A 57236-nucleotide genomic window follows, 5' to 3' on the forward strand; every position below is an offset into this window, starting at 1 on the left:
GGGAAGGAATTGCGATTAGAAATATCGAACTGTGCTTTCCCGAGATGACACCGTTTGCCCGGAGCCAGATGGTCAATAAAAACTTTGTTTCTCTCGGGCTGGGACTGATGGAAACAGGAATGGCCTGGTTCTGGAGCGATGCGAGAGTCAAAAAATGGTTTGATGTCGAAGGGCTTGAAAACCTGACCGGTGCGACAAGAGGAGTAATGGTTGTCGGGATTCATTTTATGTCCCTTGAGTTGTGTGGAAGAGTAATGGGGTTATGCCATCCTATGATGGCAACGTATCGCCCACACAATGATCCATTAATGGAATGGGTACAGACAAAAGGGCGTATGCGTTCAAATAAGGCTATGATTAATCGACGTAATTTATCAGGTTTTGTTCATGCGCTAAAAGCAGGTGAAGCCGTTTGGTTTGCACCAGACCAGGATTATGGGTCTAAGGGAAGCGTTTTTGCACCTTTTTTCTCGGTAAAAAAAGCAGCCACGACGAACGGAACGTATGCTCTGTCAAAACTCGCTGGTGCACACTTGATCACACTTAGCATGATTAGACGTAGCGATAAAAAAGGTTATCACATGTATATCAGCAATCCGTTGGCAGGTTATCCAGGGGAAGATAAGGTCGCCGCAGCGGCTTATATGAACAAGATCATCGAGCGTGAAATTCTCCGTGCCCCTGAGCAATACCTGTGGATGCATCGCAGGTTCAAAACGCGTCCTGAAGGCGAAGTCTCTTTATACAAATGAACAACTCTACTTGCCATGAGCCAGAATCTATCTTTCTTGCCACTGCGTATTTGTAAAAATGCGATAAGGAATTTTCGATCGGATTCATGTTAACGATGGCTTGACTGACAGCCAAGGTTAATCAATTGAACCGGTTCGGATTTGAAGGTCCGTTTTTCGCTCATAGCAGACATGAATACTCTGCTAATTGGCCACTCCGGGCCTGAACGGACGAGGTACACCATCGACTCAAGCGGACAAGTTTATGGGCCACTACAGTATTTGAGATAGAGCAGTTTTTATTGACCCTCTCAGTAATCAGACGCTAAATATCCAGCCACACTTACATTTAGTTTGCCATAGAGCGTGTTATTTTGAAGTCGCTAGGCATGTTGGAACCATGCGAGGTTCTGTGGTTCTACTTTATGGTTCCTTTTTGGAACCCATAACGAAACTAATTTAAACAAAAATATTAAATATCAATACACTATAATTAAAAGCACAGGGACGCCAGCCCACCAAAATTCTCCATTGGCGATCACCAGAGTCGACTGATGAAGTCCTGAAAGCCCGCACGGCGCAAGCCCTGCGGGCTTTTTTGTGTCTGCTGTTGTCCGAGGGCATCCGGCTAAATGCGGTGATTATTAGTATACGTTTAGGTATACGGTAGGATGTATACCTAAACGCGTATACCAATTCATGAAGGAGCGGCCACAGTTGCAGGGACAACACGCTCCCTGGCCAAAACCGAATTTCTACGCGCTAAAGCGTTTGAGAAGGCTCTAACGCTGCATGATGGCGATGGGCTTTTCCTGATAGTGAAAACTATCGGGAAAAAACTCTGGCGTTTCCGTTATCAACGCCTGGCAACAAAGCAGCGAACAATGATGGGACTCGGCGCCTTCCCCGCCCTTTCGCTTGCTGATGCCCGAGGGTTGAGAGCGGATTACCTTGCCTTATTAGCCAATCGAATCGACCCGCAAGTTCAGACAGAAGTTGCAGCTGAACAGCAGTAAATCGCTCTGGAAAGGATTTTTTCGACTGTTGCAGCCAATTTGTTCCTGCTCAAAAGCAAAAGATATTTGGCGCTCACAGCAGAAAGATGTATTCCCTGCAGTTAGTGAGATCCCCATTCAGCGAATTAAATCCCTAACATTGGTTGAAGCGCTCGAGCCAATAAAAGTTCGTGGGGTGCTTGAGTCTGTACATCGCCTGGTAAAGCGTATTAATGAGATAATAATATATGCCGTAAACACTGGTCTGACTGATGCTAACCCTGCATCAGGTTTTGGTAGGGTATTTGAAAAGCCCAAAAACACATGCCGATGCTTCGGCCAGAAGAGTTACCGAGGCTGATGTGTTCTTTAGTCATGTCAAATCTGTCTGTCCCGACTCGCTGACTAATCAAGTGGCAATTCTTGACTCTTGTGCGCCTTTCTGAGGCTTGAAGGGGGGGATCGATAGAGATTCTAGAAGCAATGAAGCCAATTAGTGCGCATCGTGAACATGTTGTTTCAGTGGGAATGATCCTAAACAACCAATGAATAGCAAAAATTAATGCTGCTTTAAAACGTATTGGTTTTGGCAGAAAGTTGGTTCCCTACTGCTTACATTCAATAGCTAATACGGCAATGAATGAAGCTGGAATGAATGCGAACGTCATTGAGTAAGCATTAGCACAACTGATAAAAACGAAGCGCGCATAGCTTATAATGGCTCAAACTATACACTCCTGAGAATAGACCTAATAAACTAGTGGAATGAATACACAGTTAAAAGCAAGGCCGGATATTAAACGGCCTTGCTTTTAATGTTCAACATCTACAATTATCACGCAAAAATTGCGGAATCCAATTAACAAAAAACAATGAACTATTGAAAAGCGAAAATATTTCCTCAGTAGTTTTCTCTAAGGTAAAATTCCCATAATCCTGATGAACAAGTCTATTTCTTTCTGAGCCTAATGATAAAAAAGCACGTATTGACACTTCCAACGTTGAGTTTCTACGAACCTCTTCTTTGGCTATAGTAGAAAAAGAGCCACCAAACAATGAAAAAAAGGAGTTGGCGGACGTTTGCTCCCAGTTAAACCATGTATGATATTGTCTATTGATTGCCTTTTGCTGTATAAGTGCAGCAAGTATATGATTTTCACCAGCTATTTCATACGCGAACTGCAACACATTTTCGGTCATTCTTTTTTCGAAATAACTAGCAGCAGCCAATAATAATGACTTTCTGAAATTATCCTCAGCTACGTTTAGCAGCGAAATCTCCCCTGTCTCACTTAATATACGGGTTAGCTCGCCAAACTCTGCATGTAGTCTTTCTACTATGTTCGTTGACATTGAGCCCCTCTTATTTAATAACTAAATCACGCTTGGCGATAGAAATTCTTAGCTCAACATTTGCAACCTTTGTCGTGCCCTCATTAGCTGCCGCTGTAAAATCTGTATTCGATTTAATTAGCTCAATACTTTCGTATTGTATTTTACCACGAATTAACTCATGTTTTAAAAAAGAAGGCTCACATGCGGCGGTAAACACAGCCTCATAAAGAGCAATATTAAACCTCTTATTACTTTTATTAACAAACGCTTCACTAGGAAGATCAGAGCAACTATCAATAAAACTCAAATATAAATCCTGCAAATATTTATTTTTTTCAGTAGTATTTGTCTTACTTTTTTTTGAAAACTGGTTTAAAAACTTAACCATGGAAGGAATATAATTTTCAAAATCTATCAACATTGCAAATCCGCGGAGAATTATCTCTACATCTTTTACATGTAAGTCAGGTTCAGCAGTAGCAAGAATTCGCCTTGTACCAGGATGAATATTAATCTTATAGAGCATTGCGTAAAAATCAGAATGATACATGCTCGTTCTAATTTCCTGTGGTCTTAAGTTAATTCCCCCAGTATTCAATCTATTGAAGATTTCATACATAGATGAATCATCTCCATCCGGAGTATTTTGCTTCACAATGATATTCCGTAATGGACGAAGATCAAACTGTGTTTTATATTCACCAAGAGTAGAATAATTCAGCCCCTTAAATATATTCTTAACCCCAGGTATCTTCTCTTGTAATTTCAAATTGAAATTTTGGAAATAGGTGTCATCATGAAGAATATCCTCAGGTATTTGCCCCTCCCTATCAAAGATCTCTCTTAGTTGAACCCTCATCTCCTTCTTAGGAAACCGTTTTTTAATGAAATAATAAATAGACATGAGCCTTTGCTGCCCATCAATAACTAAAAAACTATTCCTTGCCTGCTCATATAAAAACAACTGAGGAACCGGCAACCCTAAAATAAGAGACTCGATCAATTTAGATGATCGGGCCATATCCCAGACAAAGTTCCGTTGAAAACCTGGTATTTTTACTGCACCAGACTCAATAAAACTATGCAATGTCATTACATTAAAATCATTGGGAGTAGAAGTTATATCATATTCTGAAATTTGGAATTGATCCGATTCATCTGCATAGTCATCAAACCAATTTTCATCATTCGCAATTTCGCCATACTCAGTGGACATTTATAGCCTCGTAAAATTTTTTTTGGTCAGGAATTTGTAGCTTACATTAAACAATCATGAGCACGCAATGCTCTCCCCGCCCCGCCAACCCGCTTAAGAGGTCGTTTTTATTTCAGGTTCATGAATGCTCTCACTACACGCCACCGCTGACGCTGGCGGGGGATTCAGTGTCAGTAAATGCATGCATAACCATGCACCTTATGCATACATGGTTTTTTTACGGGATAATAGTAGGATTTGCAGGTATTTTTGAGCAGACTACTGCGCGATCCATTCTGCATGGCGGTGTGTGTAATTCAGGTGCTATGCAGGCATAAATTTTCACGATTATCTACGCGTAAAGCCGCGTCAGGCCTGAATCCCATGGTCGTTAAAAATGTCATTATCCTGCGTCGAATAATTATTTTTTTCACCTGCAGACAGCCAGACCTGCAGCGCCGCACGCAGATAGTCGAGCGAGTGCTGCATGGAACAAAGTTGAATGGTAGGATGTTGCCAAGAATAATTCATCAGCATGGGGCAGCGACGTCCCGTGCACCTGCATAATTTCCTTTAAACGGTCACGAATACTGATATGCTGTTCCTCCTCATGCGAACCCATACAGCGACCGACATCCTGATTAATTTCCTACTTTTTCAAGTTGATAATATCACGCAGCGTTTGCAGGTTCCGGCCGCTGTGGCTACTACCAGCAAGCTGCTCGCGGTATATCTGTTCGGCCTGATCCACTTCATCCCTGCGTTGCAGCCAGGCGGATTTATTTGCCTGACAGGCCTCAAATTATATCCACATTGTTAGCCGTGGTCATATAAGTGTCTCGTTATGGCTGAACGTGCTTACGCATCTGCGCGGTAACGGTGGCTCCCGGTGCAGGCATTTGGATGACCAGCCCAGTCGCCGGTGAACGGGTGAGTCCATCAATGGATGAAAAAGTGCGAAACGTGCAGTAAAGCATGCTTATGCCACACTTTCGTAACGCCATCTTTAGTTAGCTTTTCGGGAAGAAAATAAAACTAACTGACTATCAAAGAGCGCTGAACAAGCAAAGTAATCCCCACTAACAACAATCTCCATTCTTTTTGAAACTACAAATAGCCATAGCAAAGCACATCTCATATACAATTGAAATAAAAAGAAAAAAAAAACAAAAACAAACTTAACCAATCAATATCAAAAAGACCTTTTGCCGATAATGTGCTAGAAATTTGTTCAACGCATCTCAGAGCCAAAGACAGGAACAATGAGAATATGGATACGACGTTGCTGAGCGCATTAGATACTGATGGACGCGATAAATTTGAAAGCGCGATGAATGCCTTGCAAGGCGATGTTTCCGCTGCGGCCGCGAGGTTGTCGGTCGACCCCCGCTTACGCCTTGAGTACTCAAAAAGAATCAAAGAAATGTCCGCAGACTTACGCGCAAAGGCCAATGCTGGTGTGATCTCCTGGGACAAAGCGGCACGAGAGGCTCAGGAAACGAGAAATTTGATCATGGAGATGGTGCGCTCTCGCAGTACTCCACTCGGACGGGCAATGGCCGAACGAATAAAAAGCGAGGGTAAGACGCTTAATGAGTTGGTAGCAAAAAAAGCGAAAGCTTTATTCGGCCCACAGGCAAATTTTAACAACCTTTCGGAAGTACAAAAAAATCAGATATATGCAGGTATCGTTGAATCCGCAGGCAAGTCTAACCCACAAGTAAACATGAAAATGATGCAGCTCTCGCGCGTTGGAAGGGGGTTAATTGTTCTTTCTATTGCGATTTCTGTTTACGAAATTTATGCCGCTGATGATAAGGTTTCTGAATCAGGCAGACAGATAGCGATTAATGGTGCAGGTATTGCCGGTGCTGCCGCAGGTGGTGCAATGGCGGGATTAATGTGTGGGCCAGGCGCACCTGTTTGCGTGCTCATCGGTGGCTTCGTCGGCGGCGCGCTTGCTGCATGGGAAATGGGACGTTTGTGGAATTGATTATGCAACAGGTTAATTCAATAACATTGGTTAAGGTTAGTGACGCTACCGATGTAGCCCAGGCTCAATCTGACGTTGTGCTCAATGGTAAAAGCACCGGCATTATTGTGCCGGGGCAAGTGCTTGAAGCAGCGGTCCAGGTTGATGAGCAACGTTATATCCTGTTTCTGACGGATGACATTATTTTTGAAGAGTCCCTGACGATTGCCCTTATTGACGTTCATGACGGGCTTAAAGAAATTGTTCGTTTGGGCAATGAGTACTCGACAGGAACTTTTGCAGATCTTCAGGTCACTGACGATAGCGTGGACTTCAGGTTTATTGGGGATTATATTTGGACACTGACAGTGTCCGATTCACCTCGCTTGCGGCTTCCTTTTGTTTCCGATCCCAAAGGGGTTAAACGGAAGTCAGGTCTGAAAAAGTACATAACGATATCTGCCGCACCGGCGTCGGAAAACGTAAGCTGAAGTCACTATTTATCAGAATGAAAAGGCTTTCCGCTGAGCTGGATAAATGCTCCTGAGAAGTATTCAGACTCCGCGTCTGATGAAGTCCTGAAAGCCCGCACGGTGCAAGCCCTGCGGGCTTTTTATTACCTCAACATGTCACGCCATTAAACATAATTTCTCTCATGCTCAATAAGCCATTCTTTGCGTGAAATCCCCCCTCCGTAACCTGTCATCGCGCCATCTTTTCCAATTATCCTGTGACAGGGGATCACAATCGCAATCCGGTTGGCACCGTTAGCGGCAGCGACGGCGCGCACAGCATTTGGCTTATTAAGCCGTAGTGAAATGGCCTGATAGTGTGAAGTTTGTCCATAGGGAACAGCACGCAACGCATGCCAGACGGATTGTTGAAAATCACTGCCCGGGGCATCTAAAGCGAGATCAAACTGTCGGCGCGTTCCGGCAAAATACTCGTCGATCTCTTTTACTGTCTGTCGGGTATGGCTGTTTTCGCCGGTGACGATTCTGGCGTTAAATAAACGCTGTATATCGCGGAATTCTGTTTCCAACATCCGACGATCGGTAAACTCCAGCAGACAGACTCCCCGCTCTGTCGCGCAGACAAACATCGGTCCAAGCGTCGTGGTGAACCGGTGAATGACTATCACCCGGGTTGCCTGAGTCGGCGCTGCGCCAGTAAGCCGCTTGTAGGTGTAACCAAAGCCGCTCAGGGATTCATAGCCATTGTCCAGCGCAACGTCAGTCGCCGCTCGTCCGCTTTTCAGCTCCTGCAAGGCAACGTTCACCCGCTGCATTCGCTGGAAAGCCTGAAAAGTGATGCCGTGATGTTGCAGGAACCAGCGTCTTACCCGCTCCGGGCTGATTCCATGCTGACGAAGCTCCGCGTCTGCTACACGAGATTTAATATCGCGCCTGACAAGCGCAAGCGCCTGCTCAACGAATAATGGCGCGCTGTGCGCATTTTCAGCGGGCCTGCAGACCTTACAGGGACGAAAGCCAGCCGCCAGGGCAGATTTGGCATCTTTATAAAATTCGACATTTTCGCGTTTGGGCTTTCGCGCCCGGCATACCGAAATGCAGAATACGCCAGTGGTTTTGACGCCAACAAAAAACACGCCAGTGTAGTCTGAAGCGCGTTCAAGTAATGCCTGATACCAGATATCGCATAAATTCTTATCGGTTATTTTCATCACTAAAAAGTCCTTCAAACGTCTGACGCGCTCGGATCGCATGCATGACATCAGTCAACGTTGACTGCATCGCTGAATGAACAAAATTGCCCATTGAAATGCGGCTTGCCCCGGCCCGTTTCAGCCTGTCGAATGACGGTAGATCGGGCATACACATGACATTCAGGGGCAATCCCGTTGCCTCTGCTATGAGTCTGATGTCTTTCTCTGACGTCAGGCAGGGAACAAAAAGGCCGTCGGCACCTGCAGCTTTATAGCGTTGACCCCGTAATATCGTCTCCTGCAACGCGTCTTCATGCCCGAGCAGGTACGTGTCAGTCCGGATATTCAGAAACAGACGATAATCTTCCCTTCTCAGCATATTGCACACTGCTCTCAGGTTACGGGAAAAATCAGAGGCATCGTCAAGCTGACGAACCCCGTTTATGACTCGGCTGTCTTCGAGGTTAACGCCTGCAACGCCTGCCTGAGCAAGGCGCCTCAGATTGGCTGCTATCTCTTCGGCTGAATCTCCATACCCTGCTTCCATGTCAACGCTCAATGGCAGGTTGCTGACAGCCCGGATCCGGGTGACCATATAAAATAACTCATCAAACGGCATTTCCTGGCCGTCGTCATATCCCAGTGTGGACGCTATAGCTGCACTGGACGTTCCCAGTACCTGATAGCCTGCTTTTTGCGCTGCGACAGCACTGGCGGCATCCCAGACGTTGGCGATAAGAAGAGGCTCATGCTGATAGTGGCGTTCTGCAAAGTTCATATTCATATCCTCTCGATAGATTGAAAATGAATCTAAGCACTCAGTAAGAACCTCACAACCGAAATTCAGACGACCATTTTTTAGCAAACGTCGTCTGAACATGGGGGGCGGAACAGACCAAAATCTTTCAGGCTCGGGTTCCGGCTTTCAGCATGGCAAGGACCGCCCAACGGGCCGCATCGTCCGCGATATTTTCCGGCTGCGCATCAGCACGCAGCGTGATATAAGCATCAACAGCCTTTCTGAGGGCCATGCTGACGGAATCACGATCGTGCGTTGCCAGCGTGGAAGCCAACAGGTCATCAGGATCAATGCTGAGGAATTCGATGCGGCGAACCCCACGTTGCGGTAGATTTGCTCGACGGTACAGCATAGGTCCCAGCACTTGCTCCCGGAAGAATGCCAGCATGCCTATCGCTTCAAAGAGTTCTCCTCTTCCCAGTTTCACCACCGCGTAATGAAGCCAGATCCAGGCTCGGGACTCAAACCACTCCGGCGTCATATCAGGCCAGTGAGCGCTAAATTTTGCCAGTTGGCGCTCCAGAGCGGTGTTATCACGGGTAAATAACACCACGGGCTCCTCAACGCGCTGAGTGAGCATTTCCAGGGTGACAAATTTCAGATCGACATGAAGGAGTTCGGGACCATACAGGCAGATAAGCAGACGAGGCTCTCCCACATGTTCCCCGGTGAAAGCATGGAGCAGGTGACCCAGTGTTCCGGCGAACACAATACGCTGAGCCATGATTTCGTCATAGTAGAGAGGGTCTACCACAACGACAAAATCAAGATCGGAGTATTTATCAAACCCGCCATGAACAAGCGAGCCGCCAGCGAGAAGGGAGTGAATCCGCGAATCAGCCTGAAATTTAAGCTTAAGTTGCTCTGCAAAACTTCTGTGTAAATCGGGTAACGTACTAAGCATACTTTTTCCTGTTCACAAAAAAGACAAAGCATTACAGGATATCGCGCAGTGAACAGGCAGGCCAGATATTTTTTGCAGGAACAATAATGTCCTAAGAGGGTTCTCCCGATGCGTTATATTGCCCTGTAAATTCGGAGAAATTTCTGACCATCGTCGATTACTCGGATATCTGACTAACATAGTCGTACCAGTAAAGGCAACAAAGCAGTCCTTATGAGATTATATGGACTCTATGAGTCGGCCAAAACTCACCATGAAAATCATTGGATATGGCATAAACGCAAAAATTGTTTTTGACTTGCTGTCTATTGATAATAATCCTGCTTAAAACGCCAGGCTTTATACGTTAATTTGAGGGGGGTCATCCAACAGAAGATACCAAGGATAAACACTACAGCAATGCCTGATGAAATGATATTTTCTCGCGAAGCGAAGCAAACCGCCAGTATGAACAGAACCGTAAGTACGACTGAAAATATAACAGTCCCTTTAAACCGATTTGAAAGCGCAGGAAGCAAAATATCCAGCGTCGAACGCTGAGTATCCACGTAGCGTTTAAGCTTTTGCAGCTCTTCTTTTGTGAAACCAGATCTAAGCAACGCTTCTTCCGTTATCGCCATGCTATTCCCCTCCTTCTAATCAAAGCTACTATATCTTGATCTTTAAAACATAACGACCTACCGGCTGGTTGTTTATGTTGTACTCCCCTGGCTTTGACAAACATCAACACCCTCTCCCCCCGCCTGTGCAAAATTACCCACATCACCCAGCGCTACGGATTAGCCGCCCCAACCCGGAAGGAACCCCAACATGTACAAACCCATAACCGTCATAATCTTCATTCTCCTGGCCCTCGCCGCCCTTGTTGAAATAGGCTTTTTATCCTTTGGATAATCCTCAGGCGAAATCCCCCTCATCAGGGCTCATTGATCTCATTACAGTTTTTTCCTAAAGCCATCCCGCTTCGCCTGTGCCATGCTGAATCACGCTCATAACCGATAACGTTAAATGAGGATATTATGAAAAAAACAATTATCGCATTATCTGCCGTTCTGCTGGCTTCCCCAGTATTTGCTGCGACCACACATGCAACTGACGATACCGTCGCTGCGGCGAACGCAAACGCCAACGAGGCGAAGCAAAAACTGCACGAAGAGCAGAATAAAGGTGAAGAGCTGAAGCTGAAACAGAAGCACGCTGCGGAAGGTAAAAGCGAAAGCTTTGGCAGCAAGGTCAGCGAAGATTCCCAGAAAGCCTGGCATAAAACCAAAGAAGGCACCGAGAAAGGGTGGGATGCCACCAAAGAAGGCGCTGAGAAAGGCTGGAACAAAACTAAAGAAGGTGCCAGCGAGCTGGAAAAGAAAGTCACTGAGTAATCCCTTCGAAAGGCCGCATACGCGGCCTTTTTTATTCCCTCCACCCTGCTTCCTGAAGGCTAAACTTGTTTCAGGAGGGCACCGTCATGAGCCACAAAGAAACCGCACCAGAAACCCAGGGCGTTACCGTTGAACTGCTTTCCATCGTCGATCTGGGCCCGGAGATCGCAGGCATGGACGGTCGACAGCTTCGCATGCGCAGGGTGACACTCGCCCCCGGCGCGGTCTTTGGTCCGGTGCACGATCATATCGATCGCCCCGGTACCGTTTTTATCCTTGAGGGGACCATCACCGATCATCGTAACGGTATCGCCACCGATTACGGTCCCGGCGTCGGGTGGCCGGAAGACCATAATACGGTCCACTGGCTGGAAAATCGGGGCCCGATCGCCGCCGTCGAAATCTCGGTGGATATCGTTAAAACACCCTGACGCACAAAAGTCGAATAGATCCCGGGGGTGACGCGTTTACTCCCTGCCCCCTTAAAAGAGATCCTGAGATGCTGCGACGCCTGGTGATAGTGCTGATTTTGTTTTGTCCGTGGGCGTTAGCTGCCCCAAAAAGCTACATTATCGACACCGATAACACCGCCATTCGGCTATCGTGGCATGCCTTCGGCGGCATCCTCTCCTGGGCGACGTTCAGCGGCGTGACGGGCGCCGTGACGCTCAACCCGGAAAACGACGTCGACGACCATATTCACGTCACCATTCCCGTAGCAACTCTGGTGGCATCAAACAAGCTGCTTACCTGGCAGCTGAAAAGCGATATGTTTTTTGATTCTGAGCACTACCCGACTATCGAGTTCATCAGCTCTCGCGTGGTCGCCTTGGGTGACGGACGGTTCAGGGTGTTCGGCACGCTGACCGTGCGTAACATTGCCCGCCCGGTGCTCCTGGAGGCCGTGGTGAAAGACCCGCATGCGCAAGTCCTCACCCTGGATGCCACCACGGCGATCTCGCGCGCGTCCTACGGGATGGATAAGTTTGCGCTGGTCGTGGACGATCGTATTGCCATCGCCATTGCGATTAAGACAAACGACGTGCCGTCATCCTGAAATGAGCCGCTGTAGCTGCTCCGCATTTCCCCGCAGGTGAGACGGCGGATTGCGACCAATCAGGACAAACTGGTAGCCCGCCTCCTGCCACCACGCCAGGTTCATGCTGTGCCGCTGCTCCTGGCGCAGAGAGGCCCTGGTCTTCTCGTCAACAGGAGAAATACAGAGCGCCATCGGGCCGTAGTCGGCGTTGATCCAGGCAATCTGCGCGATAGAGGTGGTTTCATAGCGCAGCATTCGCACCATCTTCAACTCTGCCCCCTGCAGGACTAACTTCGACATGTGCAGCTTTATGCCGATATCCTGTGCGGCCCGTTCCAGCCCGCGCTGCAGGATCGGCGTTGCGCTGTCCATATCCAGCAGCGTCTCGACGCTGTACAGGGACATATATTGCGCTTCGAGGTCGCGAATATGGGCGTTCTCATCCGCTGGCGCGGAAGCGGGCCGCAGCAGATAGCCCAGCCCGGAGCCGATCATCAAAAAGCTGATCGATGCGGCAATCAGCGACCGCCTGCTAACGCCAGGCGCCGTGGAGGACTGTGGTTCGGGAATAGCAGCCAGACGCGCCTGCATTGTCTCCAGAGGCGCGTCATCCAGCAGGGAGGCAAACGCCCCGGCGTAATCCTGGCTGCTTTTCATCAGTTCGTTGGTTCGCCCGGCGAGGCGTTCATCACGTTTCAACTGTTCTTCAAAATGCTGCGCGTCGGCGCGGCACATCTCGCCATCTATCCATGCCACGATAGCGTCGTCGTTATAGGGCGGTGCAAAACGGTGCGCGTTCAATAGCGTTTCTCCTTTACCGGAGGCAGTGCGTCAGCGGACCTGGCAAGCGCCGCCCGTGCCGTTGCCAGCCGGCTCATCACGGTACCGATCGGCACCGCCAGCGTGTCCGCCGCCTCCTGGTAGGTAAAGCCCTCGACATAAACCAAAAATACCGCGTTGCGCTGGGCTTCAGGCAGCGTGTTGACGCGCTGCATCACCTTAAGGTAATGCAGACGCGTCTCATCCTGTTCGCGGGTGTCCGGTGCCAGAAGCTCGTCGCTGGCCACAAATCCCTGCCCCTGACGCACGTGTCGAGCCCGAAGCTCAGAGATCCAGATGGAGTGTAGTATCGCGAACAGCCACCTGTCGATGCGTGTGCCCGGCATATACTGGCTGCTCCTTTCAAGCGCACGCACGCAGGTGGACTGGACCAGCTCTTCAGCGATATCCCTGTTTCGCGACAGCACCAGCCCATAGCGCCAGAGGCGCGACAGATGTGCGGCTAACTGTTGACGAACCTCACTGGTAGCGATGGGCTTTCCCTCCACGAGAAAATCAGGATTCCGGATGTCCGTTAATGGCGGCCTGCAGGTCACGGTACTCCTCGCAGGACTGGCCACAAATACCGGCAATGACCTTCAGCTGTTCTTTCGCGAGGTCAGGACGTCCTTTTACCATCCACGCTTCACCGAGATATTCCCGGGCTTTGGCATAATCCGGGGCGATAGCCAGCGCACGCTGATAGTAACCAATGCCTTCGTCCGTACGACCAAGCTTACGCGTGGCGAACCCGCGATAGTTCCACGCTTCAGCCGTATTGCCATTTTTCAGCGAATCAAGCAGATTCAGCGCCGCCTGGTACTCTCCTTTCTTCGCGAGATGGTACGCATAGTTGGTTTTGTCCTGGTCGCTGAGGCTGCTGCTCTTGTCCGGCACGCATTTCTGAGTAGCGCTGTCATACACCTGTCCGGAAGGACAATCAGGCGTTTTGCTCTCGGTACTATTATTGCCCATCGCCAGCGCCAGTGGCGACAGCAGGGAAAAAATCAGCACCGGGATCAAACGAAACGAGGTCGTGTTCATATAAAGCTCCAGGGTGAGTGGGGAGTGACGTCAGTAAACGTCCGACTGATGAGTTTTATTCATTCTCTGCGTCATTTTTTTTGCTGTCGCGAAATCATGCTGACGTTGTAGCCCAATGAAAATAAATCAGGTTATTCATCCTCACCTTAACGTTATTATTTCGCGTGATAGCAGAGTTTTCACCTCACATAAGAATATATTTTATAGTGCAAGTGACATAATATATTTTATATCAAAAACGTTACCTTAACTTAAATGAACATTAAGCAAACCTAAAGAATATCGTTTTACATTATATTCAAAACATTCCCTACCAATTATCGCAGTGCGTAAACCACGCTAAGAAAAAACATTACATACTAAAATTAAAGCCATATAAAACAACTGATTGCACCAGCCTAATTATTGACGACATCAATATATCAATGCCTTCCACCTTGTTTTCGCACTTATTTGCGAAAGCTTAATTTGCACAACCCATGTTTTCTGTCTATATCAATTTTATATCCTCAAAAATAATTCCTCTATTAATTACAGGGTTTTACAAAACATAAAACACGAATAAAACGGTTCTCTTTCATAAAAAATTAGATTCGCTCTGATGTTGCCACTCTGAATCCTGGCGGGCATCGTGCGCGCTAAAAAACGGTCAGTGCTGCGTTATAACAGCGACTGCGCCGGGGGCGCCCTTTACCTTCTGCAGAGATGGCTCGTCTTGCTCGCCGTTTATGACACATCTGCTGGAGTAATAACTAAATGAGCCAAATCTCTGTTATCTCGAAACTTACTGGCGTAGAAACGAAAATGGAAGGCACACAGGTCACGCTGAGCCATTCCTCCATCGTTGAGCTTCACGTCGAGCGAGCGAGCGTCTCCCACTTCGCGCGAAGTGGTAACGATCTGCTGGTTACGCTGCACTCCGGCGAAGTGATCACTGTAAAAAATTTCTACGTCACGGACGCGCAGGGCGTGAGCCAGCTGGTTCTGCAGGACAGCAACGGCGCGTTATGGTGGATTGAAGATCCGGCTGGCGCCGCCACGTACGAATCTATCGCGTCTACGAACGTGCTGCTTGCGGCGTCAGGAAGTGATGCCGGTGGTGCCGCCTTCTGGCCATGGGCCCTCGGCGGCATTGTCGCTGCAGGAGGTATCGCGGCTGCGGCAAGTACCGGCGGCGGTAGCGGAGATGGCGGTAATAACAATAGCACTAACCCCAACACCCCCGTCGATCCTGCCGATCCGGACACAACGCCGCCGAATGCACCGTCCGGTATTAAGTTCTCTTCAGATGGCAAGACCGTTACCGGTACCGCCGAACCGGGCAGCACTATCACGCTGAAAGACGCGAACGGCAATGTCGTTGGCACCGGAAAAACGGGCAGCGACGGCAACTTTACCGTCTCTCTCGGAACACCGCTGACCAACGGCGAGCAGGTGACTGCCACCGCGACGGATAACGCCGGGAATACCAGCCCGGGCACAACGCTCAACGCGCCGGACATAACCGCGCCCGATGCGCCAACGATTGGCAGTGTAATCGACGATATTGCCCCGCAGACGGGGACGGTGTCCAACGGCGGCAGCACCAACGATCAGCGCCCACAGCTTACCGGCACCGGCGAGGCGGGCTCGACCGTGACGATTTATGACAGCGGAGTCGCTATTGGTACGGCAATCGTCGCCAGCAACGGCACCTGGACCTTTACCCCGTCAGTTGACCTGAGTGAAAGCACTCACCAGATTACCGTGAAGGCAACCGACGCCGCCGGCAACACCGGGCCAGCCTCACCGGTGTTTACTCTTACGGTGGATCTTACTCCGCCGGACGCGCCGACCGCGATTGTGCTGACCGACGATACAGGTCTTATCAGGGGGACCATTACGTCGGGCGCGCCTACGGATGCTTCACTGCCGCTCCTGGCGGGAACGGGCGAGCCAGGTGGAACTATCACCATTTATGATAACGGCGTGGCGATTGGCACAACGACGGTGCAGCCCAACGGTACCTGGAGCGTTACGCCAAACGCTCCGCTGCCGGACGGGACACACTCCATAACCGTCACTGAAACCGATGCGGCCGGAAACCAGAGTACGGCATCAGCACCTGTCACCTTTACTGTGGATACTACCCCGCCGTCAGCCCCTGGAAACCTCGTCGTTTCGAATGATGGCGGCACCATCAGCGGCATTGCAGAGCCGGGCAGCACCGTGACTATCCGTGAAGGCGGCGCACTCGTTGGCAATCCAGTTGTTGCCGATAGCCAGGGTAACTTCAGCCTGACGCTGACCCCGCCGAAGCTCAACGGCGAAATCCTGACCGCTGACGCCACCGACACGGCAGGCAACACCAGTCCAACCACCTCCGCGGCGGCACCGGATATTACCCCGCCGCAGACACCGGTTATCATATCTGTGATTGATGACGTGCAGGCCACCACAGGCCCCGTGGGCCCTAACGGGCTTACAAACGACCGGGCGCCAACCGTTAACGGAACGGGTGAAGCTGGCTCGACCATCACGATCTCCAACGGTAGCGATGTCCTCGGTACGGTGGTTGTTCCCTCCTCTGGCCAGTGGAGCTTTACGCCGCCCACACCGCTGACCGATGGCACGTACGTGCTGACGGCAACGGCGACGGATGCCGCCGGCAACCAGAGCGGAATATCAACCGCATGGACAATTAACGTCGACGGGACGGCACCTGACGCCCCGGTGATTTCACAAGTCGTGGACGATGTGCCCGGTGGAATTGTTGGCTTACTCGGCCCAAATGCCACGACCAACGACTCCACCCCGACGCTCAGCGGTACCGCCGAAGCAAACGCGACGATCAGCCTGCGCGTGGACGGTGTTGAAATTGGCACAACCGTTGCCGATGGTCTCGGCGCATGGACCTTTACGCCGTCCTCGCCAATCGGTGAGGGTCCGCACGCCCTGACCGCCGTCTCGACCGACGCGGCAGGTAACACCAGCGGCGTCTCCAACACCTGGACGCTGACAATTGACAGCGTCGCGCCTGCTGCCCCGGTCATTACCCAGGTGCTGGATGATGTGCCGGAGCGCCTCGGCGCGCTCAACCCCAACGACAGCACCAACGACACCACGCCGACGCTCAACGGCACGGCTGAACCAGGCTCGACGGTCACCATCCGCCTGGATGGTACCGTTCTTGGCACGGCCCCGGTCGACAACAACGGCGTGTGGACCTATACCCCCACCGTGCCGCTTGGGGAGGGGCCTCATACCTTTACCGTTGTCGCCACCGATGCGGCGGGCAACACCAGCCAGCCGTCAAGCGGCTTCACCCTGACCGTCGATACCACACCGCCAACGGCTGCCACCATTGCCACCGTGACCGATGACGTCGGCGGCGTTCAGGGCCCGCTCACCAGCGGCGATACCACCGACGACACCCAGCCGCTGCTGCAGGGCTCCGCTCCGGCGGATGCGGTGATCACCGTCTATGACGGCACAACCCTGCTCGGCACCGCTTCCCTCGACGGCAGCGGCGGCTGGAGCTTTACGCCGGTCACCCCGCTCACCGACGGCCCGCATTCCCTGACGGTTCACGCCACGGATGCCGCCGGCAATACCACTATCTCCAGCCCGTTTGTATTAACGGTGGATACCGTCGCACCTGCCACGCCGGATATCCCGGCAATTACCGTCAATCCTGACGGCGGCACAACGCAAACGCCGCTGAACCCGGGAGAAATCACCCGCGACACCACGCCGACCCTGAGCGGTACCGGCACGGCGGGCGATACCGTGACGATCTACGGCAACGGTGTCAAAATCGGTGACGCTGTCGTGGACAATACCGGCAACTGGTCCTGGACGCCGCCATCCCCCCTGGCTGGCGGCACCTATGACATCACCCTGACCGTCACCAACGTGGACGGCACGGGCAACGAAAGCGCCCCGTCGCAGCCGGTCACCATCACCATTGACACCGACCCGCCGGCTACGCCTGCAGCACCGGTCATTACTGACAGCGTCACCCAGATCACCGGTCCCGTTCCCGATGGCGGCACCACCAACGATCCGCGCCCGGTGCTGAGCGGCACCGGTACGCCGAACGACGTTATCAACATCACTGACACGGTCAACGGCGGCACGCCAACTATCGTTGGTACCGTCACGGTAGACAGCAACGGCAACTGGAGCTGGCGCCCTGACAGTAATATTGCGGAGGGCAGCCACGTCTATACCGCCACCGCCACCGATGAGGCAGGCAACGTCTCTGACCCGTCGGCAGCCATTACGATCACTGTGGATACCGTGGCGCCGGATACGCCAGTGATTGGCGCCGTGGGCGGCGAGCCTAACGGGGGCTACATCACGGATACCACGCCGACAGTGGGCGGAACCGGCGTTAACGGTGAGACAGTGATCGTCTACAACAACGGCGTCGAACTGGGCCGTGTCGTGGTCGCTAACGGAGAATGGAGCCTGACGCTTCCAGTGCAAACGGACGGCCCGCTGAACATTACCGTTGCGGGCGTGGATGCAGCGGGCAACGTCAGCGCGCCGAGTGCGGTCTTTACCGTCACGCTCGATACCGCTGCGCCTGAGATTCCGCAGATTAATGCCGTTTCAGACAGCCAGCTCACCAACAACGTGCTCTACACCCGCGACGGCACGCCGACCCTTACCGGGACCAGTGAACCCGGCACCACCGTTATCGTCTCCATCGACGGTACCCCGTCGGGCGTGCCGGTCACGATACAGCCGGACGGCAGCTGGAGCTGGACGGCAGGCACAACGCTGTCGGATGGCCCGCACACCTTCACCGTCTCTGCTACCGATCCTGCGGGTAACGCCTCCGGAAACTCTGCGCCGCTGAGCGTGACGGTGGACACCGCCGCACCTGCCGACCCGACCAACATGTCCCTGGCACAGGAGGGGACCCCGTTGACCGGTAATGCCGAAGCGGGAACCACCGTTACCGTGAAAGACAGCGGTGGGACCGTCATTGGTACCGGCGTTGTCGCAAGCGACGGCAGCTTCTCCATTGCGCTGAGCCCGGCGCAGCTCGATCCGACCACGCTGACCGTAAGCGCTACCGATGCCGCAGGAAATGCCAGCCCTGGCGCGTCCTTTATCGTTACCGATTCACCGCTCGACCTGCCGCAGGTGCCCGTCATCACGGCGATCAACGATGACGTCGCCCCAATCACGGGCGATGTGAAAGACAAAACCACCAACGACACCACCCCGACCCTCACCGGTACGGCTCAGGCGGGGAGCCAGATCGCTATCTACCTGGACGGTAGCGCGACGCCATTGACGACGGTCACTGCCGACGGCAGCGGCAACTGGAGCTATACGCCAGCCGCGCTTGGCGAGGGGCTACACACCTTTGAGGTGACCGCGACCCTCAATAACCTGACCAGCGGCCGCTCTCCGGCGGCTAGCGTTACCATTGACCTCACCGCACCGGGCACGCCGACCATCGGCGCCGTAATTGACGACGTCGGCCCAGGCACCGGTCCGCTGACCAGCGGGCAGACCACCAACGACAACCAGCCGACCCTCACCGGCACCGGCGCAGCAGGCGATACCATCTCCATCTACAACAACGGCGTGCTGCTGGACAGCGTGGTGATCGGCAATACCGGCACCTGGAGCTACACCACGCCGCCTCTGGCAGAGGGGAATAACGTCCTGACCATCCGCGAGACAGACCCGGCGGGGAATCAGAGCGGTCCTTCTGCGGGCTTCACCGTCGTGGTGGACTCCGTTTCCGCCACGCCGGTCATCACCAACGTTACGGACAATGTCGGTAACGCTGCCACCACGGTGGTCAGCGGCAGCGAAACGAATGACGCCACGCCAACCCTTACAGGGACAGCGGACGCAAACAGCGTGGTCACCATTTTCGACGGCGGCACGCAGATTGCTGTGGTCACGGCTGACAACACAGGTATCTGGACGTTTACCCCTGACACCGCGCTCGGCGAAGGCTCGCACAGCTTCACCGTTCGGGCGACCGATCCGCAGGGCAACGTCAGCGCGGTCTCAGCCCCCTGGAGCGTGGTGGTTGACCTGACGGCACCGACGGTTCCGACGCTGGATACGGTAAACGACAACGTCCCTGGCGGCGTCACGGGCAACCTCACCAGCGGCCAGGTGACCAACGACAGCACCCCAACCATCAGCGGTACCGGGCAGGCGGGCAGCACTATTCACATCATGAATAACGGCACGCAGATTGGTACTGCAACCGTTGACGGAGGCGGCAACTGGTCCTTTACGCCGACCGCGCCGCTGGGCGACGGCAGCTACGCCCTTCGCGTCTATGCAACGGATGCGGCAGGCAACGCCTCGGCGAACTCATCGGTCTTTGCCTTTACCGTTGATACCGCAGCCCCTGGCGTACCGGTAGTGACCAGCGTAATTGACGATGTCGCGCCCGTCACCGGGACGCTCACGTCGGGCAACACGACCAACGACGCGCGTCCGACCTTCAACGGCACGGGCGACGTGGGTGCCACAGTGCACGTGATCGTTGATGGCAGCGAAATTGGCACGGCGGTGGTGAATGCCCAGGGCAACTGGACCTTCACCCCGGGCACCGATCTGGGCGACGGGCCGCACGCAATCACCTTCAACGCCACCGACGTGGCAGGCAATACCGGCAGCACGACGACGCCGTTTAACCTGACGGTGGATACGGGCGTACCGTCGGCGCCGGTCATTTCGACCGCGGGTGACAACGCGGGCAGCATTCAAACCCCGCTCTCTTCCGGGCAGAGCACCGACGATACCACGCCGACGCTGAACGGCACCGCGACCGCCAACGCCACGGTCACCGTTTATGAAAACGGGCAGCCGGTCGGCACCGTTCAGGCGGACGGTACCGGGGCATGGAGCTTTACGCCGTCAGCGCCGCTGGCCAGCGGCAGCCATACCTGGACCGCCACGGTCACCGATGCAGCGGGCAACGTCAGCCCGACCTCGCCGGACTTTACCCTGATTATTGATACCGCGGCACCGAACGCGCCGGTTATCAGCCAGGCGATAGACGACGTGGGCAGCCTCACCGGCCCGCTCACGTCCGGGCAGACAACCGACGACACCGTACCGCGCCTTGTCGGGACCAGTGAACCGTTTGCCACCGTGAAGATCTATGAGGGAACCACGCTTGTCGGAACGGGCACCGCGGATAGCGGCGGGAACTGGAGTATCTTGCTCACCACCACGCTGGCGAGTGGTCCGCACAGCTTTACCGCGCAGGCCACGGATGCGGCAGGCAACACCAGCGTGTCCTCCAGCAGCTTCAGCCTCACTGTCGACACCACGCCGCCTGCGCTGCCGGTGCTGACCAGTATCGTGGATGACGTGGGCAATGCGGCGACGCCGATTGCCAACGGCGGGATCACCAACGACGCGCAGCCAACGCTCAGCGGCACGGCAGAAGCGGGTTCCACGGTGAAAATCTTTGATAACGGCGTGCAAATCGGCAGCGTGACGGCGACCGGTGGGGCGTGGAGCTTTACGCCATCTCCGGCGCTGAGCAACGGCGCGCACAATTTAACCTTTACCGCTACCGATGCGGTAGGCAACGCCAGCGCGCCCACCGCCGGGTATGTGATTAACGTCGATACCCTCCCGCCAGCCGCGCCGGTCATCAGTTCGGTCATTGATGATGTCGGCAGCGTCACCGGGCCGGTGACCGGTACGAATCCGACCAACGACACGCGCCCAACGCTGAGCGGGACAGCCGAAGCGAATGCCACGGTGCGGATCTACGATGGCATCACGCTGGTGGGTACGGTGACCGCCGATGGCAGCGGCAACTGGACCCTGCCGCAAACTACCACCGCGCTGGCGGAAGGCACGCATAACTTCACCGCCACGGCCACCGATGCGGCGGGCAACACCAGCGTGGCGTCCGCCGTGACGACGATTATCGTCGATACGATCGCGCCAACGGCACCGACCGGGACCTTCAACGCTGACGGTAGCGTCCTGTCCGGGACTGCGGAAGCAGGCAGCACCGTCGCTATCCGCCTTGCGGACGGCTCGACGGTGACCGCCACTGCGGGCAGCAACGGCACCTACAGCTACACCTTCATTAACAAACAGACCGAAGGCCAGACGCTGCAGATCACCGCCACCGACGCCGCTGGCAACACCTCGCTGCCGGGCTCTGCCCTTGCGCCGGTGGTGCCGCTCTCCGCCAGCAATAACGTCGAAGAGCTGAACCTCAGCACCACGGCAACCGTGACCAACAGCCAGTACAGCGATTACGGCTTCCTGCTGGTCGGCGCCGTCGGCAACGTCCTGACGCTGCTGGGCAACGATACCGCCCAGGTGAACTTCACGGTGGGCAGCGGCGGCAGCGCGGATATCGTGGTGAACGCCAACGCCACGGGGGCGGTGCTCTCTCTGCTCAATACCCTGGAGCTGGTGGTTCAGCATTACGTCAACGGCGCCTGGACCACCGTGGTGGATACCGGCCAGCCGCAGTTTGCCGATCTGCTGACCCTCGGTGCAACCGGCGTCTCACTGAACCTGACCGGGCTGGCTGACGGCAACTATCGCGTGCTCAGCTACAACACCAACCTGCTGGCGACCGGCTCCTACACCAGCCTCGACGTGGCGGTGAAAGAGACCGGTCCGGGTACGGTCACCGGTGAAACCAGCCTCAACGGCAACGTGATCCTCGATACGGATCCAACCGCCGGCAGCGACAACGCGCCAGCAGGGACCACTATCTCCGCGGTCACTAACGCCCAGGGCGCCACCACCAGCGTGAACGCCGACGGCACGGTGATTCAGGGCCAGTACGGTACGCTGACCATTAACCGCGACGGCAGCTACACCTACAGCCTGACCGACACCAGCGCCGCGGTCATTGGCCGCACGGAGAGCTTCACCTACACCATCACCCATAACGGCGTCAGCGCGTCGGCACAGCTGGTGCTGTCCTTGGGTGCCGGTACGGTAGTCAACGGTATTGTCGCCGTTGACGACACCAACGCCCTGACCTTCGACACCAGCGTGCACGAAGTTAATAACGGCGCCTCGTCTCAGAACGGTTTTACCCTGGTGGGCATTAATCTCGGCAACACGCTGGGGCTTAACCTGCTGGACGACATGACCAACCCGATTATTTACAACGTGGAGGAAGGCACGACCCGCACCATGACCATCCAGGCCTCCGTGGGCGGCGTGGCGCTGGCGTCGGTATTCGATCTGTACGTCTATAAGTTCAACAACGCCACCCAGACCTTCGAGCAGGTTCGCGTCGAGTCGGGCTGGCTGCGCGCCCCGCTGCTGGGGGGCACGTCACCGCAGCTGACGCTAAATCTGCCTGCCGGGGAGTACCTGTTCTTACTCAATACCGCATCGGGGATCGCCGTCCTGACGGGCTACACGCTGAGCGTCCTGCAGGATCATGTCTACAGCGTGGCAAGCATCAGCGAAACCACCACGGGCGACGTGCTGGCGAATGACCCGGTTCCAGCGGGCACGCTGGTTACGGAAGTGAACGGCGTGGCGGTCAACAGCAGCGGCACCACCACCATTCAGGGGGAATACGGCACGCTGACCATCAATGCGTCCGGTCAGTACACCTATACCCTGAGAAGAGGCGTGGGGGCGGACCATATCAGCACGCCGGATACCTTCGTTTACACCGTTACCGCGCTTGACGGCTCGAAGGATACGGCATCGCTCAACATCACTCCAACCGCGCAGGCAATGAATGCGGTCAACGATGTCAGCGCCACGATGGACCTCACCTCGGTGCATCACACGTCGGTCTACTCGGATACCACCGTGGGCGTCGCCAGCTGGACGACGGCCCTGTTCTCATCAACCCAGGGCAGCGGAAGCGGAACCTTCGTGGTCGACCCAAACACCGCGCTGCACAACGCGTCGCTGCACTTTAGCGTGACCTCGGGGCTGGCGCTGGGCGGACTGACGGTGAACTGGTCCATCAGCGACGGCTCGGGCGTCATCCGCAGCGGCTCCTTCAGCGGCGGCTCGCTGCTGGGCGGCAGTATCGACGTTCCGTTGACCGGGCTGGATCTCAACGCCGGGACCTATACGCTGAACTTTACCGGCAGCGTCCCGGGGCTCAGCGTGGGGACCATCACCATCACGCCAAGCGTGAACGGCACCACCTACTCGCTGAGTGATTTTGACGTCACAGGCAGCCACACCGTCAACGGCAACATCTTTGACGGTACCGACTCTGGCGGCGTGCTGGATCAGCTCCACTCGGTGGATACCCGTCTGAGCGTGACCGGTTACAACGGCGTGACCACCACGCTGGATCCGTATACCGGCAGCGCAACGGTGAACATCACCGGCCATTACGGCATCCTGGCGATCGGCGCAGACGGTCATTACACCTATACCCTCAACAGCGGGGTATCGCTCTCAACCATGACCTCGAAGGAGACCTTCAACTACACCCTGACCGATGCCAACGGCAACACGGACAGCGCCACGCTAACCATCAATATGGCGCCGCAGTTCATCAGCTCGGAGCATAACGACGCCATCACCGGTACGGCCTACGGCGATACGCTGATTTACCAGGTGCTGAACAGTACGGTGGGGAATGCCACGGCGGGTAACACCAGCAGCGCCGGAGGCGATCACTGGACAGGGTTCTCGCTGGCGCAGGGAGACAAGATCGACATTGGCGATCTGCTGGTGGGCTGGGACGGTAATACCGCCTCGTTGGGGAACTATATCCATGTCACACAAAGCGGTAGCAACACTGTGATCTCCATCGACCGTGATGGTGCGGGGTCCACCTACACTAATACCACGCTCGTTACGCTTGATAACGTTCAGACCACCTACGACGAGCTTGTTAACCAGCAACACATCATTACCTGATAGCACCTGCAAGAGATGACCCGGGCGCACAGCGCCCGGGCATAACAATAAAGCTTTACTTATTTTATTAGGGACATGACATGGGAATGAAGATGCCTTACTGGTGGCTCTCGTGCTGCCTGATATCTGTGCCCGCTTTCTGTGCGAACCCGGCGGCAACCATCAATACCGGACAGCTTCGCGAAACGCAGGAACTCCCCTCACTCAACGGGCGCGTGGCCCCGGTAGCAGGCAACGCCGCTCCAGGTTCATTGCAGCTTGGCGAGGCCGTCAACCGCGCCGTTACCTGGCACCCGGCCATCAGCGAAGCCGTGGGCAAACTCTACCAGCAGAGCGAAGAGGTGGACGTCGCGAAATCAAAATACTATCCGCAGATTAATGCCGGCGTGGACAACGGTTATTCCCACGATGGCGATCAGAACGGCTTTACGCCGTCGCTGGTGCTTTCTCTCTCACAAATGCTCTACGACTTTGGCAAAGTGGCCAGCCAGGTGCGCGCCGAAAGTGCTGGCGTTGCCCAGCAGCAGGCCAACGTGCTGGTGAGTATCGACACCATCGCCCACGATACCGCCGTTGCCATGGTACAGGTGCAAACCTGGCAGCAGATGGTCGACACCGCCAAAGAGCAGCTTGAAGCCCTCTCTTCCATCGGCACGCTGACCCGCCAGCGTAACGACGAGGGCGCCACGTCGCTCTCTGACGTGGTGCAGACCGATGCACGTATCGAAGGTGCGCGCGCCCAGCTGATGCAGTACCAGGCCAGCCTGGACAGCGCCCGCGCCACGCTGATGAGCTTTCTCGGCTGGAACAGCCTGAACACGATCAGCAACGACTTTCCGCAAAAGCTGGGCCGGAGCTGCGATATCGCCGAGCCGGACGACCGTCTGGTTCCCGCCGTTCTCGCTGCATGGGCGCAGGCTAACGTCGCCCAGGCTAACCTCGACTACGCCGACGCGCAGATGACGCCAACCGTCTCGCTGGAGCCGGAGGTGCGTCACTACATGAACGACCGCTATGCGGGCAGCGAAACGCGGGATCGCACCCAGTATTCCGCCTGGGTGAAAGTGCAGATGCCGCTCTATCAGGGCGGCGGCCTCACCGCCCGGCGTAACGCTGCCGGACACGCGGTGGAGGCGGCGCAGTCCACCATTCAGCGCACGCGCCTTGATGTCCGCCAGAAACTGCTGGAAGCCCGTAGCCAGGTGATGAGCCTGCAAAGCACGCTGCAAATCCAGGGCCGTCAGGAAGCCCTCAGCGCCCGCACCCGTGAGCTGTACCAGCAGCAATATCTTGACCTCGGCTCGCGCCCGCTGCTCGACGTGCTCAACGCCGAACAGGAGGTCTATCAGGCGCGCTTCACCCAGCAGCAGACCCTCGGTCAGCTGCACCAGCTGCAGCTCAACTGCCTGTATAACACCGGACAGTTGCGTCATGCGTTCGATCTTGATAACCGCACCATCCAGACCGTGGAGATCCAGCCATGAAGCAGCGTGATATCCCGCAGGGTGAAAACATGACGGATGAGGCGCTGGCGCAGTGGGCGCAGGCCTTTGGCTTTATCGCCACCCGCTACCGCGTCGCCTGCTCGCCCGGCGCGCTGATCGCAGGCGCACCGTGGCTGAAAGGCAAACCGATGGTACCCGCCCTCACCCAGCTGGCGCGTGAGGCGGGGCTGTCGTTTCAACTGCTCACCGCTGACCAGCAGTCGATCAACAGCTGGCGTCTGCCGGTGGTGGTGGCGCTGAATGACGGCCGGGTCGGCGCGATCGAGCACTTCGACGGCGATGACACGCTGGAAGTCAGCTTTTTCGGCGATGAGACCTACACCAACCGGCTGTCGATGACGGCGATGCTGCCCGCTATCCGCCACGTTATTGCCCTGCGTCCACTTGCCGCGCTGAAGGACAGCCGCGTGGACGCCTATATCTCAAAATACCGACCGGACTGGCTCTACCGGCTGGTGATGCGCGATCTCCGCCCCTACAGCTGGGTAATGCTGGCCGCGCTGTTTATCAACGTGCTGTCGCTTTCCGGGATCGTCTTTTCCATGCAGGTCTATGACCGGGTGATCCCCGCCCAGTCCTACCCGACGCTGTACGTCCTGACCATCGGGGTGCTGATCGCCACCCTGTTTGGCTTTGTGCTGCGCGTGGCGCGCGGTCACATTATGGATCTGCTGGGCAAGCGCTCGGATATGCGCGTCTCGGATCGCGTATTCGGCCACGCGCTGCGGCTGCGCAACAGCGCGATTCCCCGATCCACCGGGAGCTTTATCTCACAGCTGCGCGAGCTGGAGCAGATCCGTGAGATGGTCACCTCGTCCACCATCTCGACGATTGTCGACCTGCCCTTCTTTTTACTGTTCGTGGTGGTGCTGGCGATCATCGCCCCGCAGCTGGCGTGGATCGCCCCGGTCGCGGCGGTGATCATGGTCCTGCCCGGCCTGCTGCTGCAGAAGAAGCTGGCGGAGCTGGCAAAGCAGTCGGCTCATGAATCGACCCTGCGCAACGCGGTGCTGGTGGAGAGCGTGCAGGGGCTGGAGGACATCAAGCTGATGCAGGCGGAAAACCGCTTTTTGCAGCAGTGGAACAGCTATATCCAGATCACCGCCGAATCCGGCCTGCGCACCCGCGAGCTTACGCAGAACCTGATTAGCTGGGGGATGACCATCCAGAGCCTGGTCTACGCCGCCGTGATTGTGGTCGGCGCCCCGATGGTGATCGACGGCACCCTGACCACCGGCTCTGTGGTCGCCGCGTCGATGCTGGCCTCCCGCATGATCGCCCCGATGGCGACGCTGTGCGGCGTGCTGGCGCGCTGGCAGCAGGTCAAAGCGGCAAAAGAGGGGCTGGACAGCATCATGCAGCTTCCCACCGAAAACCAGCGTGAGGAGACGCCGATCCGCCAGGACGTGCTGCGCGGTCACTACCTGTTCGAGCAGGCGCAGTTCCGCTATCAGCCGGACGATCCGCGTATGGCGCTGCGCATTAACCGGCTGGAGATCCGCCCGGGTGAGAAAGTGGCGATCCTCGGGCGCAACGGCGCGGGCAAATCGACCCTGCTGCAGGCCATGGCGGGCGGGATGGATCTGGCAGCCGGCGAGCTGCGACTTGATAACTTCAGCCTGCCGCATCTCGACGTTGCCGACGTCCGGCGCAACGTCGGCTTTATGACCCAGAATGCGCGTCTGTTTTACGGCACCCTGCGCGAAAACATTACCCTCGGCATGCCGCGCGCTACCGACGAAGAGATCTTTGAGGCGCTGGAGCTGACCGGCGCGGCAGGCTTTGTGCAGAAGCTGCCCAAAGGGCTGGACTACCCGATCATGGAAAACGGCGTGGGGTTATCCGGCGGGCAGCGCCAGTCGATTCTGCTGGCACGAATGCTCCTGCGCGATCCGAATATCGTGCTGATGGATGAACCCACCGCGTCGCTCGACGAGCACACCGAGCGGGAATTCATCCAGCGGCTGGGCGACTGGCTCGGGCACCGCACCCTGATTGTCGCCACGCATCGCGTCCCGGTGCTGGAGCTGGTGGAGCGCGTCGTGGTGTTGAAAGAGGGGATGCTGGTGATGGACGCGCCAAAAGCCCAGGCGCTGAACAACAGCCGTATGCAGCAACAGCAGCAGGCAGCAACCGGACGGGAGTGGAAAAATGAAAATCAGTCAGCGTGACGTGGCGGCAATGGACGATCTGGATAACGCCCTCGACTCCGAAAGCGGCTACACCGGCGCGCGTCGGATCGTGATCTTCTCGCTGCTGATGTTCGTGGCGCTGGGCGTCTGGGCGTGGTTTGGCATGCTGGATGAGGTGTCAACCGGCTCGGGTAAAGTGATCCCCAGCTCGCGCGAGCAGGTTTTACAGTCGCTGGACGGGGGGATCCTCACCGAGCTGAACGTCCACGAGGGGGATCAGGTGCAGGCCGGACAGGTGCTGGCGCGGCTTGATCCTACCCGTTCCGAATCAAACGTCGGCGAAAGCGCGGCGCGCTACCGGGCTTCACTGGCCTCCAGCGCCCGCCTGTACGCCGAGGTGAACGATCTCCCGCTGAAGTTTCCCCCTTCGCTGGCAAAATGGCCGGATCTGATTGCCGACGAAACGCGGCTGTACAACTCGCGCCGCGCGCAGCTGGAGGATACCCAGCGGGAGCTGCGCGCCGCGTTAGATCTCGCCAATAAAGAGCTGGCCATCACCCAGCGTCTGGTGAAAACCGGGGCCGCCAGCCACGTGGAGGTGCTGCGCCTGCAGCGGCAGAAAAGCGATCTGGAGCTGAAGCTCACCGACGTGCGCTCGCAGTATTACGTCCAGGCGCGCGAGGCGCTCTCCAAGGCCAACGCGGAGGTGGATATGGTTTCGGCCATCCTCAAGGGCCGCCAGGATTCCGTCACCCGTCTGACGGTAAAATCCCCGGTGCGCGGGATCGTCAAAAACATCAAGGTCACCACCATCGGCGGGGTGATCCCGCCCAACGGCGAGCTGATGGAAATTGTGCCGGTAGACGATCACCTGCTGATTGAAACCCGCCTGTCGCCGCGCGACATCGCCTTTATCCACCCGAACCAGGAGGCGCTGGTGAAGATCACCGCCTACGATTACGCCATTTACGGCGGGCTGCACGGGGTCGTGGAGACGATTTCTCCGGATACCATCCAGGACGAGGCCAAGCCGGAGGTGTTCTATTACCGGGTGTTTATCCGCACCAGCCAGGATTACCTGGTGAATAAGGCGGGCAGGCACTTCTCGATTGTGCCGGGGATGATTGCCACGGTGGACATTAAGACCGGCGAGAAAACGGTGCTGGATTATCTGATTAAGCCGTTTAACCGGGCGAAAGAGGCGCTGAGGGAGCGGTAGTCAATCGCCGGGTGGCGGCTTCGCCTTACCCGGCCTACATTGTAAAGCTCAGCGGGACGTGGGGAGGGCATCAGACCGCAACATCGCCCACTGCCCCGGCGTTTTACCGGTCCATGCTCTGAAAACCTCAATAAATGCGCTGACGCTGCTGTAGCCGCAGGACAGCGCAATCCACCCTACCGGCTTCCCCGCCGCCAGCCACTCCATTGCCCGCATGACGCGTGCCAGCTGCCGCCAGTTAACAAAGTTCATTCCGGTCTGGGCACTAAACCGACGGTTGAACGTACGCACGCTCATCCCCGCACGGCGGGCATGGCTCTCGACCGTCTGGTTATCATCGACAAACTGCAGCAAATGGCTGACCACGTTCTTCAGACGCGGATCCGTCGGCACGGGAAGAGAAAAGTGAATCTGGGGCGTCAGGGCAAGCTCATCCAGCAGCAAAGTCAGCTTTCGCGGATCGTACTCACTCTCTGCACCACATAAACGGGAAAACAGTGCATGAGTGAGATCGTCGGGCTCGAACAGCGCGGGCGCATCGGGAAGCCCTGCACAGCAGGCGGGGTCAAGATAGATGGCGCAGCCTTCTATCGCACTTTCAGAAAAAGCGGCGTGCTGCTGACCTGGCGGGATCCAGCCGATGTGTTTTGCCGGTACGACCGAGCGCGCCTGCTGCGTCTCAATGACCAACAGACCCGTTGCAATGCGCCACAGCTGGCCGGTGCGATGACTATGCCACGGTGTTCGATACCCGCCGGGATGACGGAGCGTTTCAAAACTGACCATCTCATTTTGACCGAAAATCGTTATTCATCGACATATTACAGAAACCACGTCTTCGGCTGTCAAGGATAATGGGGACTCAACCACATAAGGAGCCCGTATGAGCATTATCACGTCCCTGGTAGCCCAGCCTGACAACGCCGCGCAGCGCGAAAAGATGGCGTGCCTGTTAACCTGCTTATTCAACGGCGATATCGATCCGGCAGAGGTATTTACGCCCGATTACCAGCAGTTTACGGACGGTCACGCGCTTGACTACCGGGGTTTTGTCCAGCATCTGAGCCACGTCAGCTCACAGATCCGCACGATCGCCTTTACCGTGGTGGAGATAGCCTGTCATGACGAACTTCTGGCTGACCGGCATATCGTGACGGTCACATATCCCGATGGTCGTCAGGCAGAGATCGAGGTTTACCTGTTTGCCGCGCTGCGTGAAGGGAAAATCTGGCGGATCCATGAAGTCACGCGAGCACTCAGCGGCGATGCTGCAGACCGCACGCTGGCACACGCGACAGAATAACATCACTCAGCCGGGCGCGGTGCGGCGCTGTTATACACGCCAATATAGCGCGCAAATTTCCCAATAAACACACCGGCAAACACGCCGCCGGAGACGATCGCCAGCGCGCTCATGGCGGGCTGCTGCATCGTCTGGGGAGAGACAGCGCTCATCACGCCCAGCACATACTTGACCCCGAACGCCAGCATCATAAACGGCAGCGCGGTGTAGTCTGCCTGGCGGAAAAGGGTGCGCGGCGCCTCTGCGCGGGTGATAACCGCCTGCTTAATCAGGAAATACCCCAGCGCGGCCCCGGCGAGGATCCCCGCCGTCCACAATGCGACAGACCCGGGGGTTAACGTGCGGTAGACCACCAGATCGTAGATATCCCAGAGAAGAAAGATAGCGGGAATGATGGCAAGCCTCTCCAGCGTAACGGTAGCGGGCCTGCGGGCTTTAATGCCGCGAGAGATGAGGAAGATAAACAGCACCCACACCCAGACGGGCGTGTGGGTAACGACACCGATCAGAAATTCAAACATGGAACTCACCATGAACGATAGCGGCCCGTGCCGCCCTGAACGCGTATTGCGCATAACGGCAGGAAAGCCATTATGCGCAGCTCTTTTAGAGCGATTTTTTCAGGCGTTGAACCGCCTCTTTCAGATCTTCATCCGTTGGCGTCACAAATGACATGCGCAGCGTCGTTGGGTCTGGCTCATTGCAGTAGAAAAACTCGCCAGGCACAAATACTACGCCGTTGCTTAACGTTTTTTCAAGCCAGCGGGTGGTGTTACTACCATTATTCATCTTCGCCCACAGGAACATCCCGCCCTTCGGCTTGTGGAACGACATCACGTCGCCCAGCTCGGCCTCCAGCTCGGTTGCGAACGTCTGGTATTTCTGGCGATAGGCTTCGCGGATCATTTTAATCTGATCGGCCAGACGACCGGTTTTCAGGTATTCATACGTCATCAGCTGCGACAGCGTGCTGGTGTGCAGATCGGTGGTTTGCTTAAGGTTCACTACCGCGCGCTTCAGCCATTCCGGCACCAGCACCCAGCCTACGCGAGTACCCGGCGCGAGTATTTTAGAGAAGGTCGAGGTATACACCACGTTCTCTTCATTGCCGATATCTTTGGCATGGGCGATTAACGGGCGGAAGACTTCATCGGTATAATTAATTTCGCTGTACGGATCGTCTTCAATAATCACGAAGTCATAGCGCTTCGATAATTCCACCAGCTGCTTACGGCGCGCTTCGGAAAGCGTAACGCCGCCAGGGTTACCAAAGGTTGGAACGATATACACCGCTTTGATGGCTTTCTTTGCCACCAGGGCCTCAAGTTCGTCCACCTTCATACCGTCGCCGTCGGTGCCAACGGATTCAAAATTCGCCTGCGCCAGGCCGAAGACCTGCAGCGCGGCAAGATAGGTTGGACGCTCAACCACAACGGTTTCACCCGGGTTGATTAACGCACGCGCCAGCACGTCAAGAGATTGCTGCGAGCCGGAAGTAATAACGACATCATCGGCCTTACAGGCGATACCGCGCCCCTCGCAGATGCGTTTAATTTCCTCGCGCAGTCCCGGTACGCCTTCCGTCAGGCCGTACTGGAACGCCTCGCTAAAATGCTGAGATAAGACGGCATCGGCAGCAATTTTAAGCCCTTCGTGATCGAACAGATCGGGATTAGGAATACCCCCGCCCAGCGATATCACCCCTGCCATTTTGCTATGTTTTAATAATTCACGGATGGCAGATGATTGCAGGCCCTGCGCGCTGCTGGCGAGTTTGTTTGCAGACATTCTTTGATTACCTTCTTTTTTTATATTGTGCCCAATCTTAGCAGAATATGGGCGATAAATTCCGTAAGCTTAGGCAGTTGACGTAAATCCTGACGCCACAATAAATGCACCGGCCTTGGCGCGGGCGTGAACGGCTCAAGCACGCGCACCAGCCTGCCGCTTGCCAGCTCTTCCGCCACCAGCACTTCCGGTTGCAGCAACAGCCCCGCCCCGGCCCGCGCCGCCATGCGTAAGCCGTAGCCGTCGTTACATCTTAAGATCGCATCCCGCTTCCAGCGCACCTCTCCTTCCACGCCCGGCAGCCGCCACTCGTTACGTGCAGTCCACACCGTGTGCGAAAGACAGAGATGATCCACCAGATCGTCTGGCGTTTGCGGCGTGCCGTGTCGCGCTAAATAGTCCGGTGCGGCGCAGATCACCATGTTGTAGGGGCACAGGTATTTCGCCACCAGATCGTCATTACGAACGTCACCAATGCGAATGGCCAGATCGACGCCCTCCTCCACCAGATCGACCATCCGGTTGGTGAGATCCAGCTCGATGCGTACCTCCGGGTAGCGCTGCAAAAAGGTGGCCGTCAGCGGGGCAATCACGCAGCCGCCAAACGACGTGGGTGCCGTGACGCGCAACGTTCCGGCAGGTGCAGCACGGAGCCGCTCGACTGCATTCTCAGCAATGGAGACCTGCTCCAGCACCCGCTTCGCCTCGTCGAAATAGACGCGTCCGGCATCCGTCAGGCTCTGACGGCGCGTGTTACGCTCCAGCAGGCGGGTACCAAGCTGTGATTCCAGCAGCGCAACGTACTTGCCCACCATCACCGCCGACATCTCCAGCCGTGCCGCCGCACCGGTAAAGCTGCCGCTTTCCACCACGGCAATAAACGTCTCCATGCTGCGAAGCTTATCCATATTCCAAACTCCTGGTTAGCAATCTTCTAACTTTAGCCCAGTTTATCTGCATTTTTATTTATTAAAGAATAAAGGCTCACAACAGAAGGAGTCAGCTATGAAAATCGTCATTATTGGTGCCAGCGGTACGGTCGGTCGTGCGGTAACGGAAGAGCTGAGTCGTCGCCACGAGGTCATCCGCGTCGGCCGCACGCAGGGCGACGAGCAGGTGGATATTACCTCGCAGGCGAGCGTCCAGGCGCTGTTCGAGAAAATCGGCCCGGTAGATGCGATTGTGTCCGCCAGTGGTGGCCTCTATTTCGGCCCACTCTCGACCATGAAAGACAGCGACTTTAACCAGGGGCTGCAGGATAAACTGCTCGGGCAGGTGCGCCTGGCGCTGACCGGCCAGCACTACCTGAATGAAGGCGGCTCGATTACGTTGATAAGTGGGATCGTGGCGCACGAGCCGATTGCGCAGGGCGTGAACGCCACCACGGTGAATGCCGCGCTGGAAGGGTTTGTTCGCGCGGCAGCCTGCGAACTGCCGCGCGGGATCCGCATCAACCTGATTAGCCCGACGGTCCTCACCGAATCCGTCGAGACGTACGACGGCTTCTTCCCGGGTTTTGAAAGCGTTCCCGCCGCGACCGTGGCGCAGGCCTACCGCCGCAGCGTGGAAGGCGTGCAGAGCGGACGCGTGTATAAAGTGGGTTACTGAGCCTTACGGGCGGCGATTAGCACCAGCATCGGGCGCTCCGCCTCTTCGGCCAGCGCGGGCCAGGCGTCAATCTGCGCCTGCGTTGGCCCCCATTCGTTGACCTCGCTTATCGTTAATCCAGCCCTGATGAGCGCGTTAAGCGTGGTGCCCAGCGTGCGGTGATATTTGATCACCCCGTCCGCCAGCCAGTTGCTGACGCGCTGGCCTTCGTCCTGATAACGATTCACGCCCCAGAACCGCTCGCCGCTATCGTCGGTCAGCCAGCCCTGACGGGAGGCGCAGGTGTATATTGGGTGCTCCATCGAAAAGACCAGGCTGCCGCCGGGCTTAAGCGCGCGCTGAACCTTCGCAAACAGGGTATCCAGCTCCGGCAGGTAGTGCAGCGCCAGAGAGCTGTAGACCAGATCGATACTGTTCTCGTTGAGCTTGAGTGATTCCAGATCGCTACGCTGATAGTGAATCCGTGCGTCGTCAGTCAGTTCAGCCGCGCGGGCGAGCATCTTTTCGGAGATATCAACGCCCGTGACGTCAGCAGCGCCCAGCTCGCGCGCGGCGCGGCAGAACCAGCCGTAGCCGCAGCCGAGATCGACAACCGATTTACCGGTTAAATCCGGCAGCATGCTTTTTAGTACAGGCCACTCCGGCGCGCCGTCCAGACCCTGTACCGAGCGCGGAAGCTGGGCGTAGCCTTCAAAAAACGCCGGGTTGTCGTAGATGTTTTGTGCCATGGCAGATCCCTCTTTAAGAATGTGACTCCCAGTATAAAGCATTGCCTGCGGCCTGATGCCCTCACCCCAACCCTCTCCCACAGGGAGAGGGAGAAATGCACATCAACCCACTACGCCCCAAACCAGATTACCCTTATGGAACGTTGCGGTACGCGGGGAAATGCGCGCCACGGCTTCGGCTGAGCAGGAGGCGTCCACCAGCACAAAGCTGGCGTCGTCCTGCGCTTTTGGCCACACGCGCTCGCCTTTGTCGTTCAGCGGCAGCACGTCGCCGGTCGCAATCCCCAGCGCGCGGGAGAGCGTCTGCTCGTTCGGACGGATGTAGAGCTGCGCATAGAGATTCGCTTTTTCCAGCATGTCCCCCAGACCGTACGGCGACCAGTGGTCGATCACGCTGTCGGTCCCCGTCATCACAAACACGCCCTTCTCGCGCAGCTGCTTCAGCGGCATATGCAGAGTGCCAATCGGCACGGTGGAGGCGATGGTCACCTGCTGCGCCGCCATGCGGGTGGCGATCTCATCCACCTGCTGCTCGTTGAGCGTCGCCAGCGCGAAGGCATGGCTGATGGTGAGTTTCCCCTTCAGCTCCGGCGTTTTCTCCACGGTTTCGACCATGTAGTTCACCGCCGCCACGCCCGCCGGGCTGGTTTCGTGCAGGTGAATATCCACCCCTTTGTCGTAGTCCAGCGCAATCTGGAACATCAGATCGAGAGATTTCTCCATCGCGCCGTCAACGTTGGTTGGATCCAGCCCGCCCACGTAGTGCGCCCCGGCCTGCATCGCTTCGCGCATCAGCTTTTCAGAATTCGACAGCAGCAGCCCGTGCTGCGGGAAGGCGACGATTTCGCAGTCAAAACCAGATTTGCGGCGCGCCAGCACCGCCTGCAGGTTTTCCAGGTTTTTCAGGCCGGAAACCGGCTCAATGTTGCAGTGGCTGCGGGCGATGGTGGAGCCTTTCGACTGGATCAGGTCGATCAGCTTTTCCGCCCGCTCCTGGGTGTAGGGCTGCAGCTCCGGCAGCAGCTTCTGCTCAAGGCGGATCATGTCCTGAATCGTGGTGCCCGCCGGGCGGTTCAGGGATCGCCACGGGCCGCCGTAGAAGGTTTTATCCAGATGGATGTGCATGTCGCGCATCGCCGGGAGCATCAGCTTGTTGCCCGCATCGTAGTGAGGCAGCGAGGCGTCGGCGTGGCGCTTGTTGTCGCGCAGGGCGACGATCTTCCCGTCCTTGATTTCCAGCGTTTTCAGCTCGGTGCGGGTGCTCGTCGCCACGCCGCCGTCGACGTTAAACCCGGCCTCCAGCAACACGTTGTCCAGATAGTAATGTTTCGCGGTGATATTCACAGGCTTACCGGTCTCGCAGAGTGGCTTTGCGGAGTCAGCAGCATACGCGACGGATCCGGTCGCGCCAAACAGCGCGCAGGCGGTGACCATTTTGCCGCTCTGGCTGATAAATTCACGGCGGCTTTTGTTTTCACTCATCTTATCTTCCTTCATTCAAAATATGGGTACCGGTTTCCCCGCGCAGCGCGGCGGGCAGGCAGTCCGGCGAGGTGATAATCACGCGTTTGCCGCCGTGGTATAAAAATTCCAGCGAAGCGACGATTTTGGGCAGCATGCTTCCTGCCGGGAAGTGGCCTTCCTCCATATAACGCCTCATCTGTGCCACGTTAACGGTGTCCAGCGCCTGCTGGTTTGGCTTGCCGAAGTTGACGCACACCTTTTCCACGCCGGTGGTAATCGCCAGCACGTCGGCGCCAATCTCCCGCGCCAGCAGCGCGGTGGAGAGATCTTTATCAATCACCGCGTCGACGCTCTGGTAATCCCCTTGTTCGCTGCGCACCACGGGAATACCGCCGCCGCCCGCGCCGATCACCACGTATCCTTTTTGAGTGAGCGTCTTAATGGCATCCGCCTCGACAATCCGCAGCGGCTGCGGTGAAGCCACCACGCGGCGATAGCCACGGCCGGAGTCCTCAACAAAACGCCAGTCGGGGTGCGCGCGCTGCAGCTCGTCGCGCTGTGCCTCGCTGAAGAACGCACCGATAGGTTTCGTCGGGTGCGTAAAGCCGGGATCGTTTTTATCCACCTCCACCTGCGTGACGACCGTGACCGCTTTTTGCTCCCCGCGCACGGCCAGGCAATTGTTGAGCGCCTGCTGGATCAGATAGCCGATGCCGCCCTGGGTGTCCGCCACGCAGTTTGCCAGCGGGGTCAGCGGCAGTCCTTCCCGCTCGTGGGCGATTTCGGCGCGGCGCAAATCCAGCCCCACCTGAGGGCCGTTGCCGTGGGTGAGCACGATGTCATAGTCGGAGGCCAGCATTTCCAGCACCGACTCTGCCACCGCTTTCACCGCCTGCGCCTGATGTTCAACCGACTGGCTGGCGTTGTCTTTGATAATGCTGTTGCCGCCAATGGCGACAACCATAAGCTCTTTCATACGTGCTCCTTCGCAACGGTACCCGGCGCAGCGCTCGCCGCTTCGCGGCTATCCAGCACATGCTTCACCACAAACATGCCGCCCATCATCAGATACGCGGTGACGAACATCAGCGAACTGCCTTCGGCAAAGCCCACGACCGGGGCGTGGATCACCCCAAACAGTGCCAGCAGCGCCCCACCCGCAGCGGCCACGGCGCCGCGCAGCGGTTTGTTAATGATGGCGAAGATGGCGATACAGCCCCACAGCATGCTGGCAAGCGGTGCTCCGTTCCCCAGATGGACTAATCCTTCGTAGTAGATCCCTTTGCTGTGCAGCACGTCGGTACCGATTTTGGCGGCATTCGTGCCCGCCGCGTCCATCACGCTGTTCATCATGGTCAGCGCCCAGTTGGCGATCCACGGGAACAGACAGATGAAGATGACGGGTACCTCCACTTTGGGCGTTTCCCTCACCACCTGGTTGGCGGTGACCACGCCGATAAACACCAGAATCGGCACGATGGCGGTCATCGGAATGATGGCGAGCATAAACGCCCCCAGCCCGAACAGCGGCACGATGAACATGGTTACGCCGGAGGCCAGCGTGTAGCCGATGCTCGCGCCCATCGCTTTCCAGCCGGGATGGCCGACGTAGACCGTCACCGGGAACGGGTTCCCCATCAGGCAACCGAGCATGGAGGCCAGACCGTTTGCCAGCATCACCTTGCGCGTCGGGTATTCATCCCCCGCCGCGTGGGCGCTTTCGATGTTTTCCAGGTCAAAGATGTAGTTCGCCAGCCCCAGCGGCACGGCAGAGGCAAGATACGGCAGCGCGTGCGGCAGGCCCTGCAGGAAGCCCTCCACGTGCACCTGCGGCGGGTTAAAGCCGAAGGATGACATGGACGCTTTAATCGCTTCCGGGCTCTGCAGGCCGGAGATCCACGCCAGTACGGTACCGGCTATCAGCAGCAGCAGGCCGGTCGGGATGCGGGCGAAAATCGGCTTTTTACCGAACCAGTTAATGAAAATCAGCAGTAGCACGATAAACGACACGGTCGGCGCCTCGAACGCCTGCAGCATCGGGTTCATCGCCAGCAGCAGAAGGCCAAGCCCAGAGAGGCACGACAGCAGCACGGTGCGCGGGATCATCTTGCGGATGGTTTCCCCTAAAAACGAGCCGCCCGCGAGGATCATCGCCTCAACAAAGCACCACACCAGGCCAATCTGGATGGCAAACTCCGCATCACCGGTCTGCTGATAGACCGGCATCAGCACCAGGAAGGTCACGGTAAAAATTGACGGCGCGCTCGGGCCGGACGGCAGCGCGGTGACGTCCGTTCGTCCGGTGGCGCGCGCCATCTGCATGCCGAACCAGGCATAGCAAATACTCGCGGTCAGCACCGCCAGCCCGAAGGCCGGCGCGATGCGTCCATAAACAATCTCCTTCGGGATGCCGACGACAAAAATGAGCAGCCCCATCATGGTCAGCAAATTGGTCAGGTTGTTGGTCATCAACCCGAAATACGCCGCCCAGTCACCTCTTTTCCACTCCAGCTTCATGTTTTTCATGGATGCTTGCCTTATAAAAAGTAGCGATCGCGGAAGGTCAACAGCGCCTTTTCAAAACAGCTAAACGGCGGGTGAACGATGCCCGCCCCAATCATGCCGATGCCCGCGTCTTTGTGGGCAATGGCGGTGTTAATCACCGGCAGAATGCCGCTGCCCGCGACTCTGGTGATGTCGATGGCGGTCGGAACCCCCATAAACGAGAGCAGCGGAATGGTGACGTTCGGGTTTTCGCCGAGGGTGATTTCGCGCATCTGGCGGGAGAAGTCGATAGCTTCCTCCACCGTGCCGCCCACCAGCGCAACGATTGCCGGGGCCGTCGCCATCGCAAAACCGCCGATGCCGTAGGTTTCGGTGATGGCGCTGTCGCCGATATCCAGCCCGGAGTCTTCCGGCTTATAGCCCGCGAACATCGGGCCGATCACCTGCTGCGCCGGGCCGGTGAACCACTGCCCCGGCAGGCCGGAAATGCGCAGGCCAAACTCGTAGCCGTTGCGCGCCATGGTAGTGACCACGGTGCTGTACTCAATCCCGTGAGCGGCGTCCAGCGCGGCCTTACACATCGCCATCCACGTCGGGCCGGAGAAGTAGTCGCTGCTGGCGACAAACTCAAATACCTCGCGCTGCTGCGCCACCGGATAGCCCGCCTGAATCAGCCCCGGCGTCAGCGCCTGGATCAGCAGCGTGGTGCCCGCGTTGTTGCGGTTGTGGCACTCGTCGCCCATGTGCAGCGCCTGGGCCAGCATCAGCCGCAGGTCGATTTCGCCGATAATCTTCATCGCATCGCGCAGCATCGGACCGAGCACGTCGCGCATCCAGTTCAGGCGGTCGATCACGCTCTGGTCGTTGGCCCCCATGCGCAGGATCTTCGCCATCTGCTCGCTGAGGTTGGTGAAGGCGCGGTTGCCGTAGGTTTTGTTCTCAACGATGTGCATAAACATCGACGCGGAGGTGACGCCCGCCATCGAGCCCACGCAGTCGTGCTCGTGGCACGGCGAGAACGTAATATCCCCGGAGGCGGCAAGCCGTGTCGCGTCGTCCAGATCTTTCGCCAGCCCTTCAAACACCAGCGCCCCGGTGACCGCGCCCTTCATCGCGCCGCACATGTTTTCCCAGGAGACAGGCGGACCGGCGTGCAGAATGGTGGTGCGGGTCATCCCCGGCACAACGTTAATCGCCTGGTCATAGCCCACCAGCACCGGATGGGACTGAATAATGCGCTCAAGCGCAAGCTTGTTGGCGGCGGCGATCTTCTCCGCCAGCGGTTTTTCCGCCAGCTGGTCGAGCGCCTCAACGACCTGCATATTGCCCTGCCCCGGCGGCGTCCAGTCGAGCTGGGTGACGGGTACGTGCTGTTTTTTAAGATCGTCGCTGAACATCGCGATGCCGACGTTGATGACGTTCAGCGGCTGGTTGAATAAGGTGGTCATTATGCGTTCTCCCCTTTGCAGACAAATTCGCGTGCCAGTAATCCGGTATTGGTGCTGCTGCTGGCCCAGATGACGCCTGCGTCGGTCAGCAGCTGGCACTGCTGCGCCAGCGACTGCGGATCCTGGTCGGTACCCAACACGTAGCCGAGGATTTCCAGCGGACGGTTATCGGCTTTCGCGATGGCCTGCGCCTCCTTAATGGCGTCGAGCATCACGCCGACCGGATCCTCGTGCGCGCCGAAGCCCAGCACGAAGTCCATCACGATAACGCCGACTTCCGGGTCGCGGGCCTCCTGCAGTAGGCGGCCGATGCGGTTGGTCGGGTCGATCATCGGGTGCGGCTTGCCGTTGGTGAAATCGTCGTCGCCAAAGTCGAGGAAGGTATGGGCTTTACTGACGCTGATGTCGCTCAGGCGCTTAGACGGATCCGGCTGGATGTTGCTGTAGACGTCGTCGAATTTCGCAAGCGCCGCGAACATCGCCTCGTCGCACAGGGTGCCGCCGCAGAACAGGCCGCGAATGTACTTCTGCTGCGGAGTCAGGCGGGCGCGCACCTCTTCAATCAATGGCCAGTTGAGCGGGTGCAGGTCCAGGGACTCTTTTTTGATGCCGGTGAGCAGGACCGCCTTCAGGGCTGCCTCTTTGGTGCCGCGCGCAAACTGCAGGCCGTCCTCATCGGCGGGCGGTTCATTGCGCCCGAGGAAGCAAACAACCACCGGCTTGCGGCAGGCTCTGGCGCGGGCCAGCACCTTTTCTGCCACGACAGGCGCCGCTGGTTTGGAGATCAGCGCGATAACCTCGGTGCCCTCGTCGGCTTCCAGCATGTCGATGGCGTCGAGCATCATCAGGCCGCCGATTTTCTCGCTGAGATCGCGCCCGCCCGTGCCAATCAGCTGCGATACGCCGCCGCCGAATTCGTGAATACGCACACTCAGCTCCTGGCTGCCGGTGCCGGATGCGCCGACGATGCCAATCGAGCCGCGACGCACCGCGTTAGCAAAGCACAGTCCCGCGCCGTTGATGATGGCGGTGCCGCAGTCCGGCCCCATCATCAGCAGCCCTTTCTGGTGCGCCAGCTGCTTCAGCGCCAGCTCGTCGTCGAGCGACACGTTATCGGAAAACAGCATCACGTTAAGATCGTTTTCCAGCGTCTGGCGCGCTTCGCGGGCGGCGAAGGTGCCGTTGACGGAAATCACCGCAAGGTTGCTGTCCGGGCGATGGGTTTTGGCGCTGGCAATCGTCGCGTAGCGCGCTTCATGGGAACCTGCGCTCTCTTTACGTGTGAACAGCGCTTCAATAGCGGCCAGCGTTTCATCATTCGCCGCGTCGCCTTTAATCACGATCATCAGGTCGCCGTTTTTGGCTTCCGCTAATTCCGGCGTTAATAGCCCGAGGTTTTTTAATACGCCTTTATTCATCTCTGTCGCCATGGCCACAAACGCCTGGTCGACGCCCGGCAATTTATTGGCTTTGGTGGAAACGGACATTAATGACACCGAATCAAAATACGTATTTTTTTTTATAACGATTTTGGTTGGCATTGTTTTCTCCTGAATACGGATAAAAGGGGGCCGCCGTCGTGCAAAATGCACGTCGGTAAAAATACTTTTGAATTAACGGCCAGCCGGAAATGATTGGCCGATTGCTTTACGCGCCCGCCGCCAGCAGCAGGTCGGCAATCTCAGTGAAGCCTTTCTCCCGCGCCAGCTCGAGCGGGGTTTTGCCATATTTGTCGGTCATGTGCGGGTTCGCGCCGTGATCCAGCAGCAGCTTCACGATCGCCTGCTGCTTTACGCCGCCGTCGTTTAGGACGATGGCTTCCAGCAGCGGCGTCCAGCCAACAAAGTTGGTGTGGTTGACGTTGATATCGGTTTTTTCCAGCAGCTCGCGTACGATCTCCACGTGCCCTTTTTCACTGGCTGGCGTAATGCCCACGCCGCCAAAGCGCGTCAGGCGGTCGAGATCCGGGTTCGCGGGTAATACCAGCCGCAGGAGAGTTAAATCATTCGTCAGGCAGCTAATGAGGAAAGGGTTAAAGCAGGTCTGGTCCTGTTTATCAATATCCGCTCCGGCGGCAATTAATAACTCTACGCAGGCATAATGTTTTTTCAGGCTGGCAATAATAACGGCGGTTCTTTTCTGGCGGTTGGTGGCGTTAATATCCACGCCTTTCTCCAGGCAGGCTTTTAGCGCATCGCTATTGCCCTCCTCTGCCGCCAGCAGAAATTCAGTAATGAGTTCAGTTGCAGACATATTCAGACTCCTGATGTTTTTATTTCTGTTGACCTGAGAATAGCAACAGCCTGGTCATAAAAGAATCCGCTTAAAAATGATTCATCGACAGTCAATTCATTGTTGATTTAAATTCAACAAACCGGTCAAAACGTGCGTCTGTGCAACCTTTTTCTTATGTTTATCCGCTTTTTAGCGCTCGAGACTGCATTATGCTCATGCCTGATGAAGCCTTACGCACCAGGGCTTTAAGCAAAGAGCCAGAACTGTGATCGGCTTCAAATGCGTTGTAACAACGCTGTTAAAATATGTTCAAAACTGATGGCTGAAGGGAGTGAGATATGAATTCCATCTTTACCGAAGAGAACCTGCTGGCCTTTACTACCGCCGCACGCTTCGGCAGCTTCAGCAAAGCCGCCGCCGAGCTGGGCGTCACCACGTCCGCCATCAGCTACACCATTAAGCGCATGGAGACCGGGCTGGACGTGGTGCTGTTTGTGCGTAACACGCGCAGCATTGAGCTGACCGAGTCCGGCTTTTACTTTTACCGTAAGGCCACCGACCTGCTTAACGACTTTCACGCCATCAAGCGCGGGATTGATACCATCTCACAGGGCATCGAGGCGCGGGTGCGCATCTGTATTAACCAGCTGTTGTATACGCCGCGCCATACCGCGCGGCTTCTGCAGGTGCTGAAAAAGCAGTTTCCCACCTGCCAGATCACCGTCACCACCGAGGTCTATAACGGCGTGTGGGACTCCATCATCAACAACCAGGCCAATATCGCCATCGGCGCACCGGACACGCTGCTCGACGGCGGCGGGATTGACTACACCGAGATCGGCGCCATCCGCTGGGTCTTTGCCATCGCGCCGGAACACCCGCTGGCCTTCGTCCCGGAACCGATAGCGGAAAGCCAGCTGCGCCTGTATCCCAACATCATGGTGGAAGATACTGCGCACACCATTAACAAGAAGGTCGGCTGGCTGCTGCACGGACAGGAAGCCATTCTGGTGCCGGACTTTAATACCAAATGCCAGTGTCAGATCCTGGGCGAAGGGATAGGTTTTTTACCGGAGTATATGGCGCGGGAAGCGGTGGAAGACGGGCTACTGGTGACGCGGCGTATCAATAACCCGCGTCAGGACTCGCGCATGCTGCTCGCCACGCAGCATGCCGCGACCGGCCAGGTCACGCGCTGGATCAAACAGCAGTTTGGCTCCCAGGGCGTGCTGACCGGGATCTACAGCGACTTACTCTGGCGTGCTTAGTTCTTACTCTGAACCCAAAAGGCATGGATAAGACCCGGGATGTAACCCAGCAGCGTCAGAATAATGTTGATAATAAACGCCCAGCCGAAACCTTTGCCCAACAGCACGCCCAGCGGCGGCAACAGGATGGTAAAAACAATACGCCAAAAACCCATATCAAAACTCCGTGCAAGCTAATCCATTGAAAATAATAAAGAGAACTATCTCTAAGCATAGCCAGTTTACCTGTCTGCGCCAGTTCTCTCCCCTGCGTTTACCCTCTTTTACGCTTTTGACGCTGGCGTAATACGCACAATTACTTTAGAATTATCTTAATTAAGCAAATACTAAAACATCATGACCGAACTCGAACAGCTTCAGGCCAGCGCAGAGCAGGCCGCAAACCTTTTAAAAGCGATGAGCAACCCGCGTCGGCTGCTGATCCTCTGCACCCTGTGCGGCGCCCCCGGCACCAGCGCGGGGGAACTGGCCCGCGCGACGGGGCTAAGTCCTTCCGCCACGTCGCAGCATCTGGCGCGCATGCGTGAGGAAGGTCTTATCGACAGCACCCGCGACGCGCAGCGCATTCTCTATTTCATTAAAAACGATGCGGTGCATCAGCTCATCAGCACCCTGAAAACCCTTTATTGCCCGTAAGGAGCCGCCATGTCACTTCCCCTTATTTCACCGCGCGAGGCCAGCGCCCGCATCGCTGAAGGCGCAAAACTGATTGATATTCGTGATGCCGACGAGTACGCCCGCGAGCATATTCCCGCCGCGCACTCCGTGCCGCTGGATACCTTACCCGGCGGTCTTAACGCTCAGGCGAGGGATACGGTGATTTTTCACTGCCAGTCTGGTGCCCGCACCTCAGGCAATGCCGACCGCCTTGCGCAGGCCGCCGCGCCCGCTCAGGCATTTGTGGTCGAAGGGGGCATTCAGGGCTGGAAGCAGGCCGGGCTGCCGACCGTCGAAGACAAATCCCAGCCGCTGCCGCTGATGCGTCAGGTGCAAATTGCTGCCGGGCTGTTGATACTCTGTGGCGTAGTGCTGGGCTATAGCGTCTCCAGCGGCTTTTTCCTGCTCAGCGGTTTTGTCGGAGCCGGGCTGCTTTTCGCCGGTGTGACGGGCTTTTGCGGTATGGCGCGACTGCTCAGGGTAATGCCCTGGAACCGGCGTACCTCATAAGCAGTAATCGGTGAAATACGCTGTACCCGGCGTCAGGCGTGGGATAAGGTGAAGATCGCTAAAACGATGAGGAGGTAATATGTTTTCTGTCGGTGATTATGTGCAACCGCGTAAAGGCGGCCCGAAACTGAAAGTGCTCGAAGTGAACGGTGACAGCATTGTGGCGGTTCAGGCCAGCAATGAGCAAGGCGAGAAATATACTCTGAAAGCTGCCGATGTGGCGCCGTATAACGAAGAAGGCGATTTCGGCGTCTGCTGAACAGCCAGCCGGGCGGCGTGTACCGCCCGGCTCACCTGTCAGATCAGAAAATCATCCAGCGATTTACCGTTTGCCAGCGCGTTGGCAATAGGCTTTGGCGTGCGGCCCTGGCCGGTCCACGTTTTCTCTTCACCGTTCTGGTCAATAAAACGATATTTTGCTTCACGCGGCTTGCGCTTTTTCGCTGGATTACCCGTCAGTGCCCTTTCAGAGCCCAGAAGGTCAGTCGGTGAAATACCATCGGCTTTCATCAGTTCCAGCAGGGCATTAATTTTTTCCTGCTGTTCAGCACGCTGCTGCTCTAATTCCGCCAGCTCACTCCGTTTCTCTTCAGTAACGACCCTGACCTTTTCCAGCGTTTCCTCAAGAACGTCCAGGGATAATTCACGCGCCATGGCGCGCAGAGTTCGGATATTATTAAGATTCTGTAACGTCAAAGACATATTATTTGAAAACCTTCTCTTTAGGGTAAATAGATAAATCGTCGACAGAATAATTCATTTCCGCTGAAATATCTACCCGTGGGGGCGCCCTGCCTGTAGGGTAAATATGTTTAAATATCACTGCGAATATTATCTTATAACGCCTGCGGGATATGCATGGATTCAATCATCGCATCAATATAAATGGTCAACTTTAATCAAAATTTCAGCATTCTACGCCTCGCACAAGAGGAACGATTCTCCCCCTGACGCCATAAACACCAACCATCTGATTTACCTGAAAAAACAGCCAATCGAGACAGATTATAACGAACCGGATAAAAAACAATCACTTTTAGAGAATTTTGTGGACAAAAGGCGATTAAATAAAAATTAATCACTAGTTGTTAGTTCAAACACAGAGATATACGCTATACACGTCAAGCAAACCAACCTAAAGCACTAATCGCTTCAGGAAAATCGTTTCTTTTGTGTTCTTCTCAAGGAGTTCAGACATGTTCTCACCGCAATCACGCCTTCGCCATGCCGTGGCGGATACTTTCGCGATGGTTGTCTACTGTTCCGTTGTGAACATGCTGATCGAAATATTCCTCTCCGGAATGTCCTTCGAGCAGTCACTTTCTTCTCGTCTGGTGGCGATCCCGGTCAATATAATTATTGCATGGCCTTACGGCTTATACCGCGATGCCGTCATGCGTTTTGCGCGTCGTATCAGCCCCGCAGGCTGGGTGAAAAACCTGGCGGACGTCCTGGCCTATGTGACGTTCCAGTCGCCGGTTTACGTGGCCATTCTGCTGACAGTGGGTGCAGACTGGCACCAGATCGCTGCGGCGGTCAGTTCGAATATTGTGATTTCAATGCTGATGGGTGCGGTATACGGCTATTTCCTCGACTACTGCCGCCGCCTGTTTAAGGTCAGCCAGTACAGTCAGGCAAAAGCGTGATGTGAAGCGACTGGCGCACGCCAGTCGCGAATTTACTGTACGTCGCCAAACAGTCCCTTCAAAAACCGCTCCAGCGCCATGCGTGAGCTGAAGCCATGCGGAATACCATAATGCTCATGCCGTTCACCGCCCAAATAGAGCGGAAATTGCTGATAGTGATCGCAGGTTTTAATATCCGAGGCAGGCTCAGCAAATGACAGACTTCTGTCTTTCAGCGTCGGGTGAATAATGAGAGCGGTACGTCCCATTCTTGCTTCACGATTAACGTAAACATAATTATCGCCGCGGCGATATCCATACGCTTTTGGTGTCACCTCATCCATGGTGAATCCCTCTTTTTCAAGAACGCGCGCCACCTCATCAGGTCGTAAATACATATCTTTTCCTCGTTATCTTTTCCTGCCCGGCAACCTTACAGTATTCAGCATTAGCAGGGCTTTCAGAATAATCCATAAACTGCCGGATAACGCGTGATGCGCTTCAGATATTAAATTTCTGAACTAAACTGAACGGGAACACAAAATTACGGAGGATCGTATGTTTAACAGACCGAACCGAAACGATATTAATGACGACGCTCAGGATATTCGTAATGATGTCAGCCAATTAGCGGACACGCTCGAAGAGGTGCTGAAGTCCTGGGGAAGTGACGCGAAGGACGAAGCGGATGCCGCAAAACGTAAGGCTCAGTCTCTGCTCCGTGAAACCCGCGCACGCTTAAACGGCCGCACGCGTACGACACAGGCTGCCTGCGATGCGGTCAGCTGCGCAACGACCTTCGTGCGCGAGAAACCGCTCTGTACGCTCGGCACGGTAGCGGCCGTCGGTATCTTTGTGGGCGCTCTGCTTAGCCTGCGTAAATAACCCGCTCACGCACCGTTATCTGCCCCGGTGGTCAGTGGCTGCCGGGGCTTTTCTTTGCCTTCTCGCCTGTAAAACCCGTATAGCCTGCCCTGCCCCGCTGTGCTCATCATCGGGACAACATCAATCTAAATTTCCCATATCTTGTATGGTTGAAACTTAAGACAACTACATCTAGTATTCCTTTTAGCAAGACACACACAACCTGACGCGATGACTCGCGCCGTTCTCTCATTTTAAATGGAAATACGAATCATGAGCATTATTATTTACACTCGTAACGATTGTGTTCAGTGCCACGCGACCAAACGGGCAATGGAAAGCCGCGGCGTGGCGTTTGAGATGGTGAATATTGACCAGCAGCCCGAGGCCGCCGATACCCTTCGCGCGCAGGGTTTCCGTCAGCTTCCGGTGGTGGTGGCCGGGGAGACCAGCTGGTCTGGCTTCCGCCCGGACATGATCAACCGCATCGCCGCGCAGGCCGCCCGGGCATGAGTGGGCTGGTGTTCTTCTCCAGCAGCTCGGAAAACACGCTCCGCTTTATTGAGCGCGTCGGGCTGCCTGCGGTGCGCATTCCCCTTAACGAGCGGGAGCGGATCCGGGTAGAGGAACCTTACATTCTGGTGGTGCCCAGCTATGGCGGAGGCGGTACGGCGGGCGCTGTGCCTCGCCAGGTGATCCGCTTTCTGAACGATCCCCATAACCGGGAGCTGATCCGCGGCGTCATTGCGGCGGGGAATCGCAATTTCGGCGATGCCTTTGGCCGCGCCGGAGATGTCATCTCTCAAAAGTGCGGCGTGCCGTATCTCTATCGCTTTGAGCTGATGGGGACGCAGCAGGACGTCGAAAACGTGCGTAAAGGAGTGAACGAATTTTGGCAACGACAACCGCAGAACGGGTAATGCAGGCGACGCCGGATTACCACGCATTAAACGCCATGCTTAACCTCTATGACCGGGAGGGACGCATTCAGTTTAATAAAGACCGTGAGGCGGTGGACGCCTTTTTTGCCGCCCACGTGCGGCCCAACAGCGAGACGTTTGCAAGCCAGAATGAACGTCTCGACTATCTGGTTAACGAGGGCTACTACGACGCGCGCGTCCTCACCCGCTACGAACGTGCCTTCGTCGTGAAGCTGTTTGAACGCGCCCACGCCAGCGGCTTTCGTTTCCAGACGTTCCTTGGCGCGTGGAAATACTACACCAGCTATACCCTGAAGACCTTCGACGGTAAACGCTACTTAGAAAGCTTTGAAGACCGCGTGGTGATGGTCGCGCTGACCCTGGCGCAGGGCGATGAAGCGCTGGCGGAACAGCTCACCGACGAGATCCTCTCCGGACGCTTCCAGCCCGCCACGCCAACCTTCCTCAACTGCGGCAAGGCCCAGCGCGGTGAGCTGGTCTCCTGCTTCCTGCTGCGCATCGAAGACAATATGGAGTCGATTGGCCGCGCGGTGAACTCGGCGCTGCAGCTTTCCAAACGCGGCGGCGGCGTGGCGTTTCTGCTCTCTAACCTGCGTGAAGCGGGCGCGCCGATCAAGCGCATCGAAAACCAGTCCTCCGGCGTGATCCCGGTGATGAAGATGCTGGAAGATGCGTTCTCCTACGCCAACCAGCTTGGCGCGCGCCAGGGCGCGGGCGCGGTTTACCTGCACGCGCACCATCCGGACATTCTGCGTTTTCTCGATACCAAACGCGAAAACGCCGACGAAAAAATCCGTATCAAAACCCTGTCGCTGGGGGTGGTGATCCCGGATATCACCTTTAAGCTCGCCAAAGAGAATGCCGAGATGGCGCTCTTCTCGCCGTATGACATCGAGCGAATTTACGGCAAGGCCTTTGGCGACGTGGCCATCAGCGAGCTCTACGACGAACTGGTGGCCGACGATCGCATTCGCAAAAAAACCATCAACGCCCGCGATTTCTTCCAGACGCTTGCCGAAATTCAGTTTGAGTCCGGCTATCCGTACATCATGTTTGAGGATACGGTGAACCGCGCGAACCCGATTGCCGGGCGCATCAACATGAGCAACCTGTGCTCGGAGATTTTGCAGGTCAATAGCGCGTCAGCCTACGACGAAAACCTGGACTACGCAGAGATCGGCAAAGACATCTCCTGCAACCTCGGGTCGCTGAATATCGCCCACACCATGGATTCACCCGACTTTGGCCGCACGATAGAAACCGCCATTCGCGGGCTGACGGCGGTGTCGGACATGAGCCACATCCGCAGCGTGCCGTCTATTGAAGCGGGCAACGCCGCGTCGCACGCCATCGGGCTGGGGCAGATGAACCTCCACGGCTATCTGGCGAGGGAAGGCATCGCCTACGGCAGTCCGGAAGGACTGGACTTCACCAACCTCTATTTTTACACCGTCACCTGGCACGCGCTGCACACCTCAATGATGCTGGCGCGCGAGCGCGACCAGCGCTTCGCGGGCTTTGAGCAGTCCCGCTACGCCAGCGGGGAATATTTCAGCCAGTATCTGGAAGGCGACTGGCAGCCGAAAACCGAAAAAGTGCGCGAACTGTTTGCTCGCGCGGGGTTTACCCTCCCGACGCGTGAGATGTGGCAGCAGCTGCGTGACGACGTGATGCGCTACGGCATCTACAACCAGAACCTGCAGGCGGTGCCGCCAACCGGTTCGATCTCCTATATCAATCACGCCACCTCGAGCATTCACCCGATCGTATCGAAAATTGAAATTCGCAAAGAAGGCAAAACCGGGCGCGTTTACTACCCTGCCCCGTTTATGACCAATGAGAACCTGGCGCTCTATCAGGACGCGTATGAGATCGGGCCGGAAAAAATCATCGATACCTACGCGGAGGCGACAAAACACGTGGATCAGGGGCTGTCGCTGACGCTGTTCTTCCCGGATACCGCCACCACGCGGGATATCAACAGAGCGCAGATCTACGCCTGGAAGAAAGGCATCAAAACGCTCTACTACATTCGCCTGCGCCAGCTCGCGCTGGAAGGCACCGAAATTGAAGGCTGCGTGTCCTGCGCGCTGTAAGGAGAAAGGATGAAACTGTCACGCGTGAGTGCCGTTAACTGGAACAAAATCCAGGACGACAAAGACCTGGAGGTGTGGAACCGCCTGACCAGCAACTTCTGGCTGCCGGAAAAGGTCCCGCTCTCCAACGATATTCCGGCCTGGCAAACGCTGAGCCACGCCGAGCAGCAGCTGACGATCCGCGTTTTTACCGGCCTGACGCTGCTCGACACCATTCAAAATACCGTCGGCGCACCGGCGCTGATGAGTGACGCGCTGACGCCGCACGAAGAGGCGGTAATGTCGAACATCAGCTTTATGGAGGCGGTGCACGCCCGCTCCTACAGCTCGATTTTCTCCACCCTTTGCCAGACCAAAGACGTGGAAGCGGCCTATGCCTGGAGCGAAGCGAGCGAGTCATTGCAGAGAAAGGCGGAGCTGGTGCTGACGTATTATCGAGCCGACGAGCCGCTGAAGAAGAAGATCGCCAGCGTGTTTCTGGAATCGTTCCTCTTCTATTCCGGGTTCTGGCTGCCCATGTACTGGTCGAGCCGGGGCAAGCTCACCAACACCGCCGATTTGATTCGGCTCATCATTCGTGATGAAGCGGTGCACGGGTATTACATCGGCTATAAGTATCAGAAAGGGCTGGAGAAAGTCAGCGAGGCAAAGCGCGAGGAGCTTAAAGGCTTTGCGCTCGATTTGCTGATGGATCTGTACGACAACGAGCTGAGCTATACCGAGGAACTGTACGCCGGCACCGGCTGGGAGGACGACGTGAAGGCCTTCCTCTGCTACAACGCCAACAAGGCGCTGATGAACCTGGGTTATGAGGCGCTTTTCCCACCGGAGATGGCGGAGGTGAACCCGGCGATTCTGGCCGCGCTGTCGCCCAACGCCGACGAAAACCACGATTTCTTCTCCGGGTCGGGCTCATCGTACGTGATGGGCAAAGCGGTGGAAACCGAGGATGAAGACTGGGATTTTTAATGAACGTTAACGTTCGTTAATTTAATATAAACCCAACAATTTCCTCTCTAATATTTACAAAGCAACTACACTGTCATTTCCGAGTCATATTCGCCTGAATCATTCCGATCCAGGCGAAATTCCCCGATGCAGCAGCAAAAAATTGAGAAAAATTCAAAACGCTCTCAGCCCTTTATTCATGGGAAATTCAGCCGTTTCGCTTCCCTTAAAATTCACGTCATAAGCAAACCCAGGGTTGTCTCAGATTCTCAGTATGTTAGGGTTATGCCCGTTAACAATTTACCATGGTAATCATATCGACATAAACAAATAACAGGACACTCTCTATTGCATGGCAATTAAATTAGAAGTGAAAAATCTTTATAAAGTATTTGGCGAGCATCCGCAGCGCGCATTCAAATATATTGAAAAAGGCCTTACGAAAGAGCAAATTCTGGAAAAAACCGGGCTATCGCTTGGCGTTAAAGACGCCAGTCTGGCCATTGAAGAAGGCGAGATTTTTGTCATCATGGGATTATCCGGTTCGGGTAAATCCACTATGGTTCGCCTTCTCAATCGCCTGATTGAACCCACCCGCGGGCAGGTGCTGATTGACGGCGTGGATATCGCCAGAATATCAGACGCTGAGCTTCGCGAGGTGCGCAGAAAGAAGATCGCAATGGTGTTCCAGTCATTCGCGCTAATGCCGCACATGACGGTACTGGATAATACCGCCTTCGGCATGGAATTAGCCGGCACGCCGGCTCAGGAACGTCAGGAAAAAGCCCTTGATGCATTGCGTCAGGTCGGGCTGGAAAATTATGCGCATGCGTACCCGGATGAACTTTCCGGCGGTATGCGTCAGCGCGTTGGATTAGCCCGCGCATTAGCCATTAATCCAGATATTTTATTAATGGATGAAGCCTTCTCCGCCCTCGATCCGTTAATTCGCACCGAGATGCAGGATGAGCTGGTAAAATTACAGGCTAAACATCAGCGAACCATTGTCTTTATTTCCCACGATCTGGATGAAGCCATGCGTATTGGCGACCGTATTGCCATTATGCAAAACGGTGAAGTGGTGCAGGTCGGCACGCCGGATGAAATTCTCAATAATCCGGCGAACGATTATGTCCGCACCTTCTTCCGCGGCGTGGATATTAGCCAGGTCTTTAGCGCCAAAGATATTGCCCGTCGAACGCCGAACGGCATTATTCGTAAAACCCCAGGTTTCGGCCCGCGCTCGGCGCTTAAGCTGCTGCAGGACGAAGACCGTGAATACGGTTATCTGGTTGAACGCGGCAATAAATTTGTTGGCGTTGTCTCCATCGACTCCCTGAAAACCGCGCTTGGCGAAAACCGGGGAATCGATGCGGCGTTAATTGACGCTCCGCTTGCAGTGGACGCCGAAACGCCGCTCAGCGAGTTGCTCTCTCACGTAGGGCAGGCGCCGTGCGCCGTGCCGGTCGTGGGCGAGGAACAACAGTACGTCGGCATCATCTCAAAACGGATGCTGCTGCAGGCTTTAGATCGCGAGGGGGCAAACAATGGCTGATCAATCAAACCCGTGGGGCACCACTGAAGCAGCGGACAGCGCTGCGCAATCCGCCGACGCGTGGGGTTCCACGCCAGCCCCAGCCGACGGCGGCGCGGCAGACTGGCTGAACAGCGCACCCGCGCCTGCGCCAGAACACTTCAACATCATGGATCCGTTCCATAAAACGCTGATCCCGCTGGACAGCTGGGTGACGGAGGGGATCGACTGGGTGGTCACGCACTTCCGTCCGGTTTTCCAGGGGATCCGCATCCCGGTGGATTACATCCTGAACGGCTTCCAGCAGCTGATGCTGGGCATGCCGGCGCCGGTCGCCATTATCCTGTTCTCTCTGATCGCCTGGCAGTTTGGCAGCGCCGGGATGGGGGTCGCCACGCTGATTTCGCTGATTGCCATTGGCGCGATTGGGGCCTGGTCGCAGGCGATGATCACCCTGGCACTGGTGCTGACCGCCCTGCTCTTCTGCATCGTCATCGGCCTGCCGATGGGGATCTGGCTGGCGCGCAGCCCGCGGGCAGCGAAGATTATCCGTCCGCTGCTGGATGCAATGCAGACCACCCCGGCGTTCGTCTATCTGGTGCCTATCGTAATGCTGTTCGGCATCGGCAACGTGCCGGGCGTGGTGGTCACTATTATCTTTGCCCTGCCGCCGATTATTCGTCTGACCATTCTCGGGATCAACCAGGTGCCTGCGGACCTGATCGAAGCGTCACGCTCGTTCGGTGCCAGCCCGCGCCAGATGCTGTTTAAGGTTCAGCTCCCGCTGGCCATGCCAACCATCATGGCGGGCGTTAACCAGACGCTGATGCTGGCACTCTCAATGGTGGTGATTGCCTCGATGATCGCCGTTGGCGGACTGGGCCAGATGGTGCTGCGCGGCATTGGCCGTCTCGACATGGGGCTGGCCACCGTCGGCGGCGTCGGCATCGTGATCCTCGCCATTATTCTTGACCGCCTGACTCAGGCCGTCGGTCGTGATTCACGCAGTCGCGGCAACCGTCGCTGGTATACCACCGGCCCTGTCGGGTTACTCACCCGCCCTTTCACGAAGTCAAAATAAGGAACAACGATGCGACATAACGTACTTTTTGCCACAGCGTTTGCCACCCTTGTCTCCACCAGCACCTTCGCGGCTGACCTGCCGGGCAAAGGTATTACCGTGCAGCCGGTGCAGAGCACCATTTCGGAAGAGAGCTTCCAGACGCTGATCGTCAGCCGCGCGCTGGAAAAACTCGGCTACACGGTTAACACGCCGAGCGAAGTGGATTACAACGTGGGCTATACCTCGATTGCCTCCGGTGACGCCACCTTCACCGCGGTGAACTGGCAGCCGCTGCACGACGACATGTATGCCGCCGCCGGTGGCGACAAGAAATTCTATCGCGAGGGCACCTTCGTGACCGGCGCGGCGCAGGGTTATCTGATCGACAAGAAAACCGCCGATAAGTACCACATCACCAATATTGAACAGCTGAAAGATCCGAAGATCGCCAAACTGTTCGACACCAACGGTGACGGCAAGGCCGACATGATGGGCTGCTCGCCGGGCTGGGGCTGTGAAGCGGTGATTAATCACCAGAATAAAGCCTTCGATCTGGCGAAAACGGTCGACGTGAGCCACGGCAACTATTCAGCGATGATGGCCGACACCATTGCCCGTTTCAAAGAGGGTAAACCGGTGATCTACTACACCTGGACGCCGTACTGGGTGAGCGACGTGCTGAAGCCGGGGAAAGACGTGGTGTGGCTGCAGGTACCGTTCTCCTCCCTGCCGGGCGAGCAGAAAGATATCGACACAAAACTGCCGAACGGCATGAACTACGGCTTCCCGGTGAACACCATGCATATCGTGGCGAACAAAGCCTGGGCCGAGAAAAACCCGGCAGCGGCGAAGCTGTTCTCGGTGATGAAGCTGCCGCTGGCGGACATCAACGCCCAGAACGCGATGATGCACGCGGGTAAATCCTCCGAAGCGGATGTGAAAGGCCACGTGGACGGCTGGATCAAAGCCCACCAGCAGCAGTTTGACGGCTGGGTGAAAGAGGCGCTTGCAGCGCAGAAGTAAAAAATACAACACAACCTAACCCCTCACCCTAACCCTCTCCCCTTTGGGGGGGGCTGGGGTGAGGGGATTAACCGCACAAACACACACATAACAATCCCCCAACATTCACAATCATTAGCTATTATGGTTTCCGGAAAAATAATCACTCAACTAACGATTCCTGAAACTAATGACAAAAACCACTCAAGGGCTTAGCCCCGCACTCATCCTTTTAATGTCCGTGGCAACGGGTCTGGCGGTCGCCAGCAACTATTACGCGCAGCCTCTTCTCGACACCATCGCCCGCGCGTTCAATCTCTCCGCCAGCTCCGCAGGCTTTATCGTTACCGCTGCACAGCTCGGCTATGCCGCCGGACTGCTGTTCCTGGTGCCGCTCGGCGATATGTTTGAACGCCGAATGCTGATCGTGTCCATGACACTGCTGGCCGCCGGTGGGATGCTGATCACCGCCAGCAGCCAGTCGCTGACGATGATGATCGTCGGTACCGCGCTAACGGGGCTGTTCTCCGTGGTGGCGCAAATCCTGGTCCCGCTCGCCGCGACCCTCGCCTCTCCGGAAAAACGCGGCAAGGTGGTGGGCACCATCATGAGCGGCCTGCTGCTGGGGATTTTGCTGGCGCGTACCGTTGCCGGCCTGCTGGCAAGCCTCGGCGGCTGGCGCACCGTATACTGGGTAGCGAGCGTACTGATGGTCATCATGGCGCTGGCGCTGTGGCGCGGGCTGCCAAAAGTGAAGCAGGAAAACCACCTGAACTACCCGCAGCTGCTGGCCTCCGTTTTCAGTCTGTTCACCCAGGATAAGCTTCTGCGTACCCGCGCCCTGCTGGGCTGTTTCACCTTCGCCAACTTCAGCATTCTGTGGACGTCGATGGCGTTTCTGCTTGCAGCTCCGCCGTTCAATTATTCCGAAGGGGTGATTGGCCTGTTCGGTCTGGCCGGTGCCGCAGGCGCACTGGGCGCACGTCCCGCAGGCGGGCTGGCCGACAAGGGTAAATCCCACCTGACCACCTCCGCAGGGCTGATTTTACTTCTGCTCTCCTGGGCGGCAATCTGGTACGGGCACGTCTCGGTGCTGGCGCTGATCGTCGGCATCCTGGTGCTCGATCTCACCGTTCAGGGCGTTCACATCACCAATCAGACCGTCATCTATCGCGTGAAGCCAGAGGCGCGTAACCGCCTGACGGCCGGTTACATGACCAGCTACTTCATTGGCGGCGCGGCGGGTTCGCTCATTTCAGCGTCGGCGTGGCAGCATGCAGGCTGGTCGGGGGTATGTGCGATCGGGGCCATCGTCGCCACCCTTAACCTGCTAGTATGGTGGCGTGGTTACCATCGCCAGGATGCAATTCACTAAGTTTTACATTGCGTTGGCCTCTTAGGGTGTTAAGAGGCCTTTCACTCTGTTAATGTAAACGTAATCATTTATCCCAGAAATTTTAATGTGGGTGACATATTTACAATCGGCATGAATAGTTCAGACCCCCGTCCTCACATCCTCTCTTCAGCGGGTTCACACCCTACGCTTTCTGTGCTCACCGGGTCACGGACTTACCCGGCGCTTTCTGATGGTGACATTGATTTGGCGGATATAACCGCACAAATAATTCATTTACATTATTTGTCACTATCGTTACTATATCGGCTGTAATTAATGAGGTTATGCCCAAATGGATAGTTCGTTTACGCCCATTGAACAAATGCTTAAATTCCGCGCCAGTCGCCATGAGGACTTCCCGTACCAGGAAATCCTGCTGACTCGCCTGTGCATGCACATGCAGGGTAAGCTACTGGAAAACCGTAATAAAATGCTGAAAGCTCAAGGGATTAACGAGACGTTGTTTATGGCGTTGATTACGCTGGAGTCTCAGGAAAATCACAGCATTCAGCCTTCCGAACTGAGCTGCGCGCTGGGCTCTTCCCGTACCAATGCGACCCGTATTGCCGATGAACTCGAAAAGCGTGGCTGGATTGAGCGCCGTGAAAGCGACAACGATCGCCGCTGCCTGCATCTGCAACTGACCGATAAAGGTCACC

At 56.2% G+C, this 57236-nt stretch carries 50 protein-coding genes and 2 pseudogenes (2 of these 52 only partly in view); 28 read left to right on the plus strand and 24 right to left on the minus strand.

The annotated features are described in order from the left end of the window. Positions 1-752, plus strand: partial view of a kdo(2)-lipid IV(A) palmitoleoyltransferase gene (lpxP, locus tag ACMGG5_RS00665; protein ID WP_232959888.1) — the 3' portion only. Its footprint begins 157 nt before the window's first position; the window shows 752 of its 909 coding nt (coding positions 158-909); its start codon lies beyond the left edge, outside the window; the stop codon is at positions 750-752. A 674-nt stretch (positions 753-1426) separates the two neighbouring features. Continuing rightward, positions 1427-2487: pseudogene (locus ACMGG5_RS00670) on the plus strand (integrase arm-type DNA-binding domain-containing protein). 58 nt (positions 2488-2545) lie between these two features. On the opposite strand, the gene ACMGG5_RS00675 reads toward ACMGG5_RS00670, so the two are convergent. The 3 genes and pseudogenes from ACMGG5_RS00675 to ACMGG5_RS00685 all read right to left on the minus strand — a co-directional run bounded on the left by ACMGG5_RS00675 (position 2546) and on the right by ACMGG5_RS00685 (position 5007). Further along, positions 2546-3079 carry a HEPN domain-containing protein gene (locus ACMGG5_RS00675; RefSeq protein ID WP_262802329.1) on the minus strand — a complete coding sequence of 178 codons (534 nt, stop codon included), beginning with the start codon at positions 3077-3079 and terminating at the stop codon, positions 2546-2548. A gap of 10 nt (positions 3080-3089) precedes the next feature. Continuing rightward, positions 3090-4277, minus strand: coding sequence for a DUF262 domain-containing protein (locus tag ACMGG5_RS00680; protein ID WP_262802328.1), 1188 nt, complete (start codon positions 4275-4277; stop codon positions 3090-3092). A 348-nt stretch (positions 4278-4625) separates the two neighbouring features. Then, positions 4626-5007, minus strand: a pseudogene (locus tag ACMGG5_RS00685) (phage polarity suppression protein). Between the two features lie 519 nt (positions 5008-5526). On the opposite strand from ACMGG5_RS00685, the gene ACMGG5_RS00690 reads away from it, so the two are divergent. Further along, complete coding sequence (locus tag ACMGG5_RS00690) at positions 5527-6249, plus strand: hypothetical protein (protein ID WP_420277329.1); 723 nt, start codon at positions 5527-5529, stop codon at positions 6247-6249. A 2-nt stretch (positions 6250-6251) separates the two neighbouring features. Further along, the gene (locus ACMGG5_RS00695) at positions 6252-6719 is read left to right on the plus strand and encodes a hypothetical protein (RefSeq protein ID WP_420277330.1); all 468 of its coding nucleotides are present in this window, start codon (positions 6252-6254) and stop codon (positions 6717-6719) included. A gap of 146 nt (positions 6720-6865) precedes the next feature. Here the strand turns inward: ACMGG5_RS00695 and ACMGG5_RS00700 are convergent, their stop codons facing one another. The 4 genes from ACMGG5_RS00700 to ACMGG5_RS00715 all read right to left on the minus strand — a co-directional run bounded on the left by ACMGG5_RS00700 (position 6866) and on the right by ACMGG5_RS00715 (position 10217). Continuing rightward, positions 6866-7912, minus strand: coding sequence for a bifunctional transcriptional activator/DNA repair enzyme AdaA (locus ACMGG5_RS00700; protein WP_420277331.1), 1047 nt, complete (start codon positions 7910-7912; stop codon positions 6866-6868). Next, positions 7896-8672, minus strand: coding sequence for an isocitrate lyase/PEP mutase family protein (locus ACMGG5_RS00705; protein WP_267217526.1), 777 nt, complete (start codon positions 8670-8672; stop codon positions 7896-7898). The genes ACMGG5_RS00700 and ACMGG5_RS00705 overlap by 17 nt, the downstream gene beginning before the upstream one ends. Positions 8673-8799: 127 nt before the next feature. Further along, a complete protein-coding gene (locus tag ACMGG5_RS00710) occupies positions 8800-9597 on the minus strand; it encodes a nucleotidyltransferase domain-containing protein (RefSeq protein WP_420277333.1) in 798 nt (265 codons plus the stop codon). A gap of 305 nt (positions 9598-9902) precedes the next feature. Beyond that, positions 9903-10217, minus strand: a complete 315-nt coding sequence (locus ACMGG5_RS00715) for a hypothetical protein (RefSeq protein WP_420277335.1) — start codon at positions 10215-10217, stop codon at positions 9903-9905. Between the two features lie 399 nt (positions 10218-10616). Here ACMGG5_RS00715 and ACMGG5_RS00720 point away from each other — a divergent pair, with 399 nt between their 5' ends. The 3 genes from ACMGG5_RS00720 (at position 10617) to ACMGG5_RS00730 (ending at position 12030) form a co-directional block, all read left to right on the plus strand. Continuing rightward, positions 10617-10973, plus strand: a complete 357-nt coding sequence (locus tag ACMGG5_RS00720; protein WP_008502540.1) for a hypothetical protein — start codon at positions 10617-10619, stop codon at positions 10971-10973. Positions 10974-11059: 86 nt separating this feature from the next. Continuing rightward, positions 11060-11404, plus strand: a complete 345-nt coding sequence (locus ACMGG5_RS00725; RefSeq protein WP_024908323.1) for a cupin domain-containing protein — start codon at positions 11060-11062, stop codon at positions 11402-11404. A 68-nt stretch (positions 11405-11472) separates the two neighbouring features. Continuing rightward, entirely contained in the window at positions 11473-12030 is a 558-nt protein-coding gene (locus ACMGG5_RS00730; RefSeq protein WP_032645317.1) for a YceI family protein, read from the plus strand. On the opposite strand, the gene ACMGG5_RS00735 is transcribed toward ACMGG5_RS00730, so the two are convergent. From ACMGG5_RS00735 to ACMGG5_RS00745, 3 genes are read right to left on the minus strand one after another with little or no spacing between them, the layout of a single operon-like run. Continuing rightward, positions 12022-12813 (minus strand): anti-sigma factor family protein, encoded by a 792-nt coding sequence (locus ACMGG5_RS00735; protein WP_420277336.1) that lies wholly within the window; start codon positions 12811-12813, stop codon positions 12022-12024. The two genes, ACMGG5_RS00730 and ACMGG5_RS00735, sit on opposite strands and share 9 nt — an antisense overlap. Then, positions 12810-13340 (minus strand): sigma-70 family RNA polymerase sigma factor, encoded by a 531-nt coding sequence (locus ACMGG5_RS00740; RefSeq protein ID WP_370884389.1) that lies wholly within the window; start codon positions 13338-13340, stop codon positions 12810-12812. Before ACMGG5_RS00740 ends, ACMGG5_RS00735 begins: the two co-directional genes overlap by 4 nt. A gap of 7 nt (positions 13341-13347) precedes the next feature. After that, entirely contained in the window at positions 13348-13875 is a 528-nt protein-coding gene (locus tag ACMGG5_RS00745; RefSeq protein WP_023294382.1) for a tetratricopeptide repeat protein, read from the minus strand. Positions 13876-14631: 756 nt separating this feature from the next. On the opposite strand from ACMGG5_RS00745, the gene ACMGG5_RS00750 reads away from it, so the two are divergent. From ACMGG5_RS00750 to ACMGG5_RS00765, 4 genes are all read left to right on the plus strand, one after another. Continuing rightward, the gene (locus ACMGG5_RS00750; protein ID WP_420277338.1) at positions 14632-24738 is read left to right on the plus strand and encodes a BapA/Bap/LapF family large adhesin; all 10107 of its coding nucleotides are present in this window, start codon (positions 14632-14634) and stop codon (positions 24736-24738) included. Positions 24739-24818: 80 nt separating this feature from the next. Beyond that, positions 24819-26222, plus strand: coding sequence for a TolC family outer membrane protein (locus tag ACMGG5_RS00755; RefSeq protein ID WP_032647949.1), 1404 nt, complete (start codon positions 24819-24821; stop codon positions 26220-26222). Continuing rightward, entirely contained in the window at positions 26219-28414 is a 2196-nt protein-coding gene (locus ACMGG5_RS00760; protein ID WP_267215517.1) for a type I secretion system permease/ATPase, read from the plus strand. The genes ACMGG5_RS00755 and ACMGG5_RS00760 overlap by 4 nt, the downstream gene beginning before the upstream one ends. Before the next feature lie 10 nt (positions 28415-28424). Continuing rightward, complete coding sequence (locus tag ACMGG5_RS00765; RefSeq protein WP_152680680.1) at positions 28425-29594, plus strand: HlyD family efflux transporter periplasmic adaptor subunit; 1170 nt, start codon at positions 28425-28427, stop codon at positions 29592-29594. A 48-nt stretch (positions 29595-29642) separates the two neighbouring features. Here ACMGG5_RS00765 and ACMGG5_RS00770 read toward each other — a convergent pair whose 3' ends face one another. Next, a complete protein-coding gene (locus ACMGG5_RS00770; protein WP_407821322.1) occupies positions 29643-30380 on the minus strand; it encodes an AraC family transcriptional regulator in 738 nt (245 codons plus the stop codon). Between the two features lie 97 nt (positions 30381-30477). Here ACMGG5_RS00770 and ACMGG5_RS00775 point away from each other — a divergent pair, with 97 nt between their 5' ends. Then, positions 30478-30897, plus strand: coding sequence for a nuclear transport factor 2 family protein (locus ACMGG5_RS00775; RefSeq protein WP_407821321.1), 420 nt, complete (start codon positions 30478-30480; stop codon positions 30895-30897). Positions 30898-30899: 2 nt separating this feature from the next. On the opposite strand, the gene ACMGG5_RS00780 is transcribed toward ACMGG5_RS00775, so the two are convergent. The 3 genes from ACMGG5_RS00780 to ACMGG5_RS00790 all read right to left on the minus strand — a co-directional run bounded on the left by ACMGG5_RS00780 (position 30900) and on the right by ACMGG5_RS00790 (position 33593). Beyond that, complete coding sequence (locus ACMGG5_RS00780; RefSeq protein WP_024907665.1) at positions 30900-31418, minus strand: DUF6622 family protein; 519 nt, start codon at positions 31416-31418, stop codon at positions 30900-30902. Positions 31419-31503: 85 nt separating this feature from the next. Further along, positions 31504-32685, minus strand: coding sequence for a PLP-dependent aminotransferase family protein (locus ACMGG5_RS00785; RefSeq protein WP_420277340.1), 1182 nt, complete (start codon positions 32683-32685; stop codon positions 31504-31506). Positions 32686-32705: 20 nt separating this feature from the next. Beyond that, complete coding sequence (locus ACMGG5_RS00790; protein WP_208763204.1) at positions 32706-33593, minus strand: LysR family transcriptional regulator; 888 nt, start codon at positions 33591-33593, stop codon at positions 32706-32708. Positions 33594-33690: 97 nt separating this feature from the next. On the opposite strand from ACMGG5_RS00790, the gene ACMGG5_RS00795 reads away from it, so the two are divergent. Next, a complete protein-coding gene (locus tag ACMGG5_RS00795) occupies positions 33691-34293 on the plus strand; it encodes a short chain dehydrogenase (protein ID WP_420277341.1) in 603 nt (200 codons plus the stop codon). Here ACMGG5_RS00795 and ACMGG5_RS00800 read toward each other — a convergent pair. The 7 genes from ACMGG5_RS00800 to ACMGG5_RS00830 form a co-directional block, all read right to left on the minus strand. After that, on the minus strand, positions 34287-35021 hold the full coding sequence (locus ACMGG5_RS00800; protein WP_267217516.1) for a class I SAM-dependent methyltransferase: 735 nt from the start codon (positions 35019-35021) through the stop codon (positions 34287-34289). The two genes, ACMGG5_RS00795 and ACMGG5_RS00800, sit on opposite strands and share 7 nt — an antisense overlap. A gap of 102 nt (positions 35022-35123) precedes the next feature. Then, the gene (locus ACMGG5_RS00805; protein ID WP_267217515.1) at positions 35124-36503 is read right to left on the minus strand and encodes an amidohydrolase family protein; all 1380 of its coding nucleotides are present in this window, start codon (positions 36501-36503) and stop codon (positions 35124-35126) included. Position 36504: 1 nt separating this feature from the next. Beyond that, positions 36505-37461 carry a carbamate kinase family protein gene (locus ACMGG5_RS00810; RefSeq protein WP_420277344.1) on the minus strand — a complete coding sequence of 319 codons (957 nt, stop codon included), beginning with the start codon at positions 37459-37461 and terminating at the stop codon, positions 36505-36507. After that, the gene (locus ACMGG5_RS00815) at positions 37458-39011 is read right to left on the minus strand and encodes a xanthine permease (protein ID WP_420277345.1); all 1554 of its coding nucleotides are present in this window, start codon (positions 39009-39011) and stop codon (positions 37458-37460) included. The genes ACMGG5_RS00810 and ACMGG5_RS00815 overlap by 4 nt, the downstream gene beginning before the upstream one ends. Positions 39012-39022: 11 nt before the next feature. Further along, entirely contained in the window at positions 39023-40438 is a 1416-nt protein-coding gene (locus tag ACMGG5_RS00820) for a DUF1116 domain-containing protein (RefSeq protein ID WP_267215525.1), read from the minus strand. Further along, complete coding sequence (fdrA, locus tag ACMGG5_RS00825; protein ID WP_420277346.1) at positions 40438-41979, minus strand: acyl-CoA synthetase FdrA; 1542 nt, start codon at positions 41977-41979, stop codon at positions 40438-40440. Before fdrA ends, ACMGG5_RS00820 begins: the two co-directional genes overlap by 1 nt. Positions 41980-42085: 106 nt before the next feature. After that, complete coding sequence (locus tag ACMGG5_RS00830; RefSeq protein WP_420277347.1) at positions 42086-42691, minus strand: ankyrin repeat domain-containing protein; 606 nt, start codon at positions 42689-42691, stop codon at positions 42086-42088. A 320-nt stretch (positions 42692-43011) separates the two neighbouring features. On the opposite strand from ACMGG5_RS00830, the gene ACMGG5_RS00835 reads away from it, so the two are divergent. Continuing rightward, positions 43012-43941 (plus strand): LysR substrate-binding domain-containing protein, encoded by a 930-nt coding sequence (locus tag ACMGG5_RS00835; protein WP_148768860.1) that lies wholly within the window; start codon positions 43012-43014, stop codon positions 43939-43941. Here ACMGG5_RS00835 and ACMGG5_RS00840 read toward each other — a convergent pair. After that, positions 43938-44096, minus strand: coding sequence for a YqaE/Pmp3 family membrane protein (locus tag ACMGG5_RS00840; protein ID WP_032645235.1), 159 nt, complete (start codon positions 44094-44096; stop codon positions 43938-43940). The genes ACMGG5_RS00835 and ACMGG5_RS00840 overlap by 4 nt on opposite strands. A 181-nt stretch (positions 44097-44277) precedes the next feature. On the opposite strand from ACMGG5_RS00840, the gene ACMGG5_RS00845 reads away from it, so the two are divergent. The 3 genes from ACMGG5_RS00845 (at position 44278) to ACMGG5_RS00855 (ending at position 45367) form a co-directional block, all read left to right on the plus strand. Then, positions 44278-44577: an ArsR/SmtB family transcription factor gene (locus ACMGG5_RS00845; RefSeq protein WP_024907677.1), complete on the plus strand. Its 300-nt coding sequence runs from the start codon at positions 44278-44280 to the stop codon at positions 44575-44577. Between the two features lie 9 nt (positions 44578-44586). Further along, complete coding sequence (locus tag ACMGG5_RS00850; protein WP_420277348.1) at positions 44587-45108, plus strand: rhodanese family protein; 522 nt, start codon at positions 44587-44589, stop codon at positions 45106-45108. A 79-nt stretch (positions 45109-45187) separates the two neighbouring features. Further along, positions 45188-45367, plus strand: a complete 180-nt coding sequence (locus ACMGG5_RS00855) for a hypothetical protein (RefSeq protein WP_024907679.1) — start codon at positions 45188-45190, stop codon at positions 45365-45367. Between the two features lie 38 nt (positions 45368-45405). Here the strand turns inward: ACMGG5_RS00855 and stpA are convergent, their stop codons facing one another. Next, positions 45406-45810 (minus strand): DNA-binding protein StpA, encoded by a 405-nt coding sequence (gene stpA / locus ACMGG5_RS00860; protein ID WP_024907680.1) that lies wholly within the window; start codon positions 45808-45810, stop codon positions 45406-45408. 494 nt (positions 45811-46304) lie between these two features. On the opposite strand from stpA, the gene alaE reads away from it, so the two are divergent. Next, the gene (alaE, locus tag ACMGG5_RS00865) at positions 46305-46754 is read left to right on the plus strand and encodes an L-alanine exporter AlaE (protein ID WP_008502567.1); all 450 of its coding nucleotides are present in this window, start codon (positions 46305-46307) and stop codon (positions 46752-46754) included. Positions 46755-46786: 32 nt separating this feature from the next. On the opposite strand, the gene ACMGG5_RS00870 is transcribed toward alaE, so the two are convergent. Continuing rightward, positions 46787-47131: a DUF2002 family protein gene (locus ACMGG5_RS00870; RefSeq protein ID WP_024907681.1), complete on the minus strand. Its 345-nt coding sequence runs from the start codon at positions 47129-47131 to the stop codon at positions 46787-46789. Between the two features lie 160 nt (positions 47132-47291). Here ACMGG5_RS00870 and ACMGG5_RS00875 point away from each other — a divergent pair, with 160 nt between their 5' ends. The 10 genes from ACMGG5_RS00875 to mprA form a co-directional block, all read left to right on the plus strand. Beyond that, positions 47292-47618, plus strand: coding sequence for a DUF883 domain-containing protein (locus tag ACMGG5_RS00875; protein ID WP_008502569.1), 327 nt, complete (start codon positions 47292-47294; stop codon positions 47616-47618). 252 nt (positions 47619-47870) lie between these two features. Continuing rightward, a complete protein-coding gene (nrdH, locus tag ACMGG5_RS00880; protein WP_008502570.1) occupies positions 47871-48110 on the plus strand; it encodes a glutaredoxin-like protein NrdH in 240 nt (79 codons plus the stop codon). Further along, a complete protein-coding gene (gene nrdI / locus ACMGG5_RS00885; protein WP_032647987.1) occupies positions 48107-48517 on the plus strand; it encodes a class Ib ribonucleoside-diphosphate reductase assembly flavoprotein NrdI in 411 nt (136 codons plus the stop codon). Before nrdH ends, nrdI begins: the two co-directional genes overlap by 4 nt. Next, positions 48490-50634: a class 1b ribonucleoside-diphosphate reductase subunit alpha gene (gene nrdE / locus ACMGG5_RS00890; RefSeq protein ID WP_420277349.1), complete on the plus strand. Its 2145-nt coding sequence runs from the start codon at positions 48490-48492 to the stop codon at positions 50632-50634. The genes nrdI and nrdE overlap by 28 nt, the downstream gene beginning before the upstream one ends. Before the next feature lie 9 nt (positions 50635-50643). Then, a complete protein-coding gene (gene nrdF, locus ACMGG5_RS00895) occupies positions 50644-51603 on the plus strand; it encodes a class 1b ribonucleoside-diphosphate reductase subunit beta (protein ID WP_420277350.1) in 960 nt (319 codons plus the stop codon). Positions 51604-51934: 331 nt separating this feature from the next. Next, positions 51935-53137, plus strand: coding sequence for a glycine betaine/L-proline ABC transporter ATP-binding protein ProV (proV, locus tag ACMGG5_RS00900; protein ID WP_024907685.1), 1203 nt, complete (start codon positions 51935-51937; stop codon positions 53135-53137). Further along, the gene (gene proW / locus ACMGG5_RS00905) at positions 53130-54197 is read left to right on the plus strand and encodes a glycine betaine/L-proline ABC transporter permease ProW (protein WP_148768864.1); all 1068 of its coding nucleotides are present in this window, start codon (positions 53130-53132) and stop codon (positions 54195-54197) included. The genes proV and proW overlap by 8 nt, the downstream gene beginning before the upstream one ends. 9 nt (positions 54198-54206) lie before the next feature. Then, complete coding sequence (gene proX / locus ACMGG5_RS00910) at positions 54207-55202, plus strand: glycine betaine/L-proline ABC transporter substrate-binding protein ProX (protein WP_032647997.1); 996 nt, start codon at positions 54207-54209, stop codon at positions 55200-55202. 169 nt (positions 55203-55371) lie between these two features. After that, the gene (locus ACMGG5_RS00915; protein WP_032647999.1) at positions 55372-56556 is read left to right on the plus strand and encodes an MFS transporter; all 1185 of its coding nucleotides are present in this window, start codon (positions 55372-55374) and stop codon (positions 56554-56556) included. A gap of 313 nt (positions 56557-56869) precedes the next feature. Continuing rightward, positions 56870-57236: the 5' portion of a transcriptional repressor MprA gene (gene mprA, locus ACMGG5_RS00920; RefSeq protein WP_023333174.1), read on the plus strand. 164 nt of this gene lie beyond the right edge of the window; 367 of the gene's 531 nt are visible here — the first part of the coding sequence; it begins with the start codon at positions 56870-56872; its stop codon lies off the right edge, out of view.

Source organism: Enterobacter sp. BNK-34, assembly GCF_048684445.1.
GTDB classification, from domain to species: Bacteria; Pseudomonadota; Gammaproteobacteria; order Enterobacterales; family Enterobacteriaceae; genus Enterobacter; species Enterobacter pseudoroggenkampii.

Excerpts from the sequence above, each read along its gene's own strand:
- ACMGG5_RS00675 (WP_262802329.1), bottom strand. The coding sequence starts at position 3,079 with ATGTCAACGAACATAGTAGAAAGACTACATGCAGAGTTTGGCGAGCTA.
- ACMGG5_RS00680 (WP_262802328.1), bottom strand. The coding sequence starts at position 4,277 with ATGTCCACTGAGTATGGCGAAATTGCGAATGATGAAAATTGGTTTGAT.
- ACMGG5_RS00690 (WP_420277329.1), top strand. The coding sequence starts at position 5,527 with ATGGATACGACGTTGCTGAGCGCATTAGATACTGATGGACGCGATAAA.
- ACMGG5_RS00695 (WP_420277330.1), top strand. The coding sequence starts at position 6,252 with ATGCAACAGGTTAATTCAATAACATTGGTTAAGGTTAGTGACGCTACC.
- ACMGG5_RS00700 (WP_420277331.1), bottom strand. The coding sequence starts at position 7,912 with ATGAAAATAACCGATAAGAATTTATGCGATATCTGGTATCAGGCATTA.
- ACMGG5_RS00705 (WP_267217526.1), bottom strand. The coding sequence starts at position 8,672 with ATGAACTTTGCAGAACGCCACTATCAGCATGAGCCTCTTCTTATCGCC.
- ACMGG5_RS00710 (WP_420277333.1), bottom strand. The coding sequence starts at position 9,597 with ATGCTTAGTACGTTACCCGATTTACACAGAAGTTTTGCAGAGCAACTT.
- ACMGG5_RS00715 (WP_420277335.1), bottom strand. The coding sequence starts at position 10,217 with ATGGCGATAACGGAAGAAGCGTTGCTTAGATCTGGTTTCACAAAAGAA.
- ACMGG5_RS00720 (WP_008502540.1), top strand. The coding sequence starts at position 10,617 with ATGAAAAAAACAATTATCGCATTATCTGCCGTTCTGCTGGCTTCCCCA.
- ACMGG5_RS00725 (WP_024908323.1), top strand. The coding sequence starts at position 11,060 with ATGAGCCACAAAGAAACCGCACCAGAAACCCAGGGCGTTACCGTTGAA.
- ACMGG5_RS00730 (WP_032645317.1), top strand. The coding sequence starts at position 11,473 with ATGCTGCGACGCCTGGTGATAGTGCTGATTTTGTTTTGTCCGTGGGCG.
- ACMGG5_RS00745 (WP_023294382.1), bottom strand. The coding sequence starts at position 13,875 with ATGAACACGACCTCGTTTCGTTTGATCCCGGTGCTGATTTTTTCCCTG.
- ACMGG5_RS00750 (WP_420277338.1), top strand. The coding sequence starts at position 14,632 with ATGAGCCAAATCTCTGTTATCTCGAAACTTACTGGCGTAGAAACGAAA.
- ACMGG5_RS00755 (WP_032647949.1), top strand. The coding sequence starts at position 24,819 with ATGGGAATGAAGATGCCTTACTGGTGGCTCTCGTGCTGCCTGATATCT.
- ACMGG5_RS00760 (WP_267215517.1), top strand. The coding sequence starts at position 26,219 with ATGAAGCAGCGTGATATCCCGCAGGGTGAAAACATGACGGATGAGGCG.
- ACMGG5_RS00765 (WP_152680680.1), top strand. The coding sequence starts at position 28,425 with ATGGACGATCTGGATAACGCCCTCGACTCCGAAAGCGGCTACACCGGC.
- ACMGG5_RS00770 (WP_407821322.1), bottom strand. The coding sequence starts at position 30,380 with ATGGTCAGTTTTGAAACGCTCCGTCATCCCGGCGGGTATCGAACACCG.
- ACMGG5_RS00775 (WP_407821321.1), top strand. The coding sequence starts at position 30,478 with ATGAGCATTATCACGTCCCTGGTAGCCCAGCCTGACAACGCCGCGCAG.
- ACMGG5_RS00780 (WP_024907665.1), bottom strand. The coding sequence starts at position 31,418 with ATGTTTGAATTTCTGATCGGTGTCGTTACCCACACGCCCGTCTGGGTG.
- ACMGG5_RS00785 (WP_420277340.1), bottom strand. The coding sequence starts at position 32,685 with ATGTCTGCAAACAAACTCGCCAGCAGCGCGCAGGGCCTGCAATCATCT.
- ACMGG5_RS00790 (WP_208763204.1), bottom strand. The coding sequence starts at position 33,593 with ATGGATAAGCTTCGCAGCATGGAGACGTTTATTGCCGTGGTGGAAAGC.
- ACMGG5_RS00795 (WP_420277341.1), top strand. The coding sequence starts at position 33,691 with ATGAAAATCGTCATTATTGGTGCCAGCGGTACGGTCGGTCGTGCGGTA.
- ACMGG5_RS00800 (WP_267217516.1), bottom strand. The coding sequence starts at position 35,021 with ATGGCACAAAACATCTACGACAACCCGGCGTTTTTTGAAGGCTACGCC.
- ACMGG5_RS00805 (WP_267217515.1), bottom strand. The coding sequence starts at position 36,503 with ATGAGTGAAAACAAAAGCCGCCGTGAATTTATCAGCCAGAGCGGCAAA.
- ACMGG5_RS00810 (WP_420277344.1), bottom strand. The coding sequence starts at position 37,461 with ATGAAAGAGCTTATGGTTGTCGCCATTGGCGGCAACAGCATTATCAAA.
- ACMGG5_RS00815 (WP_420277345.1), bottom strand. The coding sequence starts at position 39,011 with ATGAAAAACATGAAGCTGGAGTGGAAAAGAGGTGACTGGGCGGCGTAT.
- ACMGG5_RS00820 (WP_267215525.1), bottom strand. The coding sequence starts at position 40,438 with ATGACCACCTTATTCAACCAGCCGCTGAACGTCATCAACGTCGGCATC.
- fdrA (WP_420277346.1), bottom strand. The coding sequence starts at position 41,979 with ATGCCAACCAAAATCGTTATAAAAAAAAATACGTATTTTGATTCGGTG.
- ACMGG5_RS00830 (WP_420277347.1), bottom strand. The coding sequence starts at position 42,691 with ATGTCTGCAACTGAACTCATTACTGAATTTCTGCTGGCGGCAGAGGAG.
- ACMGG5_RS00835 (WP_148768860.1), top strand. The coding sequence starts at position 43,012 with ATGAATTCCATCTTTACCGAAGAGAACCTGCTGGCCTTTACTACCGCC.
- ACMGG5_RS00840 (WP_032645235.1), bottom strand. The coding sequence starts at position 44,096 with ATGGGTTTTTGGCGTATTGTTTTTACCATCCTGTTGCCGCCGCTGGGC.
- ACMGG5_RS00845 (WP_024907677.1), top strand. The coding sequence starts at position 44,278 with ATGACCGAACTCGAACAGCTTCAGGCCAGCGCAGAGCAGGCCGCAAAC.
- ACMGG5_RS00850 (WP_420277348.1), top strand. The coding sequence starts at position 44,587 with ATGTCACTTCCCCTTATTTCACCGCGCGAGGCCAGCGCCCGCATCGCT.
- ACMGG5_RS00855 (WP_024907679.1), top strand. The coding sequence starts at position 45,188 with ATGTTTTCTGTCGGTGATTATGTGCAACCGCGTAAAGGCGGCCCGAAA.
- stpA (WP_024907680.1), bottom strand. The coding sequence starts at position 45,810 with ATGTCTTTGACGTTACAGAATCTTAATAATATCCGAACTCTGCGCGCC.
- alaE (WP_008502567.1), top strand. The coding sequence starts at position 46,305 with ATGTTCTCACCGCAATCACGCCTTCGCCATGCCGTGGCGGATACTTTC.
- ACMGG5_RS00870 (WP_024907681.1), bottom strand. The coding sequence starts at position 47,131 with ATGTATTTACGACCTGATGAGGTGGCGCGCGTTCTTGAAAAAGAGGGA.
- ACMGG5_RS00875 (WP_008502569.1), top strand. The coding sequence starts at position 47,292 with ATGTTTAACAGACCGAACCGAAACGATATTAATGACGACGCTCAGGAT.
- nrdH (WP_008502570.1), top strand. The coding sequence starts at position 47,871 with ATGAGCATTATTATTTACACTCGTAACGATTGTGTTCAGTGCCACGCG.
- nrdI (WP_032647987.1), top strand. The coding sequence starts at position 48,107 with ATGAGTGGGCTGGTGTTCTTCTCCAGCAGCTCGGAAAACACGCTCCGC.
- nrdF (WP_420277350.1), top strand. The coding sequence starts at position 50,644 with ATGAAACTGTCACGCGTGAGTGCCGTTAACTGGAACAAAATCCAGGAC.
- proV (WP_024907685.1), top strand. The coding sequence starts at position 51,935 with ATGGCAATTAAATTAGAAGTGAAAAATCTTTATAAAGTATTTGGCGAG.
- proW (WP_148768864.1), top strand. The coding sequence starts at position 53,130 with ATGGCTGATCAATCAAACCCGTGGGGCACCACTGAAGCAGCGGACAGC.
- proX (WP_032647997.1), top strand. The coding sequence starts at position 54,207 with ATGCGACATAACGTACTTTTTGCCACAGCGTTTGCCACCCTTGTCTCC.
- ACMGG5_RS00915 (WP_032647999.1), top strand. The coding sequence starts at position 55,372 with ATGACAAAAACCACTCAAGGGCTTAGCCCCGCACTCATCCTTTTAATG.